General features: G+C 67.9%; 50 protein-coding genes and 1 tRNA gene (1 of these 51 cut by a window edge). 26 read left to right on the top strand and 25 right to left on the bottom strand.

Going from position 1 to position 57,159, the window contains the following annotated elements:
* Positions 1-12: 12 nt before the first annotated feature.
* Positions 13-537: a hypothetical protein gene (locus RCO27_RS09595; RefSeq protein WP_309002453.1), complete on the top strand. Its 525-nt coding sequence runs from the start codon at positions 13-15 to the stop codon at positions 535-537.
* A gap of 62 nt (positions 538-599) precedes the next feature.
* Here RCO27_RS09595 and RCO27_RS09600 read toward each other — a convergent pair whose 3' ends face one another.
* Positions 600-1,103: a hypothetical protein gene (locus tag RCO27_RS09600; protein ID WP_309002454.1), complete on the bottom strand. Its 504-nt coding sequence runs from the start codon at positions 1,101-1,103 to the stop codon at positions 600-602.
* A 410-nt stretch (positions 1,104-1,513) separates the two neighbouring features.
* Here RCO27_RS09600 and RCO27_RS09605 point away from each other — a divergent pair, with 410 nt between their 5' ends.
* From RCO27_RS09605 to RCO27_RS09670, 14 genes are all read left to right on the top strand, one after another.
* Entirely contained in the window at positions 1,514-2,410 is an 897-nt protein-coding gene (locus tag RCO27_RS09605) for an alpha/beta hydrolase (RefSeq protein WP_309002455.1), read from the top strand.
* 14 nt (positions 2,411-2,424) lie between these two features.
* A complete protein-coding gene (gene nusB, locus RCO27_RS09610) occupies positions 2,425-2,880 on the top strand; it encodes a transcription antitermination factor NusB (protein WP_309002456.1) in 456 nt (151 codons plus the stop codon).
* Positions 2,881-2,948: 68 nt separating this feature from the next.
* Complete coding sequence (locus RCO27_RS09615) at positions 2,949-3,335, top strand: endonuclease domain-containing protein (protein WP_309002457.1); 387 nt, start codon at positions 2,949-2,951, stop codon at positions 3,333-3,335.
* Positions 3,332-4,276: a thiamine-phosphate kinase gene (thiL, locus tag RCO27_RS09620; RefSeq protein ID WP_309002458.1), complete on the top strand. Its 945-nt coding sequence runs from the start codon at positions 3,332-3,334 to the stop codon at positions 4,274-4,276. The genes RCO27_RS09615 and thiL overlap by 4 nt, the downstream gene beginning before the upstream one ends.
* Positions 4,277-4,387: 111 nt before the next feature.
* Entirely contained in the window at positions 4,388-6,553 is a 2,166-nt protein-coding gene (locus RCO27_RS09625) for a sodium-translocating pyrophosphatase (protein ID WP_309002459.1), read from the top strand.
* Positions 6,554-6,787: 234 nt separating this feature from the next.
* Positions 6,788-7,927 carry an 8-amino-7-oxononanoate synthase gene (locus tag RCO27_RS09630; protein WP_309002460.1) on the top strand — a complete coding sequence of 380 codons (1,140 nt, stop codon included), beginning with the start codon at positions 6,788-6,790 and terminating at the stop codon, positions 7,925-7,927.
* The gene (gene bioD / locus RCO27_RS09635; protein WP_309002461.1) at positions 7,912-8,559 is read left to right on the top strand and encodes a dethiobiotin synthase; all 648 of its coding nucleotides are present in this window, start codon (positions 7,912-7,914) and stop codon (positions 8,557-8,559) included. The genes RCO27_RS09630 and bioD overlap by 16 nt, the downstream gene beginning before the upstream one ends.
* Positions 8,556-9,830 carry an adenosylmethionine--8-amino-7-oxononanoate transaminase gene (locus tag RCO27_RS09640; RefSeq protein ID WP_309002462.1) on the top strand — a complete coding sequence of 425 codons (1,275 nt, stop codon included), beginning with the start codon at positions 8,556-8,558 and terminating at the stop codon, positions 9,828-9,830. The genes bioD and RCO27_RS09640 overlap by 4 nt, the downstream gene beginning before the upstream one ends.
* Positions 9,831-9,899: 69 nt before the next feature.
* The gene (infA, locus tag RCO27_RS09645) at positions 9,900-10,118 is read left to right on the top strand and encodes a translation initiation factor IF-1 (protein ID WP_309002463.1); all 219 of its coding nucleotides are present in this window, start codon (positions 9,900-9,902) and stop codon (positions 10,116-10,118) included.
* A 15-nt stretch (positions 10,119-10,133) separates the two neighbouring features.
* On the top strand, positions 10,134-10,703 hold the full coding sequence (locus RCO27_RS09650) for a nucleoside triphosphate pyrophosphatase (RefSeq protein ID WP_309002464.1): 570 nt from the start codon (positions 10,134-10,136) through the stop codon (positions 10,701-10,703).
* On the top strand, positions 10,696-11,667 hold the full coding sequence (locus RCO27_RS09655) for a ribonuclease (protein ID WP_309002465.1): 972 nt from the start codon (positions 10,696-10,698) through the stop codon (positions 11,665-11,667). Before RCO27_RS09650 ends, RCO27_RS09655 begins: the two co-directional genes overlap by 8 nt.
* On the top strand, positions 11,645-11,833 hold the full coding sequence (locus RCO27_RS09660) for a DNA gyrase inhibitor YacG (RefSeq protein ID WP_309002466.1): 189 nt from the start codon (positions 11,645-11,647) through the stop codon (positions 11,831-11,833). Before RCO27_RS09655 ends, RCO27_RS09660 begins: the two co-directional genes overlap by 23 nt.
* A 42-nt stretch (positions 11,834-11,875) precedes the next feature.
* Positions 11,876-11,951: transfer RNA gene (locus RCO27_RS09665), tRNA-Phe, on the top strand.
* Between the two features lie 231 nt (positions 11,952-12,182).
* Complete coding sequence (locus tag RCO27_RS09670; RefSeq protein WP_309002467.1) at positions 12,183-12,656, top strand: MarR family transcriptional regulator; 474 nt, start codon at positions 12,183-12,185, stop codon at positions 12,654-12,656.
* 9 nt (positions 12,657-12,665) lie between these two features.
* On the opposite strand, the gene RCO27_RS09675 is transcribed toward RCO27_RS09670, so the two are convergent.
* Complete coding sequence (locus RCO27_RS09675) at positions 12,666-14,051, bottom strand: amidohydrolase family protein (RefSeq protein ID WP_309002468.1); 1,386 nt, start codon at positions 14,049-14,051, stop codon at positions 12,666-12,668.
* Positions 14,052-14,218: 167 nt separating this feature from the next.
* Here RCO27_RS09675 and RCO27_RS09680 point away from each other — a divergent pair, with 167 nt between their 5' ends.
* Genes RCO27_RS09680 through RCO27_RS09695 form a run of 4 tightly spaced genes read left to right on the top strand, consistent with a single transcriptional unit; the run spans position 14,219 to position 20,427 of the window.
* A complete protein-coding gene (locus tag RCO27_RS09680) occupies positions 14,219-16,030 on the top strand; it encodes a tetratricopeptide repeat protein (RefSeq protein ID WP_309002469.1) in 1,812 nt (603 codons plus the stop codon).
* A 40-nt stretch (positions 16,031-16,070) separates the two neighbouring features.
* Positions 16,071-16,850: a cyclase family protein gene (locus RCO27_RS09685; RefSeq protein WP_309002470.1), complete on the top strand. Its 780-nt coding sequence runs from the start codon at positions 16,071-16,073 to the stop codon at positions 16,848-16,850.
* Positions 16,851-16,855: 5 nt separating this feature from the next.
* Positions 16,856-18,979 carry an indolepyruvate ferredoxin oxidoreductase subunit alpha gene (locus RCO27_RS09690; protein ID WP_309002471.1) on the top strand — a complete coding sequence of 708 codons (2,124 nt, stop codon included), beginning with the start codon at positions 16,856-16,858 and terminating at the stop codon, positions 18,977-18,979.
* 2 nt (positions 18,980-18,981) lie between these two features.
* A complete protein-coding gene (locus tag RCO27_RS09695; RefSeq protein WP_309002472.1) occupies positions 18,982-20,427 on the top strand; it encodes an indolepyruvate oxidoreductase subunit beta family protein in 1,446 nt (481 codons plus the stop codon).
* Here RCO27_RS09695 and RCO27_RS09700 read toward each other — a convergent pair.
* From RCO27_RS09700 to RCO27_RS09730, 7 genes are all read right to left on the bottom strand, one after another.
* Positions 20,410-22,131 carry a DUF885 family protein gene (locus tag RCO27_RS09700; protein WP_309002473.1) on the bottom strand — a complete coding sequence of 574 codons (1,722 nt, stop codon included), beginning with the start codon at positions 22,129-22,131 and terminating at the stop codon, positions 20,410-20,412. The genes RCO27_RS09695 and RCO27_RS09700 overlap by 18 nt on opposite strands.
* Positions 22,132-22,136: 5 nt before the next feature.
* Positions 22,137-23,438: an FAD-dependent oxidoreductase gene (locus tag RCO27_RS09705; RefSeq protein WP_309002474.1), complete on the bottom strand. Its 1,302-nt coding sequence runs from the start codon at positions 23,436-23,438 to the stop codon at positions 22,137-22,139.
* A 148-nt stretch (positions 23,439-23,586) separates the two neighbouring features.
* Entirely contained in the window at positions 23,587-24,477 is an 891-nt protein-coding gene (locus tag RCO27_RS09710) for a hypothetical protein (protein WP_309002475.1), read from the bottom strand.
* A gap of 6 nt (positions 24,478-24,483) precedes the next feature.
* Positions 24,484-24,963 (bottom strand): DUF3830 family protein, encoded by a 480-nt coding sequence (locus RCO27_RS09715; RefSeq protein WP_309002476.1) that lies wholly within the window; start codon positions 24,961-24,963, stop codon positions 24,484-24,486.
* Positions 24,960-26,636, bottom strand: a complete 1,677-nt coding sequence (locus tag RCO27_RS09720) for a DUF885 family protein (protein ID WP_309002477.1) — start codon at positions 26,634-26,636, stop codon at positions 24,960-24,962. The genes RCO27_RS09715 and RCO27_RS09720 overlap by 4 nt, the downstream gene beginning before the upstream one ends.
* Positions 26,637-28,886 (bottom strand): prolyl oligopeptidase family serine peptidase, encoded by a 2,250-nt coding sequence (locus RCO27_RS09725; protein WP_309002478.1) that lies wholly within the window; start codon positions 28,884-28,886, stop codon positions 26,637-26,639. It abuts the gene before it with no gap.
* 50 nt (positions 28,887-28,936) lie between these two features.
* A complete protein-coding gene (locus RCO27_RS09730; RefSeq protein ID WP_309002479.1) occupies positions 28,937-31,804 on the bottom strand; it encodes a TonB-dependent receptor domain-containing protein in 2,868 nt (955 codons plus the stop codon).
* A gap of 476 nt (positions 31,805-32,280) precedes the next feature.
* Between RCO27_RS09730 and RCO27_RS09735 the strand changes: the two genes are divergently transcribed.
* The 3 genes from RCO27_RS09735 to RCO27_RS09745 are packed head-to-tail and all read left to right on the top strand — an operon-like array spanning position 32,281 to position 36,916.
* Entirely contained in the window at positions 32,281-33,978 is a 1,698-nt protein-coding gene (locus tag RCO27_RS09735) for a DUF885 family protein (protein ID WP_309002480.1), read from the top strand.
* A gap of 23 nt (positions 33,979-34,001) precedes the next feature.
* Positions 34,002-35,171, top strand: a complete 1,170-nt coding sequence (locus RCO27_RS09740; RefSeq protein ID WP_309002481.1) for a pyridoxal phosphate-dependent aminotransferase — start codon at positions 34,002-34,004, stop codon at positions 35,169-35,171.
* Between the two features lie 29 nt (positions 35,172-35,200).
* A complete protein-coding gene (locus tag RCO27_RS09745; RefSeq protein ID WP_309002482.1) occupies positions 35,201-36,916 on the top strand; it encodes a DUF885 family protein in 1,716 nt (571 codons plus the stop codon).
* A 7-nt stretch (positions 36,917-36,923) separates the two neighbouring features.
* Here RCO27_RS09745 and RCO27_RS09750 read toward each other — a convergent pair whose 3' ends face one another.
* Together RCO27_RS09750 and RCO27_RS09755 are read right to left on the bottom strand one after the other, a co-directional pair.
* On the bottom strand, positions 36,924-37,739 hold the full coding sequence (locus RCO27_RS09750; RefSeq protein WP_309002483.1) for a DJ-1/PfpI family protein: 816 nt from the start codon (positions 37,737-37,739) through the stop codon (positions 36,924-36,926).
* 117 nt (positions 37,740-37,856) lie between these two features.
* Positions 37,857-38,873 carry a helix-turn-helix domain-containing protein gene (locus tag RCO27_RS09755; protein WP_309002484.1) on the bottom strand — a complete coding sequence of 339 codons (1,017 nt, stop codon included), beginning with the start codon at positions 38,871-38,873 and terminating at the stop codon, positions 37,857-37,859.
* A 210-nt stretch (positions 38,874-39,083) separates the two neighbouring features.
* On the opposite strand from RCO27_RS09755, the gene RCO27_RS09760 reads away from it, so the two are divergent.
* A complete protein-coding gene (locus RCO27_RS09760) occupies positions 39,084-40,418 on the top strand; it encodes an MFS transporter (protein ID WP_309002485.1) in 1,335 nt (444 codons plus the stop codon).
* The gene (locus RCO27_RS09765; RefSeq protein WP_309002486.1) at positions 40,411-41,436 is read left to right on the top strand and encodes a succinylglutamate desuccinylase/aspartoacylase family protein; all 1,026 of its coding nucleotides are present in this window, start codon (positions 40,411-40,413) and stop codon (positions 41,434-41,436) included. Before RCO27_RS09760 ends, RCO27_RS09765 begins: the two co-directional genes overlap by 8 nt.
* Here the strand turns inward: RCO27_RS09765 and RCO27_RS09770 are convergent.
* Positions 41,433-42,680 carry an MFS transporter gene (locus tag RCO27_RS09770; RefSeq protein ID WP_309002487.1) on the bottom strand — a complete coding sequence of 416 codons (1,248 nt, stop codon included), beginning with the start codon at positions 42,678-42,680 and terminating at the stop codon, positions 41,433-41,435. The genes RCO27_RS09765 and RCO27_RS09770 overlap by 4 nt on opposite strands.
* A 147-nt stretch (positions 42,681-42,827) precedes the next feature.
* Between RCO27_RS09770 and RCO27_RS09775 the strand changes: the two genes are divergently transcribed.
* Together RCO27_RS09775 and gtdA are read left to right on the top strand one after the other, a co-directional pair.
* A complete protein-coding gene (locus RCO27_RS09775; protein WP_309002488.1) occupies positions 42,828-44,009 on the top strand; it encodes an amino acid aminotransferase in 1,182 nt (393 codons plus the stop codon).
* A gap of 7 nt (positions 44,010-44,016) precedes the next feature.
* Positions 44,017-45,072 carry a gentisate 1,2-dioxygenase gene (gtdA, locus tag RCO27_RS09780; RefSeq protein ID WP_309002489.1) on the top strand — a complete coding sequence of 352 codons (1,056 nt, stop codon included), beginning with the start codon at positions 44,017-44,019 and terminating at the stop codon, positions 45,070-45,072.
* A 187-nt stretch (positions 45,073-45,259) separates the two neighbouring features.
* Here the strand turns inward: gtdA and RCO27_RS09785 are convergent, their stop codons facing one another.
* The 13 genes from RCO27_RS09785 to RCO27_RS09845 form a co-directional block, all read right to left on the bottom strand.
* Complete coding sequence (locus RCO27_RS09785) at positions 45,260-45,796, bottom strand: MarR family transcriptional regulator (protein WP_309002490.1); 537 nt, start codon at positions 45,794-45,796, stop codon at positions 45,260-45,262.
* Positions 45,797-45,948: 152 nt separating this feature from the next.
* A complete protein-coding gene (locus tag RCO27_RS09790; RefSeq protein ID WP_309002491.1) occupies positions 45,949-46,710 on the bottom strand; it encodes an FCD domain-containing protein in 762 nt (253 codons plus the stop codon).
* Complete coding sequence (locus RCO27_RS09795; protein ID WP_309002492.1) at positions 46,710-47,996, bottom strand: aromatic ring-hydroxylating dioxygenase subunit alpha; 1,287 nt, start codon at positions 47,994-47,996, stop codon at positions 46,710-46,712. Before RCO27_RS09795 ends, RCO27_RS09790 begins: the two co-directional genes overlap by 1 nt.
* Before the next feature lie 31 nt (positions 47,997-48,027).
* Complete coding sequence (locus RCO27_RS09800) at positions 48,028-48,849, bottom strand: sulfite exporter TauE/SafE family protein (RefSeq protein WP_309002493.1); 822 nt, start codon at positions 48,847-48,849, stop codon at positions 48,028-48,030.
* A 16-nt stretch (positions 48,850-48,865) separates the two neighbouring features.
* Entirely contained in the window at positions 48,866-49,630 is a 765-nt protein-coding gene (locus RCO27_RS09805) for a hypothetical protein (RefSeq protein ID WP_309002494.1), read from the bottom strand.
* Between the two features lie 16 nt (positions 49,631-49,646).
* Positions 49,647-50,147: an aromatic-ring-hydroxylating dioxygenase subunit beta gene (locus RCO27_RS09810; protein WP_309002495.1), complete on the bottom strand. Its 501-nt coding sequence runs from the start codon at positions 50,145-50,147 to the stop codon at positions 49,647-49,649.
* Positions 50,144-51,532 carry an aromatic ring-hydroxylating dioxygenase subunit alpha gene (locus RCO27_RS09815; RefSeq protein ID WP_309002496.1) on the bottom strand — a complete coding sequence of 463 codons (1,389 nt, stop codon included), beginning with the start codon at positions 51,530-51,532 and terminating at the stop codon, positions 50,144-50,146. Before RCO27_RS09815 ends, RCO27_RS09810 begins: the two co-directional genes overlap by 4 nt.
* Positions 51,533-51,537: 5 nt before the next feature.
* Positions 51,538-52,980, bottom strand: coding sequence for an NAD-dependent succinate-semialdehyde dehydrogenase (locus tag RCO27_RS09820; protein WP_309002497.1), 1,443 nt, complete (start codon positions 52,978-52,980; stop codon positions 51,538-51,540).
* Between the two features lie 311 nt (positions 52,981-53,291).
* The gene (locus RCO27_RS09825) at positions 53,292-53,918 is read right to left on the bottom strand and encodes a 4-hydroxy-4-methyl-2-oxoglutarate aldolase (RefSeq protein ID WP_309002498.1); all 627 of its coding nucleotides are present in this window, start codon (positions 53,916-53,918) and stop codon (positions 53,292-53,294) included.
* Positions 53,919-53,932: 14 nt separating this feature from the next.
* Positions 53,933-54,946, bottom strand: a complete 1,014-nt coding sequence (locus RCO27_RS09830; RefSeq protein WP_309002499.1) for an NAD(P)-dependent oxidoreductase — start codon at positions 54,944-54,946, stop codon at positions 53,933-53,935.
* Positions 54,943-55,599 carry an RraA family protein gene (locus RCO27_RS09835; protein ID WP_309002500.1) on the bottom strand — a complete coding sequence of 219 codons (657 nt, stop codon included), beginning with the start codon at positions 55,597-55,599 and terminating at the stop codon, positions 54,943-54,945. Before RCO27_RS09835 ends, RCO27_RS09830 begins: the two co-directional genes overlap by 4 nt.
* The gene (locus RCO27_RS09840) at positions 55,596-56,267 is read right to left on the bottom strand and encodes an RraA family protein (RefSeq protein ID WP_309002501.1); all 672 of its coding nucleotides are present in this window, start codon (positions 56,265-56,267) and stop codon (positions 55,596-55,598) included. The genes RCO27_RS09835 and RCO27_RS09840 overlap by 4 nt, the downstream gene beginning before the upstream one ends.
* A protein-coding gene (locus tag RCO27_RS09845; protein WP_309002502.1) for a protocatechuate 3,4-dioxygenase crosses the window boundary here: on the bottom strand, positions 56,264-57,159 show its 3' portion. The gene runs 133 nt beyond the window's last position; 896 of the gene's 1,029 nt are visible here — the last part of the coding sequence; the start codon falls outside the window, past its right edge — the gene reads right to left on this strand; its stop codon occupies positions 56,264-56,266. The genes RCO27_RS09840 and RCO27_RS09845 overlap by 4 nt, the downstream gene beginning before the upstream one ends.

Here is a 57,159-nt window from a genome sequence, read left to right on the forward strand (position 1 = left end):
AGCGTATCTGTCATGACCTTCGACGCGACCACCATCGGCATCATCGTCGCCGTCCTCGCCGTCCTCATCCTCGGCTTCCTGATCATGCGGCCGAAGAAGGCCGCGCCGCGGGTCGAGCGGCCGGACGGCGCGCCCTATGTCGCGAACACCGAGCGGCCCTACATGAAGGCGAAGAAGGACGGGCCGGAAGGCAATGGCGTCACCGACGAGGTCGCCGCCGCGACCACAGACGTCGCCGGCGAGGTGCTGGGCGTCGAGGCGCATCGCGAGCTCGCCGGCGCACCCGCCGGTCCGGCCGACGACCTCACCCGGCTGAAGGGCGTCGGCCCGAAGATGGTCGCGCGCCTCCACGAGCTCGGCATCACCCGCTACGCCCAGCTCGGCGGCTTCAACGACACCGAGCTCGCCCATCTCGACGAGCGTATGGGCCCCTTCAGGGGCCGCCTCGCCCGCGACCGCGTCGCCGAGCAGGCCGGCTATCTGGCACGGGGCGACGTCGACGGCTTCGAGGTGAAGTTCGGGAAGCTGGGGGGATAGAGGCGGTATTAACGGGCGGTTTCGACCGCCCTTCTCTTATCCGCTACGGGTGGAAAGCGAACCTAAGCTGCCCCTTGAAATAGGATGGTCGACAGGTCCCGAAATCCCTCCGGCGTGCCCTCCCAGAAGGCTGATAGCTGACCGGGAAATCGCGCCTTGAGGTCCGCCAGCACAGGACTCGCCTGCGGTGCGTGCAATCGTACGAGCCAGCGCGCGAGGGGAAGGCCGGCGCGCGCCGCTCCACAGAGCACGCTTTCGGCCTCGGTTCCAATCCACCCGTCGTCAACCTCCGCCAAGTCGCGCGCCAAGGCCCACTCGAACCACGCATCCAGGAACTCCTCGATTACGCCCTGCTCTGCGGCGGACCACGATCTCCAGTTCGCGAGTCTCAGTTTCCCGAGAACGATTTCCGGGTCGTTGGCGTTTGTTGGGTCGCTCACCGAGATGTCCAGGATACGCGGCAAAAGATACCGAAAATCGAGTTCGCCGCCGACCGTGAGGAAAGCGCCCGATACATATCGCCAGAGTTGCTGGCCCGTAAGCTCTCGCAACGGAGTGGTCAGCAAGACATCCACACCCCGCGTCGAGATACAGCAGGGACATCCCTCGATTACGGCAGGGATCGGTAGTGCAAACGCTCGATAGACCGCCTCAACGGCCTCACGGACCCGCACGTCAGCGGAGGCGGATCGTGGACTGATCATCGCGGTAGCATGACGGCCAGCATAAATGTCTGCAATGGGTCGAAAGCAGCCGCCGGTGATTGTTGGATACAAATAGGATTTCGCCTGTCACCTTGGCGGGATGCGATCCGCGATTCGCCTCGTTCCGTCGCGCCGCCAGACCGGCCTTGCCCTACCCTTCGAACAGAGCGATTTTTTCGCCCAGGGAAGCTGAAACTTATGAACCTTATTCAGCCAAAGCGGGGCCAAGCTGAACGAATCGGCCGCCGTCGCGCGAGTCGCCGGGAACGCCTGTGAGCGGCCTCGCCACCACCCGCATCGCCCTTCCCACGGGCGTCACGCTGAACCTCCAGCGCGGCGGCGCGCGCGGGGAGCCGATCGTCCTCCTCCACGGCTTTCCGGAATCGCACCGCACCTGGCGCGCCGTCGCGCCCGCCCTTGCCGAGGACCATTTCGTCGTCGCCCCTGACCAGCGCGGCTTTGCGGGGTCGGACAAGCCCGAGGGCGTCGAGGCCTATGCGACCGAGCGGATCCTCGAGGACCTGATCGCGCTCGCCGATGTGCTGGAGCTGGAGCGCTTCACCCTGGTCGGCCATGACTGGGGCGGCGCTGTCGCCTGGCTGGCGGCGCTCCGGCATCCCGAGCGGGTCAAACGGCTGGTCATCGTCAACTCGCCCCACCCGCTCGTGTTCCAGAAGAGCCTGATCGAGGATGCGGACCAGCGCGCCGCCTCCCAATATATCCGCGCCTTCCGCAACCCGACGATGGAGCGCGGCATCGAGGCGATGGGCTGGGAGACATTCTACACCAAGACATTCGGCAGCCACGCCGATCTCTCGCTGATCCCGGCGGAGGAGAAGCAGGCCTATCTCGACCAATGGTCCGCGCCCGGCGCGCTCACCGCGATGCTGAACTGGTACCGGGCGAGCGGGATCGTCGTGCCGGAGACCGGCGAGGCGGCGGAGTTGCCGGCATGGACGCAGGCGCCGTTCCCGCACCTGACGATGCCGACGCTCGTCATCTGGGGTTTGAAGGACAAGGCCCTGCTCCCGGTCCAGCTCGGCACCCTGCACGACTATGTCGACAATCTCGCCGTCGCCGCCACCCCGGACGCCGGCCATTTCATCCCGTGGGAACATCCCGAGTTCGTGGTTTCGGCGATCCGGGATTTCATCGCCGAGACGCCTTAGCTATGTGCCCCGGCATGGCCACCACACCGAAACGCTCGCGGTCGCGCTCCGCCGCCCGGCTCGCCGCCGTCCAGGCGCTCTACCAGCAGGAGATGGAATCGACGCCGCTCGCCCGGCTCCTCCACGAATTCCACCACCACCGCCTCGGCGCGACGATCGACGGCGTCGAATATGCCGATGCCGAGGTCGAGTTCTTCGACGATGTCGTCGCCGGCGTCGATGCCCGCCGCGAGGAGCTGGACAGCCTGATCTCGGCCAGGCTCGCCGAGGGCTGGTCGCTGGCCCGGCTCGACAAGCCGATGAAGGCGATCCTGCGCGCCGGCGCCTACGAGCTCGCCGCCCGCGCCGACGTGCCGGTGGGCAGCGTGATCAGCGAATATGTCGACGTCGCCAAGGCCTTCTACGACGCCCGCGAAAGCGGCTTCGTCAACGGCCTGCTCGACGCCATCGCCAAAGAGGTGCGGCGGTAGTTTTCTGTCCCTCCCCCTTGATGGGGGAGGGTTGGGTGGGGGTGAACGCAGGTCGTAAGGCGGTGAGGATGAGGTATCGCCCTTCGGAAGACGCAACCGCCCGAGCGCGCATACTCCGTGCAAACGCCACGGATGCCGAGCGCGCGATGTGGCGGCTCTTACGAGAAAGCTTCCCCGAGGCACGCTTTCGGTTTCAGGTGCCGCTCCGGATGTTCACGGCGGACTTTGCAAGCCATCGCGCAAGGCTGGTGATAGAGATCGACGGCGGGCAGCATTCGGCCGAACGGGACATGCAGCGCACCCGCCTGATCGAAGCCGAAGGATATCGCGTCATTCGCTTCTGGAATCATGAGGTGCTTGGCAATCCGGAAGGGGTGTGGACGACTGTCCGGGCAGCGCTGCTCGAACGCCACCCCCTCCCCGACCCTCCCCCATCAAGGGGGAGGGAGAAATGAGCGCGGAATCGGCCTTCATCGAAAGCCTGCGCGCGCTGGCGGCTGACCCCGCCGCGCGCGGACTGATGGACGATGCGGCGGTGCTGGAGCTGGGCGGTACGAAGCTCGTCCTCACCCACGACATGATCGTCGAGGGGGTCCACTACCGGCCCGACGATCCGCCCGCGGACGTGGCGTGGAAGCTGGTCGCGGTGAACCTCTCCGATCTCGCCGCCAAGGGCGCGGCGCCCGTCGGCGCGCTGCTCGGCTACGCGCTGGGCGACAGCGAATGGGACGCGGCCTTCGCTGCGGGCCTGGGAACGGCGCTCAAGGCATTCGGCCTGCCGCTGCTCGGCGGCGACACAGTGGCCATGCCGAAGGGCGCGCCGCGCGCGCTCGGCCTGACGGCGATCGGGCGCGCCGAGGTCGCCCCGTCCCGCAGCGGCGGCGCGCCGGGCGACCTGCTCTGGGTCAGCGGGTCGATCGGCGACGCGGGCGCGGGCCTTGCGCTCCTCGATGCGGGCAAGGCGGAGCCGGCGGCGCTCATTGAGCGCTACCGCAATCCCCGCCCGCGTCTGGAAGCCGGCCAGCGGCTCGCGCCGCTCGTCACCGCGATGATGGATGTATCGGATGGTCTGCTGATCGACGCCGCCCGCATGGCCGAGGCGAGCGGGTGCGCGGCCTCGATCGAGCTGGATTCGGTCCCGCTTTCCGAGGCGTTCCTGAGCGAGAAGGGCGGCGAACGTGGCGCACGACTGGACGCGGCAACCGCCGGCGACGACTACGAACTGCTCTTCGCGACGCGCGAGGATCGGGCCCCCTCCATCCTCGCCCTCGCCGACGAGATCGGCCTCCCTTTGTCCCGCATCGGCCACTTCGAATCCGGTGCCGGCCTGGCGCTCCGCGACGCGGCCGGACCGGTGCCGCTGCCGGCCCGGATCGGCTTCGAGCATGGCCACTGAAGCCGCCGGATTCCGGCCCGTCCGCAAGCGGTTGCAACGCCCCGGCTTCCAACATAGGCTCCGCGCCCGCGGGCTCAGCGCCGCCAATGAATCAACAGGGGAAGGACATTCATGAACGTGGTGCTCATTGCGATAGGCTGCGGGCTTGTCGCCGTATTGTACGGCATACTCACATCGATGCAGGTCCTGCGCGCCTCCGCCGGCAACGAGCGGATGGTCGCGGTCGCCGCCGCCATCCAAGAGGGCGCCAAGGCCTATCTCGGGCGCCAGTACACCACCATCGCCATCGTCGGCGTCGTGGTCGCAGTCCTCGTCGGACTGTTCCTCGGCGTGAATGCTGCGATCGGCTTCGTCATCGGCGCGATCCTTTCCGGCGCCGCCGGCTATATCGGCATGAACATCTCGGTCCGCGCCAACGTGCGCACCGCGGAGGCCGCCCGCACCAGCCTGCAGAGCGGCCTCACCGTCGCCTTCCGCGCCGGGGCGATCACCGGCATGCTGGTCGCCGGCCTCGCGCTCCTCGCCATCGCGGGCTTCTTCTACGTGCTCGTCGCGGTGCAGGGGCATCAGCCCAACGACCGCGCCGTCATCGACGCGCTCGTCGCGCTCGCCTTCGGCGCCTCCTTGATCTCGATCTTCGCCCGCCTCGGCGGCGGCATCTTCACCAAGGCGGCCGACGTCGGCGCCGACCTGGTCGGCAAGGTCGAGGCCGGCATCCCCGAGGACGATCCCCGCAACCCGGCGGTGATCGCCGACAATGTGGGCGACAATGTCGGCGACTGCGCCGGCATGGCCGCCGACCTGTTCGAGACCTATGTCGTCACCGTCGGCGCCACCATGGTGCTGATCGCCCTGCTGGTGCAGGCGGGCGCGGAGCAGATGACCGCGCTGATGAGTCTGCCGCTGATCATCGGCGGCGTCTGCATCATCACCTCGATCATCGGCACCTACATGGTGCGCCTCGGCTCCTCCAACTCGATCATGGGCGCGCTTTACAAGGGCTTCTGGACCACCGCGATCCTCTCGGTCCCGGCGATCCTCTATGTCACCATGCAGACGCTCGGCGACATGAACGCCGTGATCGGCGGCGCTTCGGAGGTCGACCTGCTGATCGATCCGACCGCAGCCGCCGCGGCCGGCCAGGGCTTCACCGGCTGGGATCTCTTCTATTCGATGCTCGTCGGCCTTGCCGTTACCGGCCTCATCGTCTGGATCACCGAATATTATACCGGCACCAACTACCGCCCGGTGAAGTCGATCGCCAAGGCGTCGCAGACCGGCCACGGCACCAACGTCATCCAGGGTCTGGCGATCAGCCTCGAATCGACCGCGCTGCCGACGCTCGTCATCTGCATCGGCATCATCGTCTCCTACCAGTTCGCCGGCCTGATCGGCATCGCCTTCGCGGCCACCGCGATGCTGGCGCTGGCCGGCATGGTCGTCGCGCTCGACGCTTACGGCCCGGTCACCGACAATGCCGGCGGCATCGCCGAAATGTCGGGCATGGAGGAGGACGTCCGCACCCGCACCGACGCGCTCGACGCGGTCGGCAACACCACCAAGGCGGTGACCAAGGGCTATGCGATCGGCTCGGCGGGCCTCGCCGCGCTCGTCCTGTTCAGCGCCTATACGACCGATCTTCGCCAGTTCGCCGGCGAGCTCGGCGTGTCCTACGCCAACATCGACTTCACGTTGGCCAATCCCTACGTGATCGTCGGCCTGCTGCTCGGCGCGCTGCTGCCCTATCTGTTCGGGGCGATGGGCATGACCGCGGTCGGCCGCGCCGGCGGCGCGGTGGTCGAGGAGGTGCGCGAGCAGTTCCGCAACAATCCGGGCATCATGGAGGGCACGTCGCGGCCCAATTATGCCCGGACCGTCGACCTCGTCACCAAGGCGGCGATCAAGGAGATGATCCTCCCCTCGCTGCTGCCGGTGTTCACGCCGATCGTCGTCTATTTCGTCGTCCGCTACGTGGCGGGGCCGGAGCAGGGCTTCGCGGCGCTCGGCGCGCTCCTCATCGGCGTCATCGTCTCCGGCCTGTTCGTCGCCATCTCGATGACCTCGGGCGGCGGCGCCTGGGACAATGCCAAGAAATATATCGAGGACGGCAATTTCGGCGGCAAGGGCTCCGAGGCGCACAAGGCCGCGGTGACCGGCGACACGGTCGGCGATCCCTACAAGGACACGGCCGGCCCGGCGGTCAATCCGATGATCAAGATCACCAACATCGTCGCTTTGCTGCTGCTGGCGGCGCTGGCGGGCCACGGCGCTCTGTAGCGTCGCGCGGATTTGAATGAATTGTCATTGCGAGCGCAGCGAAGCAATCCAGTGCGGCTTCCGAGTTGGGCTGGATTGCTTCGTCGCTTCGCTCCTCGCAATGACGAAGCTGTTTTGACGTAAGATCAACGGGAACCCAGACACCAAACGGTGTCGATGTCAGGCCCGTCCGGAGCGATCCGGGCGTCCCTTATTTTGTTGCGGCGCAGCGCGGCGCGGCTATCAGGGCCGGCGATGGAACGGATGGACATCTTCGCCGGCCAGCTTGCCGCGCTCGGCGAGGCCGGGCGGCTTCGGTCTCTGGCCCCGCGCCTCGGAAGAGACTTTTCCTCGAACGACTATCTGGGCCTCGCCGGCGACCCTGACATCGCCCGCGCCGTCGCAGAGGCGGTCGTTCGCGGCGTGCCGGCCGGATCCGGCGGCTCACGCCTGCTGCGCGGCAATCATCCCGAACACGAGGCGCTCGAGGACAAGGCCGCCCGTTTCTTCGGTTCCGAGACCGCGCTCTATTTCTCGAGCGGCTTCGCGGCCAACATGGCGCTGTTCGCGACCCTGCCCCAGTCGGGCGACCTCGTCGTCGCCGACGAGCTGGTCCACGCCAGCGCCCATGAGGGCCTGCGCCGCAGCCGCGCCGAGCATCGCTTCGCCAGTCACAACGACGCGGACGCCTTTGCCGACATCGTCGCGGAGTGGCGGTCCGCCGGTGGTCGCGGCCGCGTCTGGCTGGCCTTCGAGACGGTCTACAGCATGGAAGGGGACGTCGGCCCGATCGACGACCTCGCCGCCATCGCCCGCGCCGAGGACGGCTGGCTGCTGATCGACGAAGCCCATGCGACCGGCGTGTTCGGCCCGGGCGGGCGCGGCCTCGCCGCCCATCTCGACGGCGCCGGCAATGTCGTGTCGCTCCACACCTGCGGCAAAGGTCTCGGGGTCGAGGGCGCCCTGGTGTGCGCCCCTCGCATCATCGTCGACTTCCTGGTCAACCGCGCCCGCAGCTTCATCTTCTCCACCGCGCCTTCGCCGCTGATGGCCGTCGCCGCCGGCGCCGCGCTCGACCGCTGCGCGCGCGGCGATGATCTGAGAGCCCGCCTCGATGCACTGCGCGATCATGCCGGCGCCCTGCTCGGCGCGCGTTTCGGGCTGCCGGCGCCGGCGAGCCAGATCATCCCGTTCGTGCTCGGCGACGAACGCCGGGCCATGGCGGCGGCCGGGGCGCTGCGCGCCGCCGGCTTCGACGTGCGCGGCATCCGCCCGCCGACCGTTCCGGACGACACCTCGCGGCTGCGCATCTCGCTTACGCTCAATGTCGGTACACATGATGTCGACGATCTCGCCGAAGCGCTCGCCGCGGTGCTGGAATGCGTGCCCGCGTGACCCGCCCGATCGTCGTCACCGGCACCGACACCGGCATCGGCAAGACCGTCTTCGCCGCCGGCCTCGCCGGCCTGCTCGGCGGCCATTACTGGAAACCCGTCCAGGCCGGCACGGACCCTGAGGGCGACAGCGAGACGGTGGCGCGCCTCTCCGGCCTGCCGCGCGACCGCATCCTGTCCGAAGCCTATCGGCTGAAGCTCGCGGCGTCACCGCACCTTGCCGCCCGGGAAGAGGGCGTCTCGATCGAAACCGGTCGCCTGGCCATCCCCGAAGTGAAGGGGCCGCTCGTGATCGAAGGTGCCGGCGGGGCGCTGGTCCCGCTCGACGAGGCCCTGCTCTTCGCCGATGTCTTCGCGATCTGGGGTGCTCCGGTGCTCGTCTGCGCCCGCACCGGGCTTGGCACGATCAACCACAGCCTGCTGACCGTCCGCGCATTGCGGGCCCTCGACGTCGACGTGATCGGCCTCGCCTTCATCGGCGACCCTCATCCCGAGAACGCGCGGATCGTGCCGAAGCTCGCCGGCGTGCCGTCGCTGGGCCGCCTGCCCTGGCTGGACCCGCTCACCCCCGGCGCCCTGGCCGAGGCGATGCGTACGCACATCGACATCGTGCCGCTGGCGAGGGCGCTGTGACCTCCCCGGTCTGGCATCCCTTCACCCAGCACGGCCTCGACGAACCGATCCCGCAGGTCGTCCGCGGCGAGGGGGCGGTGCTGCATTGCGCCGACGGGACGACCCTGATCGACGCGGTCTCGAGCTGGTGGGTGACGACCCACGGCCATTGCCATCCGCGGATCGTCGCGGCGATCGCCGAGCAGGCGGCGCGGCTCGATCAGCTCATCTTCGCCGGCTACACCCACGAGCCGGCCGAGACTGTGGCACGCGGCCTGATCGCGCTCGCCCCGGAAGGCCTGAGCCGCGTCTTCTTCTCGGACAGCGGCTCCACCGCCGTCGAGGTCGCGCTCAAGATGGCGCTCGGCTTCTGGCACCGCCGGGGCGACCCGCGCCACCGCATCCTCGTGCTGGAATATGGCTATCACGGCGACACGATCGGCGCGATGTCGGTCGGCGCGCGCGGGGTGTTCAACCGGCGCTACGAGCCGCTGCTGTTCGACGTCGGCACGATCCCGTTCCCGGCAGAAGCGAACGCCCAGGCGACGCTCGACGCCCTCGATGCCGCCTGTCGCGACACCACAGCGCCGCCGGCCGCCTTCATCGTCGAGCCGCTGCTGCTCGGCGCCGGCGGCATGTTGACCTATCCGGCGCCCATCCTCGCTGAAATGGCAGCGATCTGCCAGCGGCACGGCGTCCTGATGATCGCCGACGAGATCCTGACCGGCTGGGGCCGGACCGGCACGCTCTTCGCCTGCGAGCAGGCGGGGGTCGCGCCCGACATCATGTGCGTCGCCAAGGGCATCACCGGCGGCGCGCTGCCGCTCGCCGCGACGCTGGCGAGCGAACCGATCTTCGAGGCGCATCTCTCGCGCGACCGCGCCGACATGTTCTACCATTCGAGCAGCTACACCGCGAACCCGATCGCCTGCGCCGCCGCGGTGGCGAACCTCGCCATCTGGCGCGAGGAAGACGTGCTGGGACGGATCGATGCGCTCTCGACGATCATGGCTGGAGAGCTCGCCAGGCTGGCCGGCCACCCCGCGCTTGAGAGCCCGCGGCAGATCGGCTGCGTCGCCGCGATCGATCTCCGGACGGCCAGCGGCGGCTATCTCTCGGATGTGGCGCCGGCGCTGCGCGCCTTCTTCCTCGACCGCGGCCTGCTGCTGCGCCCGCTCGGCAACGTCCTCTACGTGATGCCGCCCTACTGCACGAGCACCGCGCAGATCGGCGACATCTTCGCCGCGATCGGCGACGCGGCGAACCGTTTCGGCGCGAAACATTCCGCCTGAGGCGCAGGGTTCCCTTTTCGCGGGCCAGCCGCTAAGGGCGTTCGGAATTTTTTCGAAGCAAGGATGTGAATGGCCAAGGAAGAACTTCTCGAGATGCGCGGGCAGGTGGTCGAGCTGCTGCCCAACGCCATGTTCCGCGTGAAGCTGGAGAACGGCCATGAGATCCTGGGCCACACCGCCGGCAAGATGCGCAAGAACCGCATCCGCGTGCTGACCGGCGACGAGGTGCTGGTCGAGCTCACCCCTTATGATCTGACCAAGGGTCGGATTACCTACCGCTTCAAATAGGCGCGGGACCGCGACATGCGGCTCGTGCTTGCCTCCTCATCGCCCCGCCGGCGCGAGCTGCTCGCGCGCATCGGTGTGGTGCCGGCGCGCCTCGCATCGCCTGACATCGACGAGGAACCGTGCCCCGGCGAGTTCCCGCGCCCCTATGTCCTGCGCCTGGCCGAGGAGAAGGCGAAGGCGGTCGAACGGGCGCCGGATGAGATCGTCCTTGCCGGCGACACCACCGTCGCGGTCGGCCGCCGCATCCTCGGCAAGCCGGAGGACGAGGCGGACCTGCGCCGCATGCTCGCGCTTCTCTCGGGACGCCGCCACCATTGCTACTCCGCCGTCTGCGTGGTCGGCCCGGACGATCGCGCCCGCACCCGCGTCTCCGACACGATCGTCGCGTTCAAGCGCCTGACCGCTCGGGAGATCGACCGCTACGTCGCCGGCGGGGAGGGCATGGGCAAGGCCGGCGGCTATGCGATCCAGGGTCTCGCCGAAGCCTTCGTCCGCTACCTCGCCGGCAGCCACTCGGGCGTCGTCGGCCTGCCGGTCTTCGAAACCCGCGCCTTGCTCGAGGCCGCCGGATACGATCTTGGCTGAGTGGCTCTACGAGGACGGGATCGGCGAGAACCGCGCGATCCTGGTCGAGGACGACACGATCGTCGAGGCCGTCATCGAATTGCCCGCCACGATCCGCGCCGGGGCCATCCTTCCCGCCCGGCTGACCTCGATCCTGATCCCCGGGCGGCGCGGCATCGCCGCGCTCGACGGCGGCGAAGAGGCGCTGATCGAGCCGCTGCCGAAGGCGCTGACCGAAGGCGCCGCCTTCCGCGCCGAGATCCTGCGGGAGGCGATTCCGGAACCCGGCCATCTCAAGCGTGCCGTGGGCCGCGCGACCGACGCGGACTTGCGTGCCGGGCCGGCGCTCAGCGAAAGACTCGGGGTCGGCGCGGCATCCGCTCATGGGCCCGATCGTTTTGAGCAGGCCGGATGGTCGGAGCTGCTCGAACAGGCGGCGACGGGGGAGATTCCCTTTCAGGGCGGATCGCTGCGGATGAGCCTGACCCCGGCCATGACGCTGTTCGATGTCGATGGCCCGCTGGCGCCGGCGGAGCTAGCGGAAGCGGGCGCGCGGGCCGCAGCCGAAGCGGTCCGGCGCCTCGGCATCGGCGGCTCGATCGGCATCGACCTGCCGACCGTGCCCGACAAGGCCGCACGCCAGCGCGCCGCGGCCGCGATCGACGTGGTCCTGCCGCAACCGTTCGAGCGCACCGCGGTCAACGGCTTCGGTTTCCTCCAGATCGTCCGTCGCCGCCAGCGCCCGTCGGTTCCGGAGATCGTGCAGGGCGACCCGTTGGGCGCCGCGGCCCGGGCGCTGCTCCGCCGGGCGGAGCGGATGGTCGGCGCGGTGACACTCCAGGCCGCACCCGCCGTGATCGGCCATATCGAGGCGCAGCCCGGCTGGGTCGCCGCGCTCGCCCGCCGCACCGGCGGCGCGGTCGCCTTGCGGGCCGAGCCCGGCCTCGCCATATCGGCCGGACATGCCCAGATCTCCCAAAGCTGACGCCTGCCCGCTCTGCGGCAAGCCGGCGACATCCTCGGCGAAGCCCTTCTGCAGCCAAGGCTGCCGCGACCGCGACCTCCTGAACTGGCTCGGCGACGCCTATCGCGTCCCCGCCGGACCGGCGGAGGACGAGGAAGGCACGGACGGGCTGGACAGGGAGGCCTAGGCGCCTTTATAGGCCCTGCTTCCCGCGACCCGAGCGGGGTGCGCCCAGGTAGCTCAGTTGGTAGAGCACGTGACTGAAAATCACGGTGTCGGTGGTTCGATCCCGCCCCTGGGCACCATCCCTTTCTGACAGCACAGCAGTCCGATTCCACGCTCATGCCGAGCCTGGCTCTCTCATCGCAGCCCAAAATGCGTGAGATGACATGTGTGTTTTAACGGATTATGGCTCCACATCCGGATTGGCTCTGCTAAGGACAAGTCAAGCGAAGCCGGTGGGCGATCGTTACCTGCGTAACGACAATGCTCGGCATGAGCGAACCCAATAAGGACGACGAAAGGCTTCCGAATCCATGGCCGACAGAAGTGCCTATGATCCAAGCAATGCCGAGTTCCGCTTGGAGAACTCGCCCTTTTACCTGATGGCGCATGCCGACTTCAAATATCACGAGGACATGGACAAGGTGCTGCACAAGCACGGTGTCTCCAAGCCGATCTACCGGATCATGACGGTCCTGCGCGAGCGGCAGCCGGCCAGCATCGGCGCCCTCGCCGAAGTGGCTCTCACCAAGAGATCGACCGTGAGCCGGATCATCGACCGGATGATCGAGCAGGGCTTGGTCACGACCGATCCCAATCCCGAGGACAATCGCATTACCGAGGTCACGCTCACGCCTGCCGGACAGCAGACGCTGCGAAAACTCACCCCGATCGTGGGGCGCCAGTTCGTGCGGGCGATGGAGGGAGTCAGCGACCGCGACATCGCCCATCTGCTGCGTACGCTGCACAAGATCAGCCAGAATTTGAGCAAGCTGCCGATCGAATAGGCGGCCTGCTCAGCGCGCTTCACGCTCCACGACCACCTCGCCGTCGGCGATCACGTAGCGCACCTGCCGGAGGTTCGCGAGATCGGCGAGCGGATCGGCGGCGGTGACCAGGATGTCGGCGATCTTGCCGGGCTCGATCGTGCCGAGCTTGTCCCCCATCCGCATGATCTCCGCCCCCACGCGCGTCGCCGAGGCAAGCACCTCGGCGTTGGAGAGGCCCGCCTCGCTGAGATAGCGGAGCTCGCGGAAATAGGCGTCGGGATAGCGACTCTCATTCTCGAACGGGATGTCGGTGCCGACGCCGATCGGCACGCCAGCGCGATGCGCCTCGCGCACACGACGGAGATGCTGTGCCTGATCAATCGGGAAGCGCCGCGAGTGCGTATAATAGAAGCCGCCGACGGGGATTCCGGCCGGCGGATAGCCCGTGGTCAGCAGGTTGTGGAACGCGCCGATCGTCGGCACGAAGGCGGTGCGGTGCTGCCGCATCAGCGCCACCGCCCGATCGCTCATGTCGAGCGGATGCTCCAGCGTGTCGACGCCGGCGGCAATCGCCATGTCGGTATAGGCACCGAAGCTGTCGATCGCGACCGGTACGCCGAGCGAATGGGCCTCATCGATCGCGGCGGCGATCTCCTCCTGCGTCGCGGGCGCGCTGATCTTGATCCAGTCGGCGAGGGCGCGGACCTGCTCGCGCACCGCCTCGCGCCATTCCCAGGGGCCGTTGGCGACGCGGCGCCCGCCGGAGCCCGCGGCACGCTGGCGGCCGGTCGCGGTCGAGGTCACCTCGTCGCCGTGGCCGCCGGGGCTGGCGATCAGCCGTCCGCTCCAGAACACGCGCGGCCCATGAATGATGCGACGGTCGACCCCTTCCTTGATGCGCAGCGCGACATCCTCGACCGTGCCGACATCGCGCACCGCGGTGATTCCGGCATCGATCAGCTGGGCGGCCAGTGCAGTGCCCCGAACCGCGGCGGCGGCCGGGCTGTCGAGATAGCGGCCCATGTCGTCGCCGCGCTGCTGGGTGAAATGGATGTGAAGATCGATGAGGCCGGGCATGATGTAGAGACCCGTCGCATCGATCACCCGGGTCGTGCTCGGAGGAACCGGCGTCGAAGCCGCCGGGCCGGCGGCAAGAATGCGGTCGCCCTGCATCACCACCACCGCATCGGAGACAGGCGCGCCGCCGCGCCCGTCTATCAGGGTGCCGCTGGTGAGGGCGACGATCGGCTCACGGCTGCGGTCGACGGGCGGAATCGGCAGTCGGCGAACATCGTCGGTGGTCTCGTAGGCCGCGGGCTGGCCCTGAAGTGCCGCGGGCGACGCAATGACGGTCGCCAGAAGCGCAAGCGCCATCCCGCTGAACCGCCCCCGCCGCTTCGTTCCATGCCGCATGCCGCTCTCCATATTATGTGAATTTACATATGATTTAAAACGTGATTCGCTTGACGGCACAAGCGGTTTTTGCTTCCTTCCTGCGCTGGCCGGCCGGGAAGGCTGCTCTTCTCCGGGAAAGCCGACCAGAGGAAGGACGACGACGTGCGCGGGGAGCCGGTTCGCCAATGAGCGCCGCGGCCGCATTGAGAACACCAGTGCAGGCGACGCTGGCCGACGCCATGCGCCTGGGCCGCGCCGGGCAGGCCGACGCGGCCGCGCGATTGCTCCATGCCGTGCTCGCAACCGATCCCGAGCACTATGACGCCTTGCAGCTTCTCGGCCTGCTGGCACGAGGTCGGGGCGACCATGCGGCAGCTGCAGACCTGTTCCGGAAGTCGTTGCGCGCCAATCCGTATCAACCGCACGTGCTCAACAATCTCGGCAATGCTCTCACCGGTCTTGCGAGGCAGGACGAGGCGATCGCCGCCTATCGCGAGGCGCTGCGGCTGCAGCCCGCCTATCAGGAGGCGGAGGTCAATCTCGCCAGCGCCCTGCTGGCGCGGGGGGAAGCGGTCGAGGCATGTGACGTACTGAAGGCGGCGACTCGCCGGGCGCCGCAGGACGGCAAGGCCTGGGCGCTGCTGGGGCGGGCGCTGCGGGCCGGCGGGCGGCTCGACGAGGCAGTCGCCGCCCTGCGAACCGCACTTGAGCTCCGGCCCGGCCATGTAGCCACGAAGCACAATCTCGCCGTGGCGCTGCGGCTCGCCGGCCGGCCGGACCAGGCGCTTGCGCTGCTCCGACAATGCGCCGCCGCCGACCCGGGATCGCCCGAGATCCGCTACAATCTCGGCCACTGCCTCCAGGATCTGGGAGACACCAAAGGCGCGGCCCAGGCCTATCGCGAGACCATCGCGCTCCGCCCCACCGATCGCGATGCCCATGCCTCACTGAACCGGCTGTGCTGGCAGGCCGGCGACCATGCCGCCTATCTCGCCAGCTATCGGGACGCCCTGCGGCTCCATCCGCGCGATTCGGGCTTGCTTGCTGACCTTGCCCATCAACTTACTCTGTCCGGCCAGGCGGCCGAGGCAGTGGCGCTGCTGACGCCCGCTGTCGGCCGGAGCGCGGTAACCGCCGACATCCATCACCGCCTCGGGCAGGCCTTATGGTCGCAGGGCCGGATCCCCGAGGCGCTGGTCCAGTTCGCGGCCGGACGCGAGCGCGAGCCAAACCACGCTCCTTTGCGCCGGGAGACGGCCCGATCGCTGATCATTCTCGAACGATACGAGGAGGCGCTCGCCGTCCTCGGCGAGGAGAATTTCGATCAGCAGGCACTTGCTTATCAGGGCCTGTGCCGGCGTTTCCTGGGCGACGCACGTGCCGCCGCGCTGAACGACTATGACCGCTTCGTCGGCGGCGCGATCCTGACGCCGCCGGAGGGCGACATCGTCACCTTCAACGCGCAGCTGGCTTCGACGCTGGCGGGACTTCATGTGATGGCGGAACATCCGCTGGAGCAGACGCTGCGCGGCGGCACCCAGACGATCGGCGATCTCTTCGACCGGCGCATCCCGGAAATCCGCACCATCCGCGCGATGATCGAGGCTGAGGTCGCGCGCTATATCGCCGCGCTGCCGAACGATCCCGGCCATCCGTTCCTTGCACGCAAGTCGAGATCCTTCGCCTTCTCGGGATCATGGTCGGTCCGGCTCCGGCAGGGCGGCCATCATGTGAACCACGTCCATCCCGAGGGGTGGATCAGCTCCTGCTATTATGTCGCCCTGCCGCCGTCGGTCTCGGGAGGCAGTCACCAGGGCTGGCTGAAGTTCGGCGAGACGGCGCTGCATCTCGGCGCCCGTGAGGAAGTCGCGAAGCTGGTGCGGCCTGAAGTGGGAAAGCTCGTTCTCTTTCCATCCTATTTCTACCACGGGACGGTGCCGTTCGAGGACGACGCGTTCCGGACGACGATCGCCTTCGACGTCGTGCCGGCGCCCTGACGCCGGCCAGTCGAGCCATTATGGGAGAGGAGCGAGACATATGACAAGCCAGCTGCTTCAGCAATTCGCCCAGGCGGTGACGTCGGGCACGATCCGGACGGTCGACCTGACCCAGACGCTGTCGCCAGACACGCCGACACTCGTCCTTCCCGAGGAATTCGGCCAGTGCGCCGGCTTCAGCCAGCAGGAAATCTCGCGCTACGACGAGCGCGGCGTCGCCTGGTACTGGAACAACTTCACCGTCGGCGAGCATACCGGCACGCATTTCGATGCGCCGATCCACTGGGTGACCGGCAAGGACCTGCCCAACAACGCGCTCGACACGGTTCCGCCAGCCGACTTTATCGCGCCGGCAGTGGTGATCGACGTATCGGAGAAGGCGACGGCCGATCCCGATTATCTGCTGACCGTCGCCGACATCGTCTCCTGGGAGGCCGATCATGGCTGCATCCCGCCGCGCAGCTGGATCCTGCTGCGCACCGATTGGTCGAAGCGGCCAGTCGATGCCTACACCAACCGCCGAGACGATGGCGCCCACACGCCCGGGCCCTCGTCCGAGGCGGTGCGCTTCCTGGTCGACGAGCGCGACGCGCACGGATTCGGCGTCGAGACGATCGGCACCGACGCGGGTCAGGCCCACCTGCTGGAGCCGCCCTATCCCGCCCACACCCTGTTCCATGCCGCGGGTCGCTACGGCCTCCAGTGCCTGCAGAATCTCGACCAGTTGCCGCCGACCGGCAGCGTGGTGATCGCCACCCCGCTCAAAATCGCCGGCGGCTCGGGCAGCCCGCTGCGCGTGCTCGCCCTCGTCGCGGGCTAGGACGGATGGCCGAACGCTCGTTCAAGGCCGAGGTCGAGCAGCTCCGCATCGGAGCGGGCGAGGTCTTTCGCGGCGAGGGTATCCTGGCGGTCACCAAGGCGCTGCTCCAGTCCGGTGTCGCCTATGTCGGTGGCTATCAGGGGTCGCCGATCAGCCATCTGATCGACGTCTTCGCCGACGCGAGCGAGCTGATGGCCGAGCTCGGCGTCCATTTCGAATCGAGCGCGAGCGAAGCGGCGGCGGCGGCGATGCTGGCCGCCTCGGTCAACTATCCCCTGCGCGGCGCGGTCGCGTGGAAATCGGTGGTCGGCACCAACGTCGCCTCCGATGCGCTTTCCAACGTCGCCTCGGGCGGCGTGACCGGCGGTGCGCTGGTCATCCTCGGCGAGGATTATGGCGAGGGCTCCTCGATCATGCAGGAACGCACCCACGCCTTCGCGATGAAATCGCAAATGTGGCTGCTCGATCCGCGGCCCAATCTCTCGCTTATCGTCGATATGGTGGAGAAGGGGTTCCAGCTCTCCGAGGCGTCGAACACGCCGGTCATGCTGGAGCTGCGCGTGCGCGCCTGCCACATGACCGGTCGCTTTGCCGCCCGCGACAACCGGCGGCCGACGATGACCGTCGTCGAAGCGACCGAGGCGCCGAAGCGCGACATCGAGCGGATCGTGCTGCCGCCCGCCAATTTCCTTCACGAGGTCGAGAAGGTCGAGAAGCGCTGGCCGGCGGCGCTCGACTTCATTCGCATGCACGGGCTCAACGAGCGTTTCGGGCCCGCCACCGATGAGATCGGGATCATCGTCCAGGGCGGCCTGTTCAACTCGCTCAACCGGGCCATGGAGCTCATCGATCTGTCCGACGCCTATGGCGGCGCGCGCATCCCGGTCCATGTGCTCAACGTCACCTACCCGCTGGTGCCCGACGAGGTGCACGATTTCTGCGCGGGCAAGCACGCCGTACTGGTGGTCGAGGAAGGCCAGCCCGAATTCATCGAGCATGAGCTGAACACGCTGGTGCGCCGTGCGGGCCTCCAAACGCAGATCATCGGCAAGGACGTGCTGCCGCGCGCGGGGGAATATAGCGGAACCGTGATCCGCGACGGGCTCGCCGCCTTCCTGCGCAGCTGGGCGCCGGACCGCGCGCCGCCCGTGGCCCCGACGCTCCCACCCGCCTTACCACCGAGCGCTGTGCCGCAACGCCCGGCCGGCTTCTGCACCGGCTGCCCGGAACGGCCGATCTTCTCGGCGATGAAGCTGGTGCAGAAGGAGCTGGGCGCGTTCCACGTCTCGGCCGACATCGGCTGCCACCTCTTCTCGATCCTGCCGCCCTTCCACATCGGCAATACGACGATGGGCTACGGACTGGGCACTGCCGGCGCCTCGGCCTTCAAGCCGCGGGACAAGCGCGCGATCGCGATCATGGGCGACGGCGGCTTCTGGCACAACGGCCTCACCTCCGGGATCGGCAATGCGGTCTTCAACCAGGACGACAATCTCACCATCGTCATCGACAACGGCTATGCGGCCGCGACCGGCGGGCAGGACATTCCGTCCTCCAAGGCCGAAAATGCCAACCGGCGCACCAACAATCCGATCGAGAAGGCCGCGCGCGGTGTCGGCGTGGGCTGGGCAAAAACACTGACCCGGACCTATGACGTCGCGGCGATGCGCGATGCGATCCGCGAGGCGGTGACCGCGCCGGAGAAAGGGCCGAAGGTCCTCGTCGCCCAGTCCGAATGCCAGCTCAACCGGCAACGGCGGGTGAAACCGTTGATGGCAAAGGCGATCAAGTCCGGGGAGCGGGTGGTGCGCGAGCGGTTCGGCGTCGATCCGGACACCTGCACGGGCGACCACAGCTGCATCCGCCTGTCGGGCTGCCCCTCGCTGACGATCCGGCCCAATCCCGATCTCCTGCGCGAGCATCCGGTCGCCCATGTCGACAACAGTTGCGTCGGCTGCGGCGTGTGCGGCGAGGTGAGTCATACCGCCGTGCTCTGCCCGTCCTTCTACAAGGCGGAAATCGTCTTCAATCCGAACCGGCGGGACCGGATCGGCGCGCGCCTGCGCGGCTGGGCGATCGGCGCGTTGCAGCGCCGCGCCGACCGCAAGCGTGCGGCGCGGGCCTTTTGACGATGGCCCGCGAACGGATCGCGATCGCGATATTGGGGCTGGGCGGCCAGGGCGGCGGCGTGCTCGCCGACTGGATCGTCCAGCTCGGAGATAAAAACGGCTATGTCGCGCAAGGCACGTCCGTGCCGGGCGTCGCGCAGCGGACGGGATCGACCGTCTATTATGTCGAGATGATGCCGGCGGGCGGGCCGGCCGAGCCGGTGCTGGCCCTGATGCCGGTGCCCGGCGATGTCGATATCGCCATCGCGTCCGAGTTGATGGAAACCGGCCGCGCGATCCTGCGCGGCTTTGTCGCGAAAGACCGCACGACGCTGATCGGATCGACGCACCGTATCTATGCCATCTCGGAAAAGTCCGCGATGGGGGATGGCCGAGCGAGCGCCGAACGCATCCTGACGGCGGCGCGGGAGCGGGCGAAGAGCTTCATCGGCTTCGATATGGACGCCGCGGCAGAGCGGGCCGGATGCCCGATCAGCGCAATCCTGTTCGGCGCGCTGGCAGGAAGCGGCGCCCTGCCCTTCCCGCGCGCTGTGTTCGAAGCCGCGATCCGCGCCGGCGGCAAGGCAGTGGACGCCAATCTCGCCGGCTTCGACGCGGGCTATGCGGCCGCGCAGGGCGGGAACGAGGAGACTTGGGCTGTGGAAGCGGCCGCTTCCCCTCCCACCAGCGCGGCCGGCCAAGCGCTGGTCGCCCGCATCCACTCCGAATTGCCGGAATCCGCATATGCGTTCGCGATCGAAGGCGTGCGGCGGTTGATGGACTATCAGGACGAAGCTTATGCCCGGCTCTATCTCGACCGGCTGGGCAGCATCCCGTCCGGCGACGGCGCACTGATCGCCGAGGCCGCGCGGCATCTGGCGCTGTGGATGGCCTATGAGGACACGATCCGCGTCGCCGACCTCAAGATTCGCGCCAGCCGCTTCGCGCGCGTCCGCGAGGAGGTACGCGCGGCGCCGGATCAGATCGTGCGGGTGACCGAATATATGCACCCGCGGCTCGAGGAGGTCTGCGAGACGTTGCCGGCCGGGCTCGGGCGCCGGATCCTGGCGAGCAAGCGGCTCTCGAACTGGCTGCACCCCTTCTTCGCCAAGGGTCGCCATGTCGAGACGACGGGCCTCCGGTGGTTCCTGATGCTGAACCTCCTCGCCGGTTTCCGGCGCTGGCGGCGAAAGAGCCTGCGCTACGCGGTGGAGCACGCGCGGATCGAGGCGTGGCTGGAGTTGGTGCGGGCGGCGGCGCGCGATTCGGCGCTCGCGCTGGAGCTCACCAAGTGCCAGCAGCTCATCAAGGGCTATGGCGACACCTTCGCCCGCGGGCTTGCCAATTACGACCGGATCGTCGCGCGCTATCGCACTGGCGGTGTCGACGCCGGGGCCCTACGCCGCCTGCGCGAAGCGGCGTTGGCGGATGAGGATGGCGAGGCGCTGGACCTAGCGCTGGCGGGCTGAGCGCTCCGCGATCCAGCGATCGACAAGGTTTTCGAGGACGCGCATCGGCACCTGGCCCTGCGCGAGGATCAGATCGTGGAAGGCACGGATGTCGAAACGGTCATCGAGGCGCTGCTCGGCGCGGCGGCGCAACTCGACGATCTTCAGCTCGCCGACCTTGTAGGCGACCGCTCCGCCCGGTGCGCCGATATAGCGGGCCAGTTCGGTGTCGATGTTGATATCGGCGAGCGCCGTGTTCTCGGTGAAGCAGGCGCGGGCCTGCGCATAGCTCCAGCCCATCACGTGGATGCCGGTGTCAACGACCATCCGGCACGCCCGCCACATCTCGGTCGAGAGGCTGCCGAAGGCTTCATAGGGATCGCGGTAGATGCCCATCTCGTGGCCGAGCCGTTCTGCATAGAGCGCCCAGCCTTCGCGATAGGCGAGCATGTCGCCCTCGCGGCGGAAGGCCGGAAGATGGGTCAGCTCGCCGGTGCGCGCCATATGGGTATGATGGCCGGGCGCGGCTTCGTGGAGGGTCAGAGCGGGCAGCTCGTAGAGCGGGCGCTGATCGAGGTGCGAGGTGTTGACGAGAAAGCGACCGGGAAAGCCCCGGCTGAAATCGCCGCCGGCATAGCGGGCGGTCGTATAGCCTTCCTCCACGTCGCGCGGCACCGGCTCGACCGCGAAGGGCTGGCGGGGCAGCATGCCGAAATAGCGCGGCAGCACCCCGTCAATCCGCTTGGCGACGGCGCTGGCCCGCTCCAGCAATTGCTCCCGGCTGGTCGCGTAGAAGCGCGGATCGGTGCGCAAATAGTGGAGCCATTCGGCGAACGTGCCCCGGAATCCTGCAGCGGCGATCACCTGCTCCATCTCGCTCCGGATACGCCGGACCTCGGCGAGACCCATGTCATGGATCTGCTCTGCGGTGAGATCGGTGGTCGTGTAGTAGCGCAGCAGGAAATGGTAATAGGCGCGCCCCTCAGGAATCGAGGCGATGCCGATCTCCGGCCGGGCGCGGGCCCGATAGGGGCCGTCAATGAAGGCGAGCGCGTCGCGCTGGGCCGGGCGGACCACCTCCGCGATCGTCCGGGTCGCTTCGGCGAGCAGCGCGCTGCCGACCGGGAGAGCCTTCAGAGGATCAAGGAGCGGGTCTTCTGCTGGAGGGCGGGCGATCTGGTTGCGCAGCACGCCGACGGCAACGTTGACGACGACCTCCGGCTGGGTCCAGCCGGTGGCGATGCCGCGTTCAAGATTGGCGCGTTGCTCGGCGAAATAGGCGGGCAGGGTCGCGAGCCGCGCGATCCAGGCGCGGGCGTCCGCTTCGTTGCGGACCGTGACCGAGCGGGCGGTGTAATAGGGCGTATTGTAGAAGCCCTCGTGCGCCACGAAGGCGAAACGGCGCTCATCGAAGTCGATGCCCTCGATCCGCCACCCGATCAGTTCACCGAGATAGTCGCGGTTGATCGCGTCCTCGCCGTCGGGCGGACTCTCGATGGCGGCGAGCCGGTCACGGAGCGCGACGAGGCCTGCACGGCGCTCGGCCATTGCGGCAGGGCTCTCGCGCGGCCAGCCCTCGCGAGCGCTGGACGGATCCGAGCGGCCCGCTTCCCTGGGATGTTGCTCGGTGAAGCGCTCATAGTCGTCGATCACGTCCGGCAGCCCCTGCGCCGACAACGGCGCAGCGAGAAGAAGCGCGATCGACGGAAGGGCGGCACGGATCATCGTCCTCAGTCCGAGAGATAGGCCAGGGTCATCATCGCCTTGGGCAGCCGTGCCGCCGCCCGGAAAAACGGGAACGGTTTGGGCTTACGCGGCTGGACTGACATGGTCCCAAGATCATTGGTCGCCAGTGCCCCGGCGAGTTCGACGCCGATCGCGCTGTTGAGCGAGATGCCGCGGCCATTGCAGGCCTGGATCGCCAGCGCACCGTCGCCGAGATCATAGATTTCCGGAAGGAAGGAGGCATTGATCCAGGCGACGCCCTCCCAGACGCTTTCGATCTCGACCGTCTCGAATCCCTTGAAATAGCGCACGAGCCGCCGCTTCGCCTCGTTGCGGCGGGCCTGCGCGCCGCGCACCACGAAGGTCTTCGGGAAGGCCGAGATCAGGCGACCGGCGCCGTCGTAGCGCGCCGAGAAGATATAGGGCGACTTGTCGGTAAACGCCCCGCCCTCCGGCAGTACGCGGGCACGCAAATCCGGCACAAGCGGCGCCGTCGCGAACTCGTAGACGTGAAGTGGCAGTGCCGCGTGGCGCATTGCCGGATGGAGCCCGGCATTGCCGCCGTTCGCGGCAAGGACGATACGGCGCGCGCCGATCAACCCGGCCGGGGTCCGGGCATGCCATCGGTCGCCGATGCGGGCGAGGTCGGCGACAGGCGTCTCGACATGAATCCGCGCGCCGGCCGTGACGGCGGCGCGCGCCAGCCCGCGGGCATAGGCCAGCGGATTGAGCCAGCCGCCCTGACCGAAGCGCAAGGCCCCGCAATAAGCGCGTGACCCGAGCCGGCGCTGGGTTTCGGCGCCGTCAATGACCGAGACGTCGAAGCCCCGCGCCCGCCACTGTTCGGCGGTATCCCGCTGGGCGGCGGCGAGCCGGTGCGTATGGACCGGCGTGTAGAAACCGTCCTGCCGGGCGTCGCAGTCGATGCCGTGGTGCGCGATGAGATCGAAGCAGCGCTGCGCAGCCTCCCCGACCAGCCGGGTCATCCGCTCGCCCGCCTCGTTGTTGCCCAGCGCATGGCCGATGCTGGCCGGGCTGTGGCGGATATAGTCCGGCGCGATCAGGCCACCGCTCTGGCCGGTCGCGCCGCTGCCCAGCTGCGCCGCCTCGACGAGGAGCACATCGACGCCCCGCTCGGCGAGGTGCAGCGCGGTCGAAAGGCCGGCGATGCCGCCGCCGATGACCAGCACGTCGGTCTCGGCATTGCCGTCGAGCGCCGCCAGCTTCGGGGCGGCCGGCGCCGTCGCCTGCCACAAGGTGGCGGACGGATCGGCGGGATCCGCGACAGGGCCGGTGCTCGCGAGCATCAGGCCCGTCCCCGTCGGATGGCGGGTTCGAAGGGCGAGGATGCCGTGCCGGAGGGAAAACGCACCCCTCCGAGAGCCGGGAATAACTGCAATGTCATCGAACTCGACTGTCCCCTGGCGCCCGCCAACCGGAGCGGACGCGTTACACCTAGGCCGGCGCGGCGGCCGTCTCCGGTCTTCGCCGCGCGATCGCGACGAAGGCCAGGACGACGACGAGCGCCACCGGCGTGTTCATGATCATCGGCAGCGACATCTCGTTGTTGCCGACGATGGAGACGGCGATGAAGATCGCCGTCCCCTCCTGGCGCATGAGATGCTCGATGCCGATCGCGATATTCTCGCGCCGCCTGAGACCGGCGAAGCGGATGAGCGTCATCACGATCGCGACCATCGCGACGTTGAGGCCGACCGTGATCCAGAACAAAGCGCCGAGATTCTGGCGCAGCACCGGGATCTGGTCGAACAGGATGAAGCCGAACGAGGTGAACAGCACGATCGTCGCGGCGCGCTTGATATGACCCTTGATCCACAGCGCGAATTCGGGGCGCAGCGCGCGGATGATGAAGCCGGTGCCGGCGGGCAGCACGGTGATCGAGAAGATGTCCCAGAAAAAGGAGGCGAGCGGCACCTCGACATCCGCCTCCAGCCCCATGAAATGCAGGATCGCGAAATGGGCGTAGAAGGGGACGACGACGACGTAGATCATGCTGAGCAGCAGCGTCATCGACATGGACAAAGCGAGATCGCCCTTCGCCATATCGGTGAACAGGTTGGAGAGCATGCCGCTCGGGGTCGTCGCCAAGAGGATGAAGCCGACCGCGAGCGCCGGCGTCGGCGCCAGGGTGAAGGCGATGACGAGGCCGAGCAGCGGCGGCACGATCAGCATCGAGCAGAGGCCGATGATCAGCGCCCGCTTGTTGCGGAACACCTGCCGGAAATCGTCGGCGACGAGCGACAGGCCCATCGACAGCATCACGCAGACCAGCGAGCCCGGCAACAGCCAGTCTCCCATCAGCGCCATCAGGTCGGAATATTGCATGGCGCCTCAGGCTTCCTCGATGGTGATGGTGCAGGCGCCGTTGCGGCGGATCGTCTTCATGTCGGCCTGCGCCCTGTCGAGATCCTCCGCGACGATGCGCGCGCAGACGTTGGCCTTGATCCAGCCGAACGGCATCAGCAGCCGTCCACCCGGGCCGTAGAACAGGCCGATGTCGTAGAAGTCGCCGGGCGGGAGGTCAGCCACGCTGCCGGCCGGAAGATAGGCAAGGACGATGTCGCCGACGCCCGGATAGGAAGTCGCACTCTCCTCCGGAATCGGCGGGCGGGGCATGTCGGCGGGCAGCAGGCCGGCCGGCATCGGCACGGAGATTTCCGGGCCGGTCCACATCGCGTGTATCGCCTCGAAGCTCGCCCGCCGTGCCGCCAGCTCGCGCAGGAAGGCGGAGGAGGCCGGCGCCTGGTCCTCAAGCAGGAGGCAACGAGCAGAGAGGCCCGATTGTGGCTCGACGAAGCGGATATGGGTCATCGATTCGCTCCTGCCGCCATGGAGAGATACTCCTCCTTCTGGAGCGCGATCGGCATGTTGCCGTTCTGCCAGAGATAGTCGTGGAAATGCCGCAGGTTGAACCGGTCGCCGAGCCGGGTCCGCGCCTCGGCGAGGAAGTCCAGGGTCTGGAGCTTGCCGATCTGGTAGCTGATCGCCTGACCCGGCGCGGCGGCGAAGAAGACCGCTTCCTCCTCGGCCGTGGCGCGGTCCATCGGCACCGCCGCTTCGAGATAGTCGGCTGCCTGGCCTATGGTGAACGCGCCCAATGCCAGCTTGACGTCGACCTCGACGCGCAGCGCCCGGAGTCTTGCGAAGCTGTAGATGATCTCGCGGGTGCGCGGGGAATCGTCGAACAGCCCGGCCTGAAGCATCATCTCCTCGGCATAGAAGCCGGTGCCCTCGTTGGCGGCGCTGTCGTAATAATGGCGGCGAAGCGGATTGGGGTGCCGCCAGCTCATCGTCAGCTGCAGGAAATGGCCCGGCACGCCCTCATGGACGATGATCGGGCGCGGATCGCGGGTGATCGAGAGGTTGAAGAAGCCGAGCGACGGCGACGGCTCGGGCAGGTAGACGGTCGCGTTCTGGCCCACCCGCGCCTGGCTGGTGAGATCGAAGGTCCGCCCGAGCCAGCCGATCGGCGCGAGATAGGCCGGAAAGGCCATCGCATTGTAATGTCCCGCCCAGTCCGGCACGGTGAGCAGATTGTGTGTGCCGAGAAAAGCGCGGACCCGTAGTTCGTCCGCATCGAGCCGGGCGATCACGGCCTCGATCGACGGCCCGATCGGCAGCTCGGGCGCGCCGCGGTTGCGATTGCCCTCCAGCTCCTGGAACTGGACGGTGCGCGCCCATTCCTGCCGGCCCATGATCAGCAGCTGCTCGGGCGTGTAGGGATAGAGCGCGACCCGTTCGAGGAAGAAGCGGTAGCTGTCGCGGCCGACCGCGGTCTCCTGCGACAGGCCCTGCCGGCGACTGTTGAGGAAGGTCCGATAGCCGTCGAACGCGGCCAGCGCCCGTGCAATCGCTGTGCGCATGCGCCGGTCCTGGCTGCGCGTCACGAAGGACTGAAGGCCGGCCGCCATACCATTCAGACTGTCAGGGATTCGGCTGAGGCCGCTTATTGCGACATCGACAAAGGGGCCGCGCATGTCGTCGAGATTGGCCTCGCCGGCTGCGAGAGTCGCCGGAATCCGTTCCAGCAGGCGGATGACCGTCTCGATCCGTGCCCGCTCGACCGGGGGCGGCGGCAGCAATGCCTCGAAGATCGGGATCAGCGCCTGATCGACGTAGAATTGCGGCTGACGGCGCCAGGCGGCGACGTGATCGAGCTCCCAGCGCACGCGCGCCAGCGCCGAGCCGACGAGACGATAGTCGATCCGCTCGCTGACACTCTGCGGCGTCTCGCCCAAAGCCCGCCAGCGCGCCTCGAACGTGGCGATTTGCGCCTGCCGTGCCCGCACCGCCTCCGCCGACCAGTCCGGCGTCCAGCCGTCCGGCCGGACGATCCGGGGAATGTCGTCGCTGGTATTGGGCTGGGTACGGGCGCGCCACTGCCAGAATTCGGCGCCGAGATCCTGCACCGGCTGCGCGGGCGTTGCCGTGGCTGCCGCGAGCAGGCCGCAGACGAGGATCAGGCGCAGGAGCGTCAGCAGCATCTACCGCTCGGGCCTGAGGTGACGGTTGAAGAACTCGACCATCGTCTTGAACGCGAAACGGGTCTGCGGGAGATTGTCGCTCGCCCAGGCGTGGTTGGCGCCGGGCAGCGTCACCAGTTCGAACCTCTGGTTGTTGGCGATCATCCGCTCGGTGAGCGCGACCGTATCCGAATAGAGCACCACCGGATCGCGCGTGCCGTGAATGATCATCAGCGGATCGCGCATGCCCTGAACCTGGTAGAGTGGCGACTGCGCCTCGTAGCGGCCGGGCATGTCCGGTCCGTCGGGCGGACCCATGATCCACATCTGCGACGGATAGGCATGCCAGACGTTGGTCGCGGGCGCGCCGGCGATGCCGGCGGCATAGACGCCGGGCTTCTTGGCGAGCGACATGATCGTCATCAGGCCGCCATAGCTCGACCCCCAGATGCCGACCCGGGCCGGATCGACATAGCCTTCCGCGACCAGATAGCGCACGCCGCTCTCGAGATCGTTGATGTCGGTCTCGCCATAGCTGTTCAGCTGGCCGTGCGTATGGGCGCGCCCCTGTCCCCAGCTGCCGCGGATGTTGACGTTGAGGACGATATAGCCCTGGGCGACGAAATACTGGTCGAGGCCCCAGGTCGGGTGGGCGCGCCGCCCGCCCCACTGGTTGCGGACCGCATCGGAATAGATCGAGCCGACGATCAGCGGATAGCGCCGCGACGGATCGTAATTGGCCGGCAGGCTGAGGCGGCCGATCAGCCGGGTGCCGTCGACATGGCTCGGGAACTCGACATAGCCGATATTGGCCCAGGTCTGGCGGTAGAAGTCCGGCTGGGGCGAGCGCGTCACCTGCGTCGCGCGGCGGGGACGATCGAGGTCGATCAGGAACAGCTCGGGCGGCGTTGTGTCGTTGGTGAAAGAGCTCGCGACATGGCGAAAATCCGGCGACCAGATTGGCGCGTGGGTGCCGGGCGTCTCCGGGCTCACCCGCTCGATCGTGCCGCCCGCCAGCGCCACGCGATAGAGCTGCCGTTCGGGGAGATAGGATTCATTGGCGACGAAATAGAGCCGGTTGTTGCGCGCATCGACCTCGAAGAATTCGATCTCCCATTCGCCGTGCGTGATCTGGCGCGGCGCGCTTTGGGCGGTCTCCTGATGGTAGAGATGGAGATAGCCGTCACGATCCGTGAGGATGATGAGGCCGCGGTCGCCAGGCGCCCATGCAACCTGCCAGTCCGGCCGGATGTGGCGGGGGTCGCGCTCCTGGTAGAAGGTCTCGCGCGCGCCCGTCGCAACGTCGAAGACGTAGACCGTATGTTCCTTGACCTCCATGTCCGAGCTGTTGACGAACAGCCGGCGTCCGTCGTGCGACAGCCCGAAGCCCCAGATGTGATGCTTGTCGTCGGGCCGCTCGAAGAAGCGGGTCCGGAGCGAGGCGGGGTCGACGACGCCGATCCGCGCGCGGGTGGTCTCGTCGCCCGGGAAGGCGCGGATGACGCGGTTGTTCTGCAATTCGCCATGCGCGTAGTAGTAGATGTCGCGCTCGGGCATCGCCCGATCGTCCGACTGCTCGAAGACGATCGCGCGGCTGTCGTCCGACCAGTGGTAGCCCGAGACGTAGACCTTGGGATCGTCGTCGCCGACGATGCGGCGGGCAGCCGCGTCGCCGCGAGTGCCGACGTCCCGCGCCCAGAGGATACCGCCCAGCGTCACGCGGTTGCGCGGATCGACCGGATTGCCGGAGAGGAAGGTCAGCGTCCGCCCGTCCGGCGACACCGCCAGCCGGCGGATGGCGCGCTTGTCCGTCTCGACCTGGGCGACCGTGCCATCCGCCTCGCGGATGTGGAGCTTGCCGTCGAGAACGAAGGCGATCCGACCGCGATCGAGGAACATCGCCTCGGCGATGCCGCGCTGCTCGCTCTCCGGCCGGGCGTCGCGGCCGAGCATGGTCAGCCGAGTCCGCCCGCTGCGCCCGACCTCGTGAACCCAGATGTCGCGGAAGCTGTAGCCCTCGTCATTCCACAGGAAGAGGACGCGGCGGCCGTCGGGAGACCAGCTGGAACCTTCCGGCGTCGTGCCGACGAGGCTGCGATACTGGTAGAGCTCGTCGATCGACAGGCTCGTCCCGGGCACCGTCGCTGTCCCGCGCGCCGGGGCGTGGTTTGGCGCCCCGGCGCTCTGCGCCTCGGCATGGCCAGGGAATTGCAGGCCGAGGCACAGCAGGAACGCGGCGAAAGCGCGTACGAGGAGGCGGTGCGTCGTCATCGCTCAGTATCTTGTGGCACCGCCTCGCGGCTGTCGATCCATACGCATCCTCAGAAGTTCGCCGTGAAGCCGACCGTGAAGCGGCGGCCGATCGCGTCATAGGTCTGCCGTTCGAACAGCTGGAACGGCGGGTCGCGATCGAACAGATTGTCGATCGTGCCGTAGAAGCGGAACCGCTCGCTGACCCGGACGCTGACGCTGAGATCGAAATAGTGGATGTCCGGCGTCGACGGCACGGCGAGCAAGGGCGGCGCCGAGCCGGTCGAGATCGCCGCGGCGATGCGACCGTCCTTGGCCGAGCCGATGAAGCGGTGGCGCAGCGACAGCTCGTAGTCGTCGATGCTCCAGGTCAGGCGCTGGGTGAACCGCCAGTGCGGATTGGCGCTGCCGCAGCTGCCGCCGCCGATATAGCCCGCGCAATCGATCGGATTGAGGACCGGGCTGCTCGTCGTCTCGTTCTCGAAGAGATAGGCACCGGCGAGGAAGTAGGCGAGGCTGCCGTAGCGGCCGATATTGTGCCGGTAGTCGAGCCGGAAATCGATGCCGGACGCGGTGATCTCCGCGATATTCTGGTTGAGCAGCGGCACGTCCTGAAGCTGGCCGTCGGGCGTGCGGGTGCGAAGCGGCGCGCAGAACGGGTTGCTGAGCGAGAGGTTCGCACGGCAGGCGTTGATCGTCGGCTGGAGGCCGCCGCCAAACACCGCGATCGCGTCGCTGATCTTGATGTTGTAATAGTCGACGGTGATCTGCAGGTTCGGCACGAAGTCCGGACGGATCACCGCACCGACCGACCAGGTGTCGGAGGTCTCCTCCTGGAGATCGGGGTTGCCGCCGGTGATGGCGCGGATCTGGACGTTCTCCTGCTGGAACACGTCGATGATGCTCGCCGGCACGCCGAGCTCCAGGCAGAAGGCGCGTTCCGCGGCGGTGCGGGTCGGTGTCGCGTTGCAGAAATCGGTGGCGAGCGGCGCCGTGTTGGTCGCGCCCGAATAGAGCTCGGTGATGTTCGGCGCGCGCACCGCCCGCTGGTAGAGGCCGCGGAACTTGAGGCCGCGGAAGGGCGAATATTCCCCGCCCATCTTGTACGACACGACGGAGCCGGCGGTCGAGTAATCGGAGTAGCGAACGCCGCCCTCGAAGGCGAGCAGCTCGACGCCGGGCCGGTTCGCGAGGATCGGAACGTAGATCTCGCCGAACACCTCCTTCACGTTGTAGCTGCCGCCGGTCGGCTGCAGGCCGGCCGAACGCGAGATCGCGTCGCCGAGCACGTAGAGCTGGTCGGGCTGGAAGCGCGCGGATTCGCGCCGATATTCGGCGCCGATCGAGATGCCGACATCGCCGGCCGGCAGGGTGAAGAGCGAGCCGGTGATCGTGCCGCCGATCTGGGTCTGGCGGACGCGCGTCTGGTTGACGAGATCGACATTGTAATAGGCGACCATCTCCGGCGTCAGCGTGTTGAGGCCGAACGGATTGATGACGACACACTGCGGATCGCGATTCGCGCAGCGGGTGGGATCGGTCGGATCGGTGAGGAACATCGCCGCGAAGCGGTCGATCAGAACGCCGCCGCCCTGCTCGTCGGTCAGGTCGTTCTCGCCATGATTGAAGAACACTTCCCAGTTCAGCCGGTCGGTGAGGCCACCTCTCAGGCCCACGACGGCGCGCCAGAAGTCGCGCGTCTGATCGCTGGTGCGCGGGCCGGATTCCAGCACCCGCCGGTTGATGTTCAGCGGCACCAGCCCGTTGCCATCCGGATCGAGATTGGTGCTGAGGAAATCGCGCAGCGAAGCGGGCAGATAGGGATTGCGCAGATCGAGCTGGAAACCGGGAATGAAACCGGAGCTGCTCATCGGCAGCGCGCCCAGGGTCGAGTTCACCCGGGAGCGTGCATAGGTGCCTTCCCAGAAGAGGGTGACGTCTTCGGCGACGTCGAAGCGGCCGAGCACCGCGCCCTGGATGCGCTCCAGCGGCAGCTGCAGATTGTTGTACGGCCGGTCATTGAAGCCGTCGCTCGTCCGGTAGGCGCGCCAGCCCTCCGGCGCGAAGAAGATGCCTTGCGTGCCGATCACATTGCCGAACTGGTCGCGCCGCCCGACCAGCGAGGGCGAGAAGATCGTGCCCTGCGGCGTCACCGCGTTGCCGCCGGGGACCAGCACGCCGACACCGTTCTGCACCGCATCGACCAGGAACAGGGAGGCATGGTCACGCGCCGACGCGAACACCTGAGCGCGATCGAAATAGTTGGCGTAGAAAACGATGTTGCCGCGGCCGTCGGCGAAATTGCCACCGACGGTGAGGTCGAAATTGTAGCGGGCCGCGTCGCCCCGGCTCGAGATGCCGGCCTGGGCGCCGATTTCCAGCCCTTCGAAATCGTCCTTCATGACGAAGTTGACGACGCCGGCCATCGCATCCGATCCGTAGACTGCCGAGGCACCGCCGGTCACGACGTCGACCCGGCTGATCAGCGCCGGCGGGATCAGATTGATGTCGACGACGCCGTCCTCGCCCGAGCCGACGACGCGGCGACCGTTCATCAGCACCAACGTGCGCACCGTGCCGAGATTGCGCAGGTTGACGGTCGCGGTGCCGTTGCCCGGATTGTTCGACTGCGAGCCGAAGCCGGCGACGAATTGCGGCATCGAGTTCAGAATCTGCTCGGTCTCGTTCGCAGCGGTGAGCCGGATCTCCTCTTCGCCGATGACGTTGACCGGACTGTTGGAGACCACGTCCGGCCGCGGGATGCGAGAGCCGGTGATGACGATCGATTCCTCCTCACCCCCGGAAGCGATCGCCGTTTCGGCGGCGACCGACTCATCGGCGGATTGCGCGAAGGCGGGATGGGCGGCCAATGCCGCGAGGAGAATGGCGGAGCCGCCCTGCAGAGTCTTCAGTCTCGCCAAAGCCCGGTTCCGTTCCATGCTCATGCTCCCTCCCGTCGCAACATTTCATTTTGAGTGAAGATACGTGTGATTTTGAGCATAATTGGAAAGCCGGATCAAGCGGGTTCGACACAAAAGTGAAAAATTGACGTATCTCAGGGAATTGGTTTGCGCAGGTGCCGCCATCCCAAGCATCACTTCATTGATTCTCATGTGATTTCGGTTGCTGGACAACGAATGGGCAAGACCCCGTCATGCCGCAGAGGCGGTCTCGCGATCGCGATCCTGCCCGTGGGCTCATCCGGATGCACGAACCCAGATTGGCTCGACCGTCGAAAGGCGGCCGCAGACTGTGCCCCGAATCACCCGATTGACCTGCGCGACAAACTCAAACAATGTGCAAAATCATATGAATCGTGCCTAAAGTCTATCTGCCAGGAAGGTTATCCTGTGGGGAGCGAGGACGGAGCGCGCAGGAGCCGAGCGATTCGCGCGGAGGAACAGGGAGAGTGGGAATGGGGAAGCGGTCAGGATGGTTCGTCGCTCTGGCATTGGGTTGCACGGCGCTTGTTCCAGGCGCCGCCTTGGCCGAGGCGCCTACACAGGCATCGCAGCAGCCGGCCGGGCCGCCGAACGGGCCGGGCAGCTATGACGAGTTCGTCGCCCTGTTCACCGAATTCCATGTCTGGCGCACCGAGCGGCCGGCCGACGGCGTCGTCGACTACAGTCCCGTGGCGGTCGAGCGGCGTCGGGAGCAGCTCAGGGCGTTTCAGGCGCGACTGCCGGGCTTCGCGGTGGCCGGGTGGGATCGGCACCGCCAGGTCGACTGGCTCGCGGTCCGCGCACAGATGGACCTCGAGGACTTCACCCTCAACGTCACCAAGCCCTGGGCGCGCGATCCCGGCATGTACATCGATGCGCTCCAGCGCCTCGCCTATACCGAACTGCCGCTCCAGGGCGCCGAGCTCGCCGCCTTTCGCGCGCGCCTCCAGCGCATCCCCGCCTCTCTCGACCAGGCCCGGATCAATCTCGATTCGGTCGCCGGCGACTATGCCGATCTTGCCCTCCACAGCCTCTCGAACGGCGACGGCGTCGGCCACGGCATGCCCTATCGCGCGGTCGAGCCCGCCGGTCTGATCGGCTGGTTCGCCGATCTGCGCGGCCGGGCCGAGCGGCAGCAACCGGAGCTGGTTGCCGACATCCGGGCGGCCGAGCGGGCGATCGGCGCGTTCCGCCAGTGGCTGACCGCCAGCCGACCGCGGATGACCGCGCAGGCGGGGGTCGGGCACGTGGCCTATGACTGGTTCCTGACCAACGTCCGGCTGATGCCCTATACCTCGGACGAGATCGTCGTGCTCGCCCGGCGCGAGCTCGATCGCCTCTGGGCCTTCTACACGACCGAGCGGCATCGCAACCGCAACCTGCCCGAGCTCCAGATCGCGCGCTCCGGCGAGGAATATGAGGCGCAGCTCGCCAGCACCGATGCGATGATCCGCCGCTGGCTGGTCGAGGAGGAGATCCTCACCGTCCCCGACTACATGCCGCGCACCTATCAGGAGATGGGCTTCAACGCGCCATGGATCGTCCGCCCGAACGGCCCGATGTTCTGGGAACAGGTCCAGTTCCGCGACGCCTCGCCCGACCATCTCCACGCGACCTTCCCCGGCCACCGCTTCGACGGCCACGCCGGACGCCGCGTCCAGCACCCGATCCGCGCCCATATCTCGGACAGCGGACGCACCGAGGGCTGGGGCTTCTATCTGGAGGAATCCGCATTGCAGCTGGGCCTGTTCGACGAACGGCCGCGTACCCGCGAACTTATCTACATCTTCGGCCTGTTCCGCGCCGCCCGCACGATCGGCGACGTTAGGATGCAGCGTAACGAGATGAACGTCGCGCAGGTGATGAACTTCTGGAAGGAATGGACGCCCTATCTCGACGACAATGTCGCCCGGGTGGATGCCGGCATCTATCTGCGCCGGCCGCCGGGCTACGGCATGACCTACACGATCGGCATGATGCAGCTTCAGCAGCTGCTCATCGACCGCCGCCGCCAGCTCGGCGAAAGCTTCGTGCTCAGGGATTTCCACGACTATCTGATGAACACCGGGCGGCTGCCGGTCTCTCTGCTGCGCTACGACCTCACCGGCCATGACGACGAGATCAGCCGCTTCTGGGCCCACCAGCCGCTCTCGGCGCTCACCCGCGACTGACCGATCTTTCGGAGATGCAACCTATGAAATGGCCTGCACAGCGGCTGAAGGACAGCTCGAAGAAGAGCTTCGGCATGTACGAGCAGGCGCTGGCCCTGGAATCACAGGGCCTCGACCTCATCCATCTCGAGTTCGGCCGTCCGCACGCCGATACGCCCCGACACATCAAGGAGGCGACGAAAGCGGCGCTCGACGCCGGCATCGTCCACTATGGCGACTTCCGCGGCACCCGCGGCTTTCGCGAGGCGCTGGCCGGGAAGCTCCGCGACTTCAACCGGCTCGACTACGGCATCGACGAGATCCTCGTCACCAACGGCCTCACCCACGCCTCGTTCGCCGCATTCATGGCGGCGATCGATCCCGGCGACGAGGTGATCCTGCTCGATCCCTATTATCCCCAGCATGTCGGCAAGATCGAGCTCGCGGGCGGCCGCGCCGTCACCGCGCCGCTCGACGCGGAAAACAATTTCGCCATCTCGAAGGCGGCGATCGCGGCGAAGATCACGCCGCGGAGCCGCATGATCGTGCTGGTCAACCCCGCCAACCCGACCGGGCGGGTCTATGCGCGCGAGGAGCTCCAGCACATCGCGGACCTCGCCATCGCGCACGACCTCCTCGTCCTGTCGGACGAGGTCTACGAATATATCACCTACGACAAGGCGAAGCATGTCAGCATCGCCAGCCTGCCGGGGATGCGCGAGCGGACGATCACCTGCTTCGCCTTCACCAAGGCCTATTCGATGGACGGCTGGCGGGTCGGCTACCTCGCTGCGGACGCGACGCTCATCCCGGCGATCCTGCGCATCGTCATGACCGACGTCACCCATGTGAACGTCTTCGCCCAGGAAGGCGCGCTGGCGGCGGTCACCGGACCGCAGGAGCCGATGCAGGCGATGGTCGATGCGGACCGGCGCAAGCGCGACGTCGTCGTGCGCGCATTGAACCAGATGCCGGGCGTCACCTGCCGCGCGCCCGAGGGATCGATCTACGCCTTCCCCGACATACGCGGCACCGGCCGCAGCTCGGCGGACCTCGCCACGGCGATTCTGACCGAGGCCCATGTCGTCACCGAGGCCGGGTCGTTCTATGGACCCGGGGGCGAAGGGCATCTGCGCATCTGCTTCGGCTCGGAATCCGAGGCGCGGGTGACCGAGGCGATGGAACGGCTCGGCCGATTCTTCAATCGTCTCTAGAACACCAAGCGGCAGCAGGAGGGGTGAACATGATCGGCAAGGCTCGGCTTCCCGCGGCGATGCTCGCGCTGTTGTTCCCGGTGAACGGCATTCCGCTCCAGGCGGCGCAGCCTCCCGCAGCGACACCCGCGACGAACCAGCCGGTGCCGGCGGGCCATCAGGCGCTCGTCTCGCTCTACCGGGAGTTCCGCGCCTTCGTGCCGCCGGCGATGCGCGATGGCGTTCCTGACTATTCTCCGGCGGCGATGGCGGCCCAATATACCGGGCTGCAGCGCTTCATGACGCGGCTGCGCGCGATCGACGACAGCGCCTGGCCGGTCCCCGACCGGGTCGATTACATGCTGGTTCTCGCCGAGATGCGCGGGCTGGAATTCCAGCACCGGGTCGTCCAGCCGTGGCGGCGGGACCCGGCCTTCTACAGCACCACCAATCTCGGCTTCGGGCCCAAGATGCACGGCGCGTTCAACATCCCGGCACTGCCCATCCGCGCCGATCAGGTGGCGCCGCTCGCCGTGCGGCTGAACGCGGTGCCCGAGGCGCTGCGCCAGGCCCGCGCCAACCTCACCGATCCGCGCGGCGATCTCGCGCGCCTCGCGATCCAGCAGAAGCGGATCGAGGTCAACGTCTTCACCCGGCTCGCCGAGGATGCGCGCACGCATCATCCCGAGCTCGTCGCACCGGCGCTCAGGGCCCGCGATGCGGCGGCTGCCTTCCTCGCCTGGCTGGAAGGCATCGAGGCGTCGCTTCCCGCCCATGCCGGCGTCGGGCGCGAGAATTACGACTGGTATCTGCGTCACGTCCTGCTGCTCCCCTATACCTCGCGCGAGATCGAGACGATCGGCGAGCGCGAATATCAGCGCATGATCGCGTTCCTGCGCATCGAGGAGCACCGCAACCGCGGCCTGCCCGAGCTGCCGATGGTGCGCACCCGCACCGAATTCGACGCCAAGCGCGCGCGGGAGGACGACAGCCTGCTCGCGTTCCTGCGCGACGGCGAATGGGTGACGATCCCCGACTATGTCCGGCACGATCCCGAGGAAGGGCCCTACATCCTGCCGGCGGAGCGCGATCCGAGCCGCCCCGGCCTGTTCGAGAATCCCGAGGGCGTCCATTTCTTCTTCCAGACCGAGTTCCGCGACGGCCTGCCACTGCGCGCCCACAACCTGCCCGGCCACGCCTTCGACCAGCTCCAGGCGGAGCGCGACGCCCGGCCGATCCGCGGCCAGCGCCGCCTGTTCTTCGTCGACGGGCTGCGCAACGAAGGCTGGGCCTTCTATCTCGAGGAGATGATCCTGCAGGCAGGCTTGCTCGAGGATCGCCCGCGCACGCGCGAGATCGACTATATCCTCGGCGCCAAGCGCGCGGCGCGAGTGCTCCCGGAGCTGCGCATGCAGGCGAACGAATGGACCTGGGCCGAGGCCAATGCCTCGCTGGTCCGCCGCACGCCACGCTGGATGCATCCCGGCGACGCGATCGCGCAGTTCGACATCGAGCTCTACCTGCGCCAGCCCGGCTACGGGATCGGCTATTATATCGGCAAGGTGGAGCTGGAGCGGCTGCTCGCCGAGCGCTCGATGCAGCTCGGCGACGGGTTCGACATCCGCGCCTTTCACGACCAGTTCCGCGCGGCGGGCGCCCTCCCGATCTCGCTCATCCGCTGGGAGATGACGGGCCGGGACGACGAGATTCGGGCGATGCGGGACGGATTTCGGAACGCCGGCACAACAGCAGCAAGCGGGGATTGAGGTCCGGCTAGGCCCTCGGCCAGGTGCCCAGCCTGTGCCCGGCGCGGATCGCCGCGTCGCGGGCGCCGGCATCCATGCCCTGCCGCGCCGAACGCGTCGCCGCCGTGCGCTCCGGACCCGCTTCGGCCGGGGTGCCGTTGCGGAAGGGCGGCGCGGGCGCATATTCGAGGATGAGCTGGACGCGCCGGGCGGCCTCCTCGTCCTTGAGCTGCGCCGCCAGCGTGAGGCCGAAATCGATGCCGGCGGTGACGCCGCCGCCGGTCGCACGGTTGCGATCGATCACTACCCGGCGGTCGACGTGACGGGCGCCCAGGATCGGCAACAGATCGGTGGTCGCCCAGTGCGACGTCGCGTCATAGCCGTTGAGGAGGCCCGCCGCGCCCAGCAGCAGGCTGCCGGTGCACACGCTGGTCACCCAGCGCGCGCGTTCGCCGCGGTCGGCGAGGAAGGCCAGGACCTCGGGATCGTCCATGCAGGCGGTGGTGCCCATGACGCCGCCCGGCACGCAGATCACGTCGAGATCGCGCGGGCATTCGGCGAAGCTCTGCGTCGCCGCCATCGGCACGCCGACGTCGGTCGGCACCGGCCCCTTGTCCTTCCACACCAGCTGGACGTCGCAGCGCAGCACCTTGAAGACGGTCATCGGCCCGACGAGGTCGAGCGCGACCATGTTCGGATAGATGAGGAACGCGACCTTGGGCGCGTCCGCAGGCAGCGGCGGATGACGGTGCGGGGACGACTGGGCCGCGGCCGGCAATGACGCCCCCGCAGCGAGCGCGGCGCCCGCTCCCAGCAGCGCGCGACGATCGATGGAATCCGTCATCTCAATCTCCCTGAAAGGTCTGGCGGCCCATCCGGATTCGTGCGTCGCCCGGCAAGCCCCGCCCGCCGGATTGGCCGAAACAGTCAGCGCTTCGTCCGATCGAAGCAGCCGGTGGGATCAACCGGGCTCACCGTCCTCGCCTGCGCTGCGTCGATAGTCGCCAGGCGTGGTGCCCATCATCTTCCTGAAGGCATGGGTCAGATGCTCGCCGCTCGAATAGCCGGCGCGGCGCGCGATCGTCTCGATCGGCAGGGTCGATCCGGTCAGCCAGCGACGGGCCGCCTCAAGCCGTGCGGCGACGATGAAGCGCTGCGGCGACATGCCGATCTCGCGCGTGAAGGACCGCGAGAAGTTGCGCTCGCTCATGGCGAATCGACTGGCCACCGCCGCCACGGTCGGCCGCCGGTCGAGGCTCGCGAGAATCCATTCCGCCGCCTTCTGCACGCGTGGCGACACCGCCGTCTGGGCGCGTAGCTCCGCACTGACCTGCGGCTGGTCGCCCGGTCGCATGTGCGGCAGCACCATGACGCGGGCAACCGTCAGCGCGAGAGATTTGCCGTGGTCCTCCTCGATCATGCTGAGCGCGAGATCGATGCTGGCGATCGACCCCGCCGCCGTCAGGCAGTGGCCGTCGCGCACGAACAACGCGCCCGGTTCGACCCGGGCGGCCGGCACCTCCTCGGCCAGCACGTCCGCGATGCGCCAATGCGCCGCGCAACGGCGGCCGTCGAGAAGGCCGGCCTTGCCGAGGAGAAAGGCGCCGCTGCCGAACGAAGCGACCCGCTTCGCGAGCGGCACGGCGGCGCGGAGCCAGCGGAGGATCGATGTGTCCGTGGCCAGCTCGCGCATGTGAAGGCCGCCGATCATCGCGATGGTGTCAAAGTCTATAGCAGCCGGCTCGGGGAACGCCTCTGTGACGAGCGCGACGCCGCAGTTGGTCCTTATCGTGCCGCCGGCGGGAGAATAGGTCCGGATCTCATAGGGCGGAGGTCCGCCTTCGAGGCCGCGCTGACGGATGAACTCGCGGTTGGCATAGCCGAACGCCTCGGCCGGTCCGGCGAGGTTGAGCAGCACCGCATCGTCGAACGCGACCATCGCGATCCGCCGTGTCGCTTGCGGGCCCAACGTGGTCACGCGCCGGTCCTTTTCATCCGCCCAATCTGCGCGGTGACCGGAAGGAGCGCAATCTCGTCCGTTAAAATCGGCCAGCTTGGCCGATCCGCACGGACAATGGTCCGATCCGTGCAGCCCCGCCGCGTCGACAGCGGCGCACCCGCCGCCCTAGCTTGGCGCGTCACTTCGGAGCGTCGCGCCATCGTCAGCATTTCCGCCTCGACCCGCCCTGTGCTGCCTGAGCCTATCGCCCAGGGACCCTGGAATGCAGTCCGGCCCGGCCAGCGCGGCTGGCTTGTGGTCGTGCTCACCCTGCTGCTGATCCTCTCCTTTCTCGACCGCAACATCCTGAAGCTGCTCGTCGATCCGCTGCGCCGGGATCTCGGCATCACCGACCTGCAGGTGAGCCTGCTCGTCGGCCTCTCCTTCTCGATCCTCTACTCGCTGTCGTGCATCCCGTTCGGCCACGCCGCCGACCGGCATTCGCGCCGGTCGCTGATCGGCGGCGCCGTCTTCCTGTGGTCCTGCATGTCGATGTGCTGCGGGCTCGCCGGCAATTACTGGCAATTGTTCGCGGCCCGCGCCGGACTCGGCATCGGCGAGGCGGCGCTGCAGCCCAATGCCGTCTCGCTCATCCGTGACAGCTTTCCGCCGGACGGGCGGGCGCGGGCGTTCAGCATCTTCGGGATCGGCCCGCTCGTCGGCAGCGCCTTCGCCATGCTGATCGGCGGTGCGCTGTTCGCCGCCGCCGAAGCGGGCGCGTTCGATGCCGTCCCGCTGCTCGGCGGCTTGCGCCCGTGGCAGATCGCACTCGTCATTCCGGGCATGGCCGGAATCGTCCTCGCGCTGCTCGCCTTCACCCTGCGCGAGCCGCCGCGACCGCCCCGAGGAGGGGCGAGCGGGCCGACGTTCCGCGACCTGTTCGCGCATATGGGCCGGCGACGGCGCTTCTATCTGTTGCTGTTTGCCGGCCCGACCTTGTGGTCGCTCGCCAATAGCGGCTGGAGCGCATGGATGGCGGCGGGGATCGGCCGCACCTGGGGCCTCAGCCCCGGCGAGATCGGCGCGACCGCCGGCCTGATCGGCCTCGTCTGCACGCCGATCGGCCTGATCAGCCTGGGATTCCTGATCGACCGGCTGACCCGGCGCGGCAACCGCGACGCGATCTTCCACGTCACCTTCGCCGTGCAGGCGCTGCACATGCTGCCGGCGATGGCGATTTTCCTCGCGCCTTCGGTCGAGGCGATGTGGATCGCCTATGCGGCGGCGGCGCTGATCGCGAGCACGGTGCAGATCCTGGGCTCGGCCGTGCTGACCGAGATCACGCCCAGCCACCTCGTCGGCAAGGCCGCCGCGCTCTACAACATGGTCCAGAACTTCCTCGGTCTCGCGATCGGCCCGACCATCTTCGCGCTGACCGCCACCGGGTTCAGCGGCGAGCGCGCGATCGTGGCCGCGATGATGCTCTGCTACGCCCTGTTCATCGCGCTCGCATCCGGGGTGATCGCCTTGCTGATGCACGAACGGCGGCGCCTCCGGGACACAGAAGGACATGTCGATGGCTGAGCAGGCCAGCCTGATCCATTGCGACGTCGATCTCGACGCGCCCGGCAAGCAGACCGGATTCCTGCGCCTGCCGCACTCGGTCCATCGCTCGGCTTATGGCTGGATCCCGATCCCGATCGTGACGATCGCGAACGACGACGGGCCGACCGTCCTGCTCGTCGCCGGCAATCATGGCGACGAATATGAAGGCCAGATCGCGCTCATGGACCTTGCCCGCATGGTCGCGCCGGACGATCTGGCTGGCCGGCTGATCATCCTGCCCGCGATCAACTTCCCCGCCGTCATGGCCAGCGCGCGCGTCTCGCCGATCGATGGTGGCAATCTCAACCGCGAGTTCCCCGGCAATGCGCTCGGCACACCGACGCAGATGATCGCCCATTTCGTCAGCAGCGTGCTGGCGCCGCGCGTCGATCATTGTCTCGACGTGCATTCCGGCGGCACCTCGCTCGCCTACGACGCGGTCCTGCTCAGCGGCCCGCCGCCAGTAGATCTCGAAGCGCGCAATCGGCAGCGCGCTTATATCGAAGCGATCGGCCTGCCCTCCACTTTGGTCTTTCGCGGCGGCGGGGTCACCGGCGGGCGCAATCTCGGTGCCGTGATCCGGGCTGCAGGCGGCACCTCGTTTGCAGCCGAGATCGGCGGCGGGGCGCATGTCACGCCCGCTTCGGTCGCGACAGCCAAGGCGATGCTGCGCCGCTATCTCACCGCGACCGGCGTATGGCGCGGCGCGCCCGCCTCCGAACCGCCGGCCGCGACCCGGTTCCTCGCGAACGGCCCGGAGGACTATCTCTATGCGATGGAAGCCGGCCTGTTCGAGCCGCTGGCCGGGATCGGCGACGAGGTCGATGCAGGCCAGCCCGCGGCCTTGATCCATTTCCCGGACACGCCCTGGCGCGCCCCGGTCGAACTCGCCTTCCCGCGTTCGGGGATTGTGGTGTGCGTCAGGCCGCTGGCGCAATGCGTGCGCGGCGACTGCCTGTTCCAGACCGGCGCGCCATGGCCGGACGCGTTCGCCTAGGCTCGGGCGGGCCGATAGGCCGGGCGCAGCGTCATCGCCGCAAAGCCGGCGACGGCGATCGAGACGATGAAGATGCCAAACGGCCACGCATAGGAGCCGGTGAGATCGTAGAGGTAGCCGGCAATCGCCGGGCCGGCCGCGCTGCCGACCATGTAGGTGGTGGACAGCACCGCGATCGCCCGGGTCATTGCCCGCGGGCCGAAGCAATGCTTGGCGAGGACCGGAAGGCTGACCATGAGGCCGCCCTGGGTCGGCCCGTAGACCACGGCGAAGAGCAGGAAAGTCGAAAGGCCCGCCACCGGAAAGGCGAGCGCGACTCCCGCCGACAAGGCAAGGCAGCAGAGGCCGATACCGCGGGTCGAGAGCCGATCGAACAGCCACCCGAAGCCGAGCTTGCCGAGATTGCTCATCACCATGATCGCCGAGAAGCCGATCGCGGCGATCTCCGCGCCCAGATGCACGTCGCGGTCGAGGAAGATGACGAGATGGGCGCTCATCCCGTGATCGACCATGCCGATCAGCACGCTCACGAAGGCCGCGACGAGGAAGAAGCGGGTGAAGCGGATGTCCCTGAAAGCCGGCGCGTCGCCATAGTCCGCCTCGGCCGCCAGTTTGGCGACCTCATTCCCCTGCGAGGCGTGTTCGCGCGCACGCCACAGGAACAGCGGTATGGCGACGAACCAGATGACGAGACTCATCAGCGCGCCGGCGACGCGCCAGCCATAGGCCTCGGTCAGCAAGGTCGTGCTATAGGGGATGACGACCCCGGCCGCACTGACGCCGGTCAGAGCGATGCCGAGGGCGAGGCCCTGATTGCGGGTGAACCATTGCGAGACCAGCACCTTCATCGCCGTCATCACGCCAAGCGCGCTGATCCCGAGCAGGACGCCGATCAGGTAGAGCATGGGAAGACTGTGTACCTCGAGCAGCATCAGCAGCGCCGCACCCGAGAGGACCGCGCAGGCGATCGTCACCTTGCGGATGCCGTAGCGATCGACCAATGGCCCGGTGAGATAGGCGGCGACCGCGCCCGCACCGAATTTGAAGGTGGTGAGCAAGGCGACGTCGCCGCGCGACCAGCCGGTCTCGTCGATGATCGGGGCATAGAGCACCGGCACCATGATCGCCGGAATGCCGAGCGCGGCGAACAGCATGACGAACGCGCAGGCGACGTTCCACCAGCCGTCGCGGCCATCGTCCGGCGCCTCCGCCACCGTGCCGACACCCGCCTGGGCCGTTGCCATACGCCGCTCTCCCGTCAACGCGTCCGCCTGCCGGTGCCGGTTCGGCCTGTCTCGGGCAAGCGGGTTTGTCGTTGCAATAAATCAGACGTCTGATTATATCAATCGGGAAAGCGCCCCTGCTGCCCCGAAGAAGGAATGGACCCGCGCATGTTCGCCGATTTGGCTCCGCCGCCGCCCGACCCGATCCTGGGCATCGCCCAGATCTTCAGCGCCGATCCTGCCACGGACAAGGTCGATCTCGGCATCGGCATCTACAAGGACGAGAGCGGCGAGGCGCCGATCCTGGCCAGCGTGAAGGCAGCGGAGGCCTGGCTGATCGAAACCCAGAAGAGCAAGCGCTACCTCTCCTCGGCCGGCAATCCCGACTATAATCGCCTGACCCGCGCCCTTCTGTTCGGGGAGGGCAGTGACATTTTCGAGCGCGCCCGCACCATCCAGACCCCGGGTGGCACCGGCGCGCTGCGCGTCGCGGCCGATTTCCTGAAGAAGCTGCGGCCGGAAGGTGCGCGCGTCTTCATCCCAGATCCGACCTGGGCCAATCACAACCTGCTCTTCACCACCGCCGGCCATCAGGTCGTCGTCTATCCCTATTACGACGTCGCCAGCGGCACGCTGCGCTTCGACGAGATGATGGCGGCGCTGGCCGGCATCGGGCCCGGCGATATTGTCCTCCTCCATGGCTGCTGCCACAACCCGGCCGGCGCCGATCCCGATCCCGCGCAATGGGCGGCGATTGCGGACCTGCTGGAGCGGACCGGGGCGACGCCGCTGGTCGACCTCGCCTATCTCGGCTTTGGCGAAGGGCTGGAGGCGGATGCGGCGAGCACCCGCCTGCTCGCGTCGCGCCTGCCGGAGATCATCGTCGCCAGCTCCTATTCGAAGAATTTCGCGCTCTACCGCGACCGCGCCGGCGCGCTCAGCCTGATCGCGAAGACCCCGGCGGAAGCCGACCGCGCCCACGCCCATCTGCTGCCGGTCGTGCGCGCCAATTATTCGATGCCGCCCGATCACGGCGCGGCTGTGGTCGCGCATATTCTCGGCGACACCGTCTTGCGCGCACAGTGGGAGGCGGAGGTCGCCGCCATGCGCGCCCGCATCCACAGCATGCGCGCCTGCCTGTCCGATCAGCTCGCCGGCAGCAACGCCCGCGATTATGACTTCATCGCCCGTCAGCGGGGGATGTTCGCGATGTTGGGGTTGGCGCAGGATGTCGTCGAGCGCATGCGCGGCGAACATCGGGTCTATGTCGGCACCGGCGGGCGGATCAACATCGCCGGGCTTACCGAGCGCAACGTGGCGCACGTCGCCGCGGCCATCTCGGCCATTTGAGGCGGCCATGGCTCAGGGCGCCCTCTCCAACGACCAGCAGACCCAGCTCGGCGCGCTCTATGCCGAGATGGCGCCGGCGAGCCTGGCACCGCTGTGGGAGGTGCTCGCCGCGCTCGTCACGCCGGAGCCGACCTCGCCGGCGCGGGTCCATCGCTGGCGCTACGACGTGGCGCGCGATTATCTGCTGCGCGCCGGCGACCTGATCAGCGCGGCGCAGGCGGAGCGGCGCGTCCTGATCCTCGAAAACCCCGGCATGCCGGGCGCGGCCTCGATCACCACCAGCCTCTATGCCGGACTGCAGCTCATCCTGCCCGGCGAGGTCGCGCCCTGCCACCGCCACAGCCAATGCGCCCTGCGCTTCGTGATGGAAGGCGAAGGCGCCTTCACCGCGGTCGACGGCGAGAAGGCGGTCATGCGGCCGTTCGATCTGGTGCTCACCCCCGGCGGCCAGTGGCACGACCATGGCAATCCGACCGACCGGCCGATGATCTGGCTCGACGGGCTCGATATCCCGACGGTGCGCCATTTCGACGCCAGCTTCGCCGAAAAGCTGGACGAAGAGGCCCATCCGCCGACCGTCGCGCCGGGCGACAGCCTGAATCGCTACGGCCGCAACCTGCGTCCGCTGAAGGGCAGCAGCGCCGACCGCCGGCCGGCGCACCAGCCCTTGTTCCACTATCCCTATGCCGAATGGCGGCCGGCGCTCGACGCGCTTGCGGCCGCGGGCGATCCCGACCCGCATCTCGGCCACGCGCTTGAGTTCCTCAATCCGGCCGACGGCGGCGCGATCATGGCGACCATCTCGGCCCATGTCCGCCTGCTCCCCGCCGGCTTCGAGACGAAGCCCCGCCGATCGACCGACGGCACGGTGATGGTGGTCGTCGAAGGCCGCGGACAGGCGCGGATCGGCGACGAGACGCTGGGCCTCGCGCCGCGCGATGTCGTCGCCATCCCGTCGTGGAAAGAGGTCGTGCTGAGCGCGGACAGCGACCTCGTCCTCTTCGCCTATTCCGACAAGGCCTGCCAACAAAAGCTCGGCCTGTACCGCGAAGAGAACGGTTAGGCATGATCAGCTTGGCTGGAAACACTTCGTCATTGCGAGCCCTTCGACGCCGCCTGCGGCGTCGCTCAGGATAAACTGCTGCTGCGCAGCAGCGAAGCAATCCAGTGCAGACTCGGACGCAGCCTTGATTGCTTCGTCGCTTCGCTCCTCGCAATGACGATGCAACTTAAGATCGCGTTTGGGCGGATCAGCTCGCTGCGGCCCGCCGCTTCGGTTTCTCGTCCCCCGCTTCTTCGGACACGATCGGCGCGCGGGTCACGTCGTTGAACCTGTCGACGAACTTGCCGAGCAGGCCCAGGAACTGCTCCGCCTCGTCCGGCGTGAAGGCGGAGAGGGCGATCTCCTGTGCCCGTGCCGCGGGGCCGCGCAGGCTCTCCAGATGGCGTTCGCCCTTGGCAGTCAGCACGATGATCTTGCGGCGGCGGTCCTGCGGGTCCTCGACCCGGACGACGAGGCCGTCGTCGGCGAGCTTCTTGACGACGAGGCCGGTGGTCGAGCGGTCGAGCCCGACCTTCTTGGACAGGCCGATCTGATCGAGGCCCTCGCAATGGCGCAGGATGGTCAGCACGCCATATTGGGTCGTCGTTGCGCCGATCTCGGCGCTTTCGGACATGAACAGCGAGACGCTGATCTGATGGGCGCGGCGCAGCAGGAAGCCGGGCCGTTTGTAGAGCGCATCGAGGCCTTCGCCCCGCTTCGTGTCCCCGTCACGCTTGCCCGTCAAAGACCGTCCCCTGCTGTTGATCCGTGCCTGTTCCGGCTTTGGCCATCGACCGGCGAACGCCCCCGCCGCCGGCCCGCCTCGCCGAAACGTCGGCCTTCCCGGGTTTCTAGCTGCACTTGGGAGCCGCGCAAAGGGGCGTCAGACGTCTGCCTTCACTGTGCCGATCGGGTCCGGGCGAGGGCGCCGGCGGCCGCGAGGCTCGCATAGGCTTGCCCCAGATGGGTGCGCATGAGGACCCGTGCCGCCTCGCCATCGTGCCGCCAGACGGCGTCGATCACCGCCTGGTAGGACCTGAGGACGCTCTGCGCGCGCTCGGCGGTCGTGTTGCGCCCGTAGGTATCGATGAGCACGCGGAGCACGCCCTGGAGGAACGTGGCGAGCACGACGTTCCCGGCCGCGCGGGCGAGGCCGGTGTGGAAGGCGACGATCTCCTCCATGAAGCGTGCGGGATCGTCGACATGATCCGCCGCATGCAGGAGGATTGCGCGCAGCCCCTCGACCTCGTCCTCCGACGCACGCTGGGCGGCAAGCTCGGCGGTTGCCGCCTCGGCGGCGATCTGGGCCTCGATGAGATCGGAAAGCTCGACGCCGAGCAGGCGGAGCTGCACCGCCAGCGATTCCGCGAACCGGTCCGGATCGCCTGTCGCGATCCGCACACCCCCGGACGGCCCCTTGCGGACCGTGGCGATCCCCTGCGCCACCAGCGCGCGTATTGCGTCGCGCGCGGCCATGCGGGAAACGCCGAAGCGCTGCGCGATCGTCGCCTCGCTGCCGAGATGGTCGCCGGGCCCGATCCTACGGTCGAACAGGGCCGCCTTCACTTCGGCGACGATGCGCTCGGACAAGGTGGTCGCGCCGTCGCCGCGCGGGCGGGGGAGCGGGAGGGCCTCGTCGCGGGCGGGCTGCGCGTCCATCAGGCGATCTCCACCGGCGCGGGCGGCACCACCGGCAGGCCCATCGCCTCGCGGAAGGCCGCCCAGACTTCCGGCGGCTGGCCGGCCTGAAACGGGAAGGTGTGGAGATGCTTCCCGTACATCGGCAGCTTCTCGTACTGCGCGAGCGGCACGCCCTTCTCGAACAGGTCGCGGTCGGCGACGGGGAGCGCGATACGCTGATTCTGCTCGGGATCGCGGATCACCGCCTTGGGATCCTCGCCCGCGGCCACCAGCTTCAAATCGCTCATGAAGCGCTGGCGCAGCTTGACGACGCCCATGTCGCTTTGCCCGAGATGTTCCCTTGTGCGATCGGCGACCGTCCCCTGCCCGACCCAGGCGATGAAATCCTGGTTCATCACATGGCTCGATATCCAGCGGCCGGTCTCGGGGTCCTTGATGTCGCTGCGCCAGGCCGGGATCTTGTCCTGCACATAGGGCTCCTGCTCGTTGGGCACGCGGAAGAAGAGCCAGGAGACGCTGAGCGTGCGCTCGTCGTCGATCGGCACGCGCCATTCGAAATGGTCGCCGAGGAAGAAGCAGTTCGGCCACAGGCACACCCGCCCGACCGTCCACATCTTGTGCGCCTCGTCCGTATCCTCGCGCTGGCGGCGGTAGACGAGGCCATAGTCGAACTCGTCGAACGCGACCTTGAGATGCTTCGGGCCATGCTCGGACTCCTCGTCGCGCAGGCGCCGGCCCCAGTTCATGTGCATCCATTCGAAATGCACGGGGTCGATCGAATTCTCCTGGCACTGCAGCCAGTTGCAGGGAACTTCCGCGAACGCGATCTGGACGAAGCCGTTCTGCCAGCTGAACGGCTCCCAGTCCGGCACCAGAGGCGCCGGCTGCGGCCCGAGATAGGCCCAGACCAGCCCGCCCCTGGTCTCGACCGGATAGGACTTGATCCGGATCTTGTCGCGGAAGCGCGCGCGCGGATTGGCCACGTCCTCATAGGGCTGCTCGAGGCAGCGGCCGTCGGCGTCGTAGAGCCAGCCATGATAGTTGCACCTGAGGCCGCATTGCTCGACGAAGCCGTAGGCGAGGTCGGCGCGGCGATGCGGGCATTGCCGGTCGACCAGGCCGAACGTGCCGCTCTTGTCCTTGTAGAGAACGAGGTCCTCACCCATCAGCCGGACCGGCCGGATCGACTGGTCGTCGAATTCCGACACGGCGGCGATCGGCATCCAGTAGCGGCGCAGCAGCTGTCCCATGTCGGTGTCGGCGCCGGTGCGGGTGAGGCGGTGGTTGCTCTCCGCGCTCAGCATGTCTGAAACTCCTCGTTCACTTGGGCATCCATCATGAAATCAGACTCCAGGCCATGCGCAGGCCGGTGATCGCCAGGAACAGGGCGAAGGCCAGCCGCAGCCACTTGGGATTGAGCTTGTGGGCCAGCGCGACGCCCCAGGGCGTGGCGATGACGGTCGCCGGCACGATCAGCGCGAAGCCGAGCAGGCTGGCATAGCCCAGCGACCAGACCGGCCGCTCGTCGACCCCGATGCCGCCGAGGCAGAAGCCGATCGCGCCCGGAATGGCGATGAGCACGCCGATATTGGCCGCGGTCGCGACCGCGCGGTGGATCGGATAGCCGAACAGCGAGAGATAGGGGACGGTGAAGGTCCCGCCGCCGATCCCCATCATGACCGAAATGCCGCCGATCAGGGTCGCGGAAATCCGTTGCCAGATGCGCCGCGGCAGCTCCGATCCCAGTTTGAAGCGCTCGTTACCGACGATCATGTTGACCGCGACGAGCAAGGCGAAGCCGGCGAAGACCGCGCGCAGCACCTCGCTGCTCGCGTGCGGCGCGAGCACGCTGCCGGCGATCGCGCCGATCAGGATGGCGGGCAGCCAGGACCGGAACAGCTCCATGTCGACCGCGCCCTTGCGCCGGTGCGCGAGGGCCGAGCGGATCGAGGTCGGGATCATCGCGGCGAGCGAGGTGCCGACCGCCATATGGATGCGCACGTCCTGATCGACGTCGAACACGCCGAAGACGTAATAGAGCACCGGCACCATCACGATGCCGCCACCGACCCCGAGCAGGCCCGCCAATATGCCCGCCACCACGCCGGTGCCGACGAGGGCGAGGGCCATCAGGACCAGAAAGGTCGTCTGCTCCATCCCGCTGCGCCCGGTCCTAGAGGAAGCGGGTCGGCGCGATGATCGTCCGCCACATGTGGCTGGAGGGGCTGCTGTCATAACCCAGCCCCTCTTCCGGCTGGCGGAAGTTGCGGCCGATGATGTCGGTGAACTCCTCGATATCGACCGTGGTGTCCGGATCGAAGGCGTAGAAATCGTACATCGTGACGTTGCGCGCGGTCATGTACCAGCGGTGCTGGCGCGCTTCCTGATAGTCGCGATCGACATAGGGATCGGGCCGGTAATCGGGGCCGAACATGCGGATATAGGCCTCGGGATATTCGTAGCCGACTTCCTCGTCCGGATAGAAGCGCAGTGCCTGGTGCGCGCGCACCGCCCAGCTTACCTCCTCGTCGACATAGGGCTCGATGAGCTGCGCGCCCCAATAGCCGTGGTCGGACCGGATCAGGCCGAACACAGCGATGTCGTGCAGCAGGCAGGCGAGCACCGTCTTCTCGGGCAGGCCGTCGCGCACCGCGAGCCGGGCGCTCTGCAGCAGGTGGGCGGAGGGGCCGAAGCGGTAGCGGAAGAAATCGATCAGGGTCGGCTTCTCCGGCATCTTCTGGAGCCGCGGGTCCTCGCGCATCAGGAAGTAGCGCCCCTTGCGCTCGGCCTCGGTCGGCCGTCCGCGCGGTGCCGCCGGATCGATGTCGCCCGACTGGTAGAGGACCGACTTCACGACCATCTCGTCGAGCTCGCGGGTCATCTTCTCCTCAAGCGCGTCGGCCTGGGCCGAGGCGGTGGCGAGATCGGGATGGGCCATGGGTCTCTCCAATCCTTCAGAGCAGGTAGAAATCGGCGACGGTGGGGATCTGGTCGTTGGCCAGCACCGTCGTCTTGCGGGCGATCCGCCAGACGCGCTCGTCGCGTCGGAAGCCATATTCGTAGCGGCCGAAGAAGACGTGCTGGCTGCGCCGCTTCGGATCGAAATGGTGGACAGCGAACGCAGCGGTGGCGGATGCCGCGGCATCGCTCTCGCCCGGCTCGACCAGGACATTGGTCACCATATGGGCGGTCCGCCGGAGCGGCGTGCTGGCGACCGAGAGACCGCTCTTCAGCCGCCAGATGCGATCGGCGAGACTGGAGCGCCCTTCATAATAGATCAGCGAAATCTCGCTGTCCGGCGACGAGGTCGTCTCACTCTCGTTCTTCCACGCCGGCACCCAGTAGACCGCGTCCTCGGCATAGAGGTCGAGCCAGTCGTCCCAGCGGCGCTGGTCGAGATAGAGCGCCTCCGACGAGATCAGCCGCTCCGCCTCGGCCTGGGTGAGCGCGCTCATATCGCCACCTCCAGCGCCCGCGCCTCGGCCGGAAGCGCGTCGCCGAGCCGCTGCTGCCAGGCGCGGTAGTAGGAATGGAAGATGCTCTCGTCGCCGAGCGTCCGGTCGCCGGTGATCGACCATTCGGGCGCCATGTCGATCGCGTCGGAGAAGGCGTTGCCGCCTTTGGCGCCGCCGCACATGCCGCGGGAATAGCCCTGCAGCCAGGGCTGCGCCTCGGACGTATAGCCCTCCTGGCACGCCTCGTAGACCACGGCGTCGTCGGGCGTGGCGAGGCCGCTGGGATTGAAGAAATCCTCATATTGCCGGATGCGGACGCGCCGCGCCTCGGCGCTTTCGCCGATCGGCGCCATGCAGAAGGTGCGCATCTCGGTGCGGTTCACCGAGAGCGGGCGGATGATGCGAAGCTGGCTCGACGCATTCTCGGCGAACTGGACGTTGGGGAAGATGGTGAGGTTGCGCGAATAGAACATCCAGTCGCGCTTCGCCTCGCCGACCCTTGTCGTGAGCGCGTCCTTGCTTTCGAACAGGGGCAGCGCGTCCGGCGCGTCGGGCATCCGCCAATTCAGCACGTGGCCGTTGGCGAAGTTGAAGCTCCCGCCGGTCGCCTCGCCATGCTCGTCGCGGCGCCGGTTTGGATCCCACATGTTGCGGGTCGCGCCCATCCACTGCGTCTCGGCGCGGTGATCGAGGAGCTTGAGGTACGAGGGGTGGACCGACGAGAAATGATACTGGTCGGAGCAGTTCTCGAGCTGCAGCTTCCAGTTCGCCTCATAGGTGAAGGTGACCGCGCCCGGCACCAGCTCCAGCCCCTCGGCGCTCTGGTCAACGATGAGGTCGAGGAGCGTGCGCGCTTCGCCGAGATGGTCGTCGAGCGAGGGCACGTCGGCGCTGAGGCTGCCGAACAGGAAGCCGCGATAGTCGCCGAGCCGCGGCAGGGCGGAGAGGTCGTGGCTGTCGCGGTCGAAGGCCTCGCTGTAGTGGCCGCTCGCTTTGCCCTTGATCGCCTTGTTCTTGCCGGCGCTGTCGAACGACCAGCTATGATAGGGGCAGACGTGGATCTTCGCATTGCCCTGTCCGAGCTGACAAATGCGCGCGCCCTTGTGCGGGCAGGAATTGACGAAGGCGCGGATTTCGCCGGCGCCGTCGCGGGTCACCAGGATCGGCTGGCGGCCGATGCTGGTCGTGAAATAATCGTGCGGCCTGGGAAGCTGCGAGGCGAGGCCGAGGAACACCCAGCCGCCTTCGAAGATATGCTTCATCTCCAGCTCGAAGATCGCCGGATCGGTGAACACCCGCCGGTTGACCCGGAAGACGCGATCGTCCGGCCGGTCGTCGATCAGGCCGAGAAGCTCATCGCGGGTGAGGTGCTGCATCTCCGTCATCGCCCTCACCCCTGCGCCACATATTTGGTGACGAGATAGCCTTCGAGGCCCTCGATCCCGCCCTCGGAGCCGTGCCCGCTCTCCTTGACCCCGCCGAACGGGGTCTCGGGACCGGTGAGCTGCGAAAAGTTGATGCCGATCATCCCGGCCTCGATCGCGTCGCCGATCCGGGTCGCCCGCTCTGCGGACTGCGTATAGGCGTAGGCGGCGAGGCCGTAAGGCAGCCGGTTCGCCGCCGCGACGACTTCGTCGAAGGTCCGGAAACGCTGGGTGACGGCGATCGGCCCGAACGGCTCCTCGTTCATGATCCGGGCGCTGTTGGGCACGTCGGCGAGCAAGGTCGGCTGCCAGAAATTGCCCTCGCCCGCGATAGCGCTGCCGCCGCTCGCGACCCTCGCGCCGTGCGCCTCGGCATCGCCGATCATCTCCGCCATCGCCGTCACGCGGCGGGGATTGGCGAGCGGGCCCATGCGCGTGTCGGCGGCGAGGCCGTCGCCGACCTTGAGCGCGCCCGCGGCGGCCGCGAATTTTTCGACGAACGCGTCGTGGATCGCGTCGTGCAGGTAGAAACGGGTCGGCGCGACGCAGATCTGACCGGCATTGCGGTACTTGGAGGCGGCGCTGAGCTGCACCGCCTTGTCGAGATCGGCGTCGTCGAAGACGATGACGGGCGCGTGGCCGCCCAGCTCCATCGTCGTCGGCTTCATCTCGGCGGCCGCGAGCCGGGCGAGATGCTTGCCCACCACTGTGGAGCCGGTGAACGAGATCTTCCGGATCACGGGCGAGGCGATCAGATATTCGGAGATGATGGCGGGCACGCCGAAGACGACGTTGAGCACGCCCTTGGGCAGGCCGGCATCGTCGAGCGCGCGGGCGAGCTCGAGACAGCTCCCCGGCGTCTCCTCGGCCGGCTTGATGATGACCGGGCAGCCGGCGGCGAGCGCCGCGGCGATCTTGCGCGAGGGGATGGTGGTCGGGAAGTTCCAGGGCGAGAAGGCCGCGACCGGCCCGATCGGCTCCTTGAGGACGAGGTGGCGAACGCCCGGCTGCTTGGACGGTACGATCCGGCCATAGGCACGGCGCGCTTCTTCCGCGAACCAGTCGAAAATGTCGGCGCAGGCGTAGGCTTCGGCGGTGGATTCGGCGAGCGGCTTGCCCTGCTCCATGGTGGTGACGCGGCCGATATGGGCGGCGCGCTCGCGCATCAGGGTGGCGGCGCGGTGCAGGATCTTCGCGCGGTCATAGGCCGAGGTTTCGCGCCAGGGGGCATTGGCCGTGGCCACGGCGGCCAGCGCCTCGTCGAGATCGTCGCGGCTCGCGATCGGCACGCCGGCGATCGCTGCGCCCGTGGCGGGGTTGATCAGGTCGAGCGTCTCGCCGGTGCTCGACCCGCGCCAGTTGCCGCCGATGAACAGCTGCGGCCGGCCTTCATAGCTTTCGGAACCCAAGACACGCTCTCCCCAGGCGATGGCGAGCCGCGCGCTTCGAGGCGCCTGTCGACCCGTCCAAAGATGCTATCTTTTCGCCTCAGGTGGACAGCAGAGTCAATCAAAAAAGATCAGACGTCTGTGTTTTTACGCGACTATCGACGGAGGAGCAAAAGGATCGAGTGGCGCTGCTGACCCCTAAGACAACGGCAGCAGGAGACCGGTTAAATATAATATCAATCGAGCCACACCGTCACCCCGGCGAAGGCCGGGGTCCAGTTGGACTGAGAACTGGATACCGGCCTTCGCCGGTATGACGAAGAGGGCAGCGCCTACCTTTCCCCCAACCCGTACAAATCCAGCGTCCGCGCACCGGCCCGGAGCTTGGCGATCTTGTCGGCCTCATCGGCTTCACGCTGCCGCCCCTTCTCGACGGCCGCCTCGACGGCCTCGGGCGGAAGCACGAGAACCCCGTCCCGATCGCCGACGATCAAGTCGCCCGGGCGGATCACCACATCGCCGATCGCGATCGGACGGCCGAGCGCATAGGGCGCGATGCCCTTCAGCGTGCCGCGAATGCAGACACCGTTGGAGAAGACCGGGAAGAGCTGCTCGGCGAGCACATGGGTGTCGCGCACGCCGCCGTCGATGACGAGGCCGCCAAGCCCCAGCGCCATCGCCGCTTCGTTCAGGATTTCGCCCCAATAGCCCCATTCGATCCCGCCGCGAGTCGCGACGACAAGGACGTCGCCGGGCTCGGCGGCATAGAGCGCACGGTGAATGGCGAGATTGTCGCCGGCGGGCACCTCCACCGTGAACGCCGGTCCGGCGAGACGCATCGCGGGCGCCACCGGCTTGATCGCCCCCGGCAGCGCGCCGATCCGTCCGGCGGCCTCGTGCAAAGTCGCGGTGCCCTGTGCGCGGGCGGCGGCGAGGAGATCGTCTGAGAAAGCGGGCATCGGGGTCTCCCTGCTCAAGCAGCCAGCCGCGCCATCCGCGCGTGCCACGCCGGCAGCGCGTCCGGGTTGCGAATGTGGAGCGGATCCAGCCCGCGAAGGCCGCGCAGCATGTTCTCCGCCGCGACCTCGGGGATGCGGGCATAAAGCTCCTCCGAGTGGCCGACGACATGGCCGGTCGCGATAACCTTCGGGTGACGGCGGAGCGGATGATCGGCGGGGAGCGGTTCGGTCTCCCAGGTGTCGATCGCGGCGCCGGCCAACCGGCCCTCGTCGAGCGCAGCCAGCAATGCCGCCTCGTCGACGCAGCCACCCCGGCCGATGTTGATGAGATGGGCATTGGGCTTCATCCGCGCGATCGCCGCCGCGTCGATCAGGTGGCGTGTTTCCTCGGTCAGCGTGACCAGCATCACCACGACATCGGACCGCTCGAGCAGCGCCTCCAGCGACACCAGCTCGGCGCCGGCCGCGACCGCCTTTTCCGCGCCGAGATAGGGGTCGTGCGCAATGATGTCGCAATCCCAGCCCTGCAGCCGGCGCGCGACGCCCTGACCGATGCGGCCGAAGCCGATGATGCCGATCGTCGCGCCCTTGACCATCCGGCCGGCGGGGGCGGGCTTCCAGCGCCCCTCGGCGAGCGCGGCGATCTTGCCCGGGAGCGCCTTGCGCAGCGCCGCGATCAGCATCACGCCGGCCTCCGCCATGCCGTCGAAATTCTCCGCCATAGCACCATGCGCGACGAGGATGCCGAGCTTGCTCGCCGCCGCGACGTCGATGAAGTCGGTGCCGATGATGCTGGAGACGACGAGCCGCGCCCGTTCCGAGCGTTCGAGCACCTGACGCGGCAGCTTCAGCCCCGGGAAGGTGCCGAGCCAGGCATCGGCGGTCGGCGCATAGTCCGCGATCAGCTCAGGGGTCCACGCCCGCGCCTCGGCCGGAATTTGCCGCACCATGCAGCCGGCCCCCTCCAGCAGCGGGATCGCCGCCGCATGCGGACCTGCCGCGAACGAGGCGACGATGGTGAAGCTCATGCGTCTTCTTTGCGCTGGAGCAGGTGGTAGCTTTGCTGCTTGCGCGCCTCGTCCAGCCGCATGCCGCCGGCGATCGCCTCGCGGATGCGGGCCTCTGCGGCATCGATCGCCTCGGCGGCGGCGAGCACCTCCTCCTCGCGCGCCTTGGGAATCACGACCACGCCATCCGAATCGCCGCGCAATATGTCGCCCGGCGCCACCCGGGCGTCGCCGACATTGACGATCGTTCCGACCGCCTCGAGCTGCACCCGGTCCTTGCCGGTGCGCATCGAGTAGGATCGGCTGTACATCGGATAGCGGAGGTCGAGCGCGAGGTGGGTGTCGCGGCAGGCGCCGTCGATCACGGTGCCCGCAAGGCCCCTCTTGTGCGCGCAGAAGGTCAGGATGTCGCCCCAGACGGTGGCGTCCGGTCGCCCGCCGTTGTCGATCGCGACCACTGCGCCTTCCGGCACGTCGTCGATGAAGTCGCCTACGGTACCGACCGGATGACCGACCGGAGCATAGGACAAGGTGAAGGCCCGACCGGTCATGCGGAACGCATGGTCGAGCGGCTTGATGCCGAGGCACTGGCCGGCGATGCCGAGCTTGTCGAGCGCGTCGCTCAGCGTCGCGGTGTCGATCCGCGATGCCCGTTCGACATTGGTGTCGGTCATGCTTCGGTCTTTCCTTCGAGAAGATGTTCGTAGCCGGCGCCCATGATCGTGCTCACCGCATGGCCGGCGAGCACCGCTTGGGTCATGCCCGCTTCCTTGGCGGCGATCGCCTCGGCCGCGGCGAGAACGTCCGCGATCCGCGCGGCGGGGATGAAGGCTGCGCCGCTGCCGTCCGCGACGACATAGTCGCCGGTCGAAACCGTCACGTCGCCGACCGTGACCGGCTCCCCCGTAGAGGCTTCGTGGATGCGCCCACGCGCCGTCCGTGCCGTCGCGCCGCGGGCATAAACGGCAAAGCCGATGTCGGCGGCTTCATCGACGTCGCGCGCCAGGCCCTCGACGATCACGCCGCTCAGGCCCTTCACCTTCGCCGCGTTGGAGAGGATGCCGCCCCAGCCGGCGCATTCGACGCCGGTGCGCTGCTCGACGACGATCACATTGCCCGGCTCGGCCGTGTCGATCGCCGTGGTGCACAGGTGCCGGGCCGGCGCACCTTCGGGCGGCTTGCCGGCGGCGAGCTTCACGGTGATGATCCGCCCGGCGATGCGTCGGCGTGCCGCCAGCGGGCCGAGGCCGGTGATCGACGCCGGCAGGCCGAGCTGGTCGAGCGCGTCAGAGACCGCGCAGGCATCGAGCTTCGCCAGCCGCTCGGCAATCGCGTCGCTCACGCCGCCTGCTCCCGGTTCCAGTAGATGAAGCCGTTGGCGGTGCCGGTTCCCGCTTCCGAGCGATAGCAGGGCTGATAGTCGACCAGGCCGCCGGCGAGGTCGGTCTCGAACAGCGCACCGGCCGCTGCGATCCAGTTCTTGAGCTCGGACGTGCCGGACTGGAAATGATGCTCCTCGATCGCGCAGAGCGCCGCGCCGTCCCGGCTGGCGATCGCCTCGATGATCCTGCGGTCGAACGCCTCGTCGATGACGAAATGGCTCATCCCGCCCGACCCGAAGATCGCGACGCGCGCATCCGACTCCCATTCGCGGATCACCCGGCCGACCAGCCGGCCGAAGGCGAAGCAGCGGCGCGCGGTCGGCTGGTTGGGCGGGAAGAAGGTGTTGGCGATCACCGGCACGTTGGGGATCACCCTGTCGCGCATGATCTGGCGGTAGATGAAGCCGAAGGCGTGGCCGATGCCGCTCGACCAGTGGCCGGGATTTTCCGGCAGGCGGTGCGAGCGGGCGACATCGAAATCATTGGCGATCGCCGCCGCGATGATCCGCCGGCCGAGCTCGGGATGGCCGGGATAGTCGGTGCGCTCGGGCGGGTTGTGGCCCCATTCGGCGGCGTGGATGCCGGGCGCCATCTTGGCCGCCTGCTCCTCCGACGCCGGCTCGTTCCAGATCACGGGCCCGTCGAACACGGTGAGCGCCGGCATCACGTCATCGAGGAACAGCTCGTTCTGGTCGTTGCCGAAGATCACCGCGACGTCGGGCGCCGCGGCCTCGAACGCATCGGCCATCGTCTCGATCGCGGCCCGGCAGGCGCCGGCGCGGCGGGTGCGCTCTTCCAGCGTCGCCTGCTCGGCGAGATGCTCGTCCCTGCGCATCACGACGAGCGTAGGGA

The sequence above is a fragment of the Sphingosinicella sp. LHD-64 genome (genome assembly GCF_031157375.1).
Classification (GTDB): domain Bacteria; phylum Pseudomonadota; class Alphaproteobacteria; order Sphingomonadales; family Sphingomonadaceae; genus Allosphingosinicella.

Excerpts from the sequence above, each read along its gene's own strand:
- RCO27_RS09615 (WP_309002457.1), top strand. The coding sequence starts at position 2,949 with ATGAGGTATCGCCCTTCGGAAGACGCAACCGCCCGAGCGCGCATACTC.
- RCO27_RS09770 (WP_309002487.1), bottom strand. The coding sequence starts at position 42,680 with ATGGCAACGGCCCAGGCGGGTGTCGGCACGGTGGCGGAGGCGCCGGAC.
- RCO27_RS09710 (WP_309002475.1), bottom strand. The coding sequence starts at position 24,477 with ATGCAATATTCCGACCTGATGGCGCTGATGGGAGACTGGCTGTTGCCG.
- RCO27_RS09670 (WP_309002467.1), top strand. The coding sequence starts at position 12,183 with ATGGCCGACAGAAGTGCCTATGATCCAAGCAATGCCGAGTTCCGCTTG.
- RCO27_RS09730 (WP_309002479.1), bottom strand. The coding sequence starts at position 31,804 with ATGGAACGGAACCGGGCTTTGGCGAGACTGAAGACTCTGCAGGGCGGC.
- RCO27_RS09735 (WP_309002480.1), top strand. The coding sequence starts at position 32,281 with ATGGGGAAGCGGTCAGGATGGTTCGTCGCTCTGGCATTGGGTTGCACG.
- thiL (WP_309002458.1), top strand. The coding sequence starts at position 3,332 with ATGAGCGCGGAATCGGCCTTCATCGAAAGCCTGCGCGCGCTGGCGGCT.
- RCO27_RS09750 (WP_309002483.1), bottom strand. The coding sequence starts at position 37,739 with ATGACGGATTCCATCGATCGTCGCGCGCTGCTGGGAGCGGGCGCCGCG.
- RCO27_RS09695 (WP_309002472.1), top strand. The coding sequence starts at position 18,982 with ATGGCCCGCGAACGGATCGCGATCGCGATATTGGGGCTGGGCGGCCAG.
- RCO27_RS09675 (WP_309002468.1), bottom strand. The coding sequence starts at position 14,051 with ATGCGGCATGGAACGAAGCGGCGGGGGCGGTTCAGCGGGATGGCGCTT.
- infA (WP_309002463.1), top strand. The coding sequence starts at position 9,900 with ATGGCCAAGGAAGAACTTCTCGAGATGCGCGGGCAGGTGGTCGAGCTG.
- RCO27_RS09825 (WP_309002498.1), bottom strand. The coding sequence starts at position 53,918 with ATGCCCGCTTTCTCAGACGATCTCCTCGCCGCCGCCCGCGCACAGGGC.
- RCO27_RS09745 (WP_309002482.1), top strand. The coding sequence starts at position 35,201 with ATGATCGGCAAGGCTCGGCTTCCCGCGGCGATGCTCGCGCTGTTGTTC.
- RCO27_RS09690 (WP_309002471.1), top strand. The coding sequence starts at position 16,856 with ATGGCCGAACGCTCGTTCAAGGCCGAGGTCGAGCAGCTCCGCATCGGA.
- RCO27_RS09835 (WP_309002500.1), bottom strand. The coding sequence starts at position 55,599 with ATGACCGACACCAATGTCGAACGGGCATCGCGGATCGACACCGCGACG.
- RCO27_RS09625 (WP_309002459.1), top strand. The coding sequence starts at position 4,388 with ATGAACGTGGTGCTCATTGCGATAGGCTGCGGGCTTGTCGCCGTATTG.
- RCO27_RS09650 (WP_309002464.1), top strand. The coding sequence starts at position 10,134 with ATGCGGCTCGTGCTTGCCTCCTCATCGCCCCGCCGGCGCGAGCTGCTC.
- RCO27_RS09720 (WP_309002477.1), bottom strand. The coding sequence starts at position 26,636 with ATGCTGCTGACGCTCCTGCGCCTGATCCTCGTCTGCGGCCTGCTCGCG.
- RCO27_RS09800 (WP_309002493.1), bottom strand. The coding sequence starts at position 48,849 with ATGGAGCAGACGACCTTTCTGGTCCTGATGGCCCTCGCCCTCGTCGGC.
- nusB (WP_309002456.1), top strand. The coding sequence starts at position 2,425 with ATGGCCACCACACCGAAACGCTCGCGGTCGCGCTCCGCCGCCCGGCTC.
- RCO27_RS09740 (WP_309002481.1), top strand. The coding sequence starts at position 34,002 with ATGAAATGGCCTGCACAGCGGCTGAAGGACAGCTCGAAGAAGAGCTTC.
- RCO27_RS09700 (WP_309002473.1), bottom strand. The coding sequence starts at position 22,131 with ATGATCCGTGCCGCCCTTCCGTCGATCGCGCTTCTTCTCGCTGCGCCG.
- RCO27_RS09775 (WP_309002488.1), top strand. The coding sequence starts at position 42,828 with ATGTTCGCCGATTTGGCTCCGCCGCCGCCCGACCCGATCCTGGGCATC.
- RCO27_RS09660 (WP_309002466.1), top strand. The coding sequence starts at position 11,645 with ATGCCCAGATCTCCCAAAGCTGACGCCTGCCCGCTCTGCGGCAAGCCG.
- RCO27_RS09815 (WP_309002496.1), bottom strand. The coding sequence starts at position 51,532 with ATGACGGAGATGCAGCACCTCACCCGCGATGAGCTTCTCGGCCTGATC.
- RCO27_RS09790 (WP_309002491.1), bottom strand. The coding sequence starts at position 46,710 with ATGGACGCGCAGCCCGCCCGCGACGAGGCCCTCCCGCTCCCCCGCCCG.
- RCO27_RS09805 (WP_309002494.1), bottom strand. The coding sequence starts at position 49,630 with ATGGCCCATCCCGATCTCGCCACCGCCTCGGCCCAGGCCGACGCGCTT.
- RCO27_RS09595 (WP_309002453.1), top strand. The coding sequence starts at position 13 with ATGACCTTCGACGCGACCACCATCGGCATCATCGTCGCCGTCCTCGCC.
- RCO27_RS09630 (WP_309002460.1), top strand. The coding sequence starts at position 6,788 with ATGGAACGGATGGACATCTTCGCCGGCCAGCTTGCCGCGCTCGGCGAG.
- RCO27_RS09680 (WP_309002469.1), top strand. The coding sequence starts at position 14,219 with ATGAGCGCCGCGGCCGCATTGAGAACACCAGTGCAGGCGACGCTGGCC.
- RCO27_RS09830 (WP_309002499.1), bottom strand. The coding sequence starts at position 54,946 with ATGAGCTTCACCATCGTCGCCTCGTTCGCGGCAGGTCCGCATGCGGCG.
- RCO27_RS09705 (WP_309002474.1), bottom strand. The coding sequence starts at position 23,438 with ATGCTCGCGAGCACCGGCCCTGTCGCGGATCCCGCCGATCCGTCCGCC.
- RCO27_RS09810 (WP_309002495.1), bottom strand. The coding sequence starts at position 50,147 with ATGAGCGCGCTCACCCAGGCCGAGGCGGAGCGGCTGATCTCGTCGGAG.
- RCO27_RS09795 (WP_309002492.1), bottom strand. The coding sequence starts at position 47,996 with ATGCTGAGCGCGGAGAGCAACCACCGCCTCACCCGCACCGGCGCCGAC.
- RCO27_RS09725 (WP_309002478.1), bottom strand. The coding sequence starts at position 28,886 with ATGACGACGCACCGCCTCCTCGTACGCGCTTTCGCCGCGTTCCTGCTG.
- gtdA (WP_309002489.1), top strand. The coding sequence starts at position 44,017 with ATGGCTCAGGGCGCCCTCTCCAACGACCAGCAGACCCAGCTCGGCGCG.
- RCO27_RS09715 (WP_309002476.1), bottom strand. The coding sequence starts at position 24,963 with ATGACCCATATCCGCTTCGTCGAGCCACAATCGGGCCTCTCTGCTCGT.
- bioD (WP_309002461.1), top strand. The coding sequence starts at position 7,912 with ATGCGTGCCCGCGTGACCCGCCCGATCGTCGTCACCGGCACCGACACC.
- RCO27_RS09685 (WP_309002470.1), top strand. The coding sequence starts at position 16,071 with ATGACAAGCCAGCTGCTTCAGCAATTCGCCCAGGCGGTGACGTCGGGC.
- RCO27_RS09765 (WP_309002486.1), top strand. The coding sequence starts at position 40,411 with ATGGCTGAGCAGGCCAGCCTGATCCATTGCGACGTCGATCTCGACGCG.